At 44.6% G+C, this 57,671-nt stretch carries 54 protein-coding genes and 3 pseudogenes (1 of these 57 running past the window's edge); 36 read left to right on the plus strand and 21 right to left on the minus strand.

The window, feature by feature from the left end:
• Together MiSe_RS04375 and MiSe_RS04380 are read right to left on the minus strand one after the other, a co-directional pair.
• Window positions 1-3,136 (minus strand): two-partner secretion domain-containing protein (locus tag MiSe_RS04375; RefSeq protein WP_226575260.1); only part of this gene is annotated, 3,136 nt, incomplete at its 3' end.
• 116 nt (window positions 3,137-3,252) lie between these two features.
• The gene (locus MiSe_RS04380; protein WP_226575269.1) at window positions 3,253-6,306 is read right to left on the minus strand and encodes a two-partner secretion domain-containing protein; all 3,054 of its coding nucleotides are present in this window, start codon (window positions 6,304-6,306) and stop codon (window positions 3,253-3,255) included.
• Here MiSe_RS04380 and MiSe_RS04385 point away from each other — a divergent pair.
• Together MiSe_RS04385 and MiSe_RS04390 are read left to right on the plus strand one after the other, a co-directional pair.
• The gene (locus MiSe_RS04385) at window positions 6,292-6,585 is read left to right on the plus strand and encodes a hypothetical protein (RefSeq protein WP_226575271.1); all 294 of its coding nucleotides are present in this window, start codon (window positions 6,292-6,294) and stop codon (window positions 6,583-6,585) included. The two genes, MiSe_RS04380 and MiSe_RS04385, sit on opposite strands and share 15 nt — an antisense overlap.
• Window positions 6,586-6,691: 106 nt before the next feature.
• Complete coding sequence (locus MiSe_RS04390) at window positions 6,692-8,356, plus strand: S8 family serine peptidase (protein ID WP_226575272.1); 1,665 nt, start codon at window positions 6,692-6,694, stop codon at window positions 8,354-8,356.
• 133 nt (window positions 8,357-8,489) lie between these two features.
• Here MiSe_RS04390 and MiSe_RS04395 read toward each other — a convergent pair whose 3' ends face one another.
• The 3 genes from MiSe_RS04395 to MiSe_RS04405 form a co-directional block, all read right to left on the minus strand.
• Complete coding sequence (locus MiSe_RS04395) at window positions 8,490-9,374, minus strand: DUF928 domain-containing protein (protein WP_226575273.1); 885 nt, start codon at window positions 9,372-9,374, stop codon at window positions 8,490-8,492.
• A 59-nt stretch (window positions 9,375-9,433) separates the two neighbouring features.
• Window positions 9,434-12,028 carry a CHASE2 domain-containing protein gene (locus tag MiSe_RS04400; RefSeq protein ID WP_226575274.1) on the minus strand — a complete coding sequence of 865 codons (2,595 nt, stop codon included), beginning with the start codon at window positions 12,026-12,028 and terminating at the stop codon, window positions 9,434-9,436.
• 256 nt (window positions 12,029-12,284) lie between these two features.
• A complete protein-coding gene (locus MiSe_RS04405; RefSeq protein WP_226575275.1) occupies window positions 12,285-12,692 on the minus strand; it encodes a hypothetical protein in 408 nt (135 codons plus the stop codon).
• 363 nt (window positions 12,693-13,055) lie between these two features.
• On the opposite strand from MiSe_RS04405, the gene MiSe_RS04410 reads away from it, so the two are divergent.
• The 4 genes from MiSe_RS04410 (at window position 13,056) to MiSe_RS04425 (ending at window position 19,367) form a co-directional block, all read left to right on the plus strand.
• Window positions 13,056-13,772, plus strand: a complete 717-nt coding sequence (locus MiSe_RS04410; RefSeq protein WP_226575276.1) for a helix-turn-helix domain-containing protein — start codon at window positions 13,056-13,058, stop codon at window positions 13,770-13,772.
• Window positions 13,666-16,437 (plus strand): peptidase domain-containing ABC transporter, encoded by a 2,772-nt coding sequence (locus tag MiSe_RS04415; protein WP_226575277.1) that lies wholly within the window; start codon window positions 13,666-13,668, stop codon window positions 16,435-16,437. The genes MiSe_RS04410 and MiSe_RS04415 overlap by 107 nt, the downstream gene beginning before the upstream one ends.
• A gap of 288 nt (window positions 16,438-16,725) precedes the next feature.
• Entirely contained in the window at window positions 16,726-18,549 is a 1,824-nt protein-coding gene (locus MiSe_RS04420; protein ID WP_226575278.1) for a beta-barrel domain-containing protein, read from the plus strand.
• Between the two features lie 83 nt (window positions 18,550-18,632).
• Complete coding sequence (locus MiSe_RS04425; protein ID WP_226575280.1) at window positions 18,633-19,367, plus strand: peptidylprolyl isomerase; 735 nt, start codon at window positions 18,633-18,635, stop codon at window positions 19,365-19,367.
• A gap of 253 nt (window positions 19,368-19,620) precedes the next feature.
• On the opposite strand, the gene MiSe_RS04430 is transcribed toward MiSe_RS04425, so the two are convergent.
• The 5 genes from MiSe_RS04430 to MiSe_RS04450 form a co-directional block, all read right to left on the minus strand.
• A complete protein-coding gene (locus MiSe_RS04430) occupies window positions 19,621-19,782 on the minus strand; it encodes a hypothetical protein (RefSeq protein ID WP_226575282.1) in 162 nt (53 codons plus the stop codon).
• A gap of 270 nt (window positions 19,783-20,052) precedes the next feature.
• Entirely contained in the window at window positions 20,053-20,292 is a 240-nt protein-coding gene (locus tag MiSe_RS04435) for a hypothetical protein (RefSeq protein WP_226575284.1), read from the minus strand.
• 572 nt (window positions 20,293-20,864) lie between these two features.
• Window positions 20,865-22,124, minus strand: coding sequence for a ScyD/ScyE family protein (locus MiSe_RS04440; protein WP_226575286.1), 1,260 nt, complete (start codon window positions 22,122-22,124; stop codon window positions 20,865-20,867).
• Between the two features lie 165 nt (window positions 22,125-22,289).
• On the minus strand, window positions 22,290-23,408 hold the full coding sequence (locus MiSe_RS04445; protein WP_226575289.1) for a T3SS effector HopA1 family protein: 1,119 nt from the start codon (window positions 23,406-23,408) through the stop codon (window positions 22,290-22,292).
• A 25-nt stretch (window positions 23,409-23,433) separates the two neighbouring features.
• Window positions 23,434-24,588, minus strand: a complete 1,155-nt coding sequence (locus MiSe_RS04450; protein ID WP_226575291.1) for a phosphotransferase family protein — start codon at window positions 24,586-24,588, stop codon at window positions 23,434-23,436.
• 308 nt (window positions 24,589-24,896) lie between these two features.
• Here MiSe_RS04450 and MiSe_RS04455 point away from each other — a divergent pair, with 308 nt between their 5' ends.
• The gene (locus MiSe_RS04455) at window positions 24,897-25,163 is read left to right on the plus strand and encodes a hypothetical protein (protein WP_226575293.1); all 267 of its coding nucleotides are present in this window, start codon (window positions 24,897-24,899) and stop codon (window positions 25,161-25,163) included.
• Window positions 25,153-25,653 (plus strand): annotated as a pseudogene (locus MiSe_RS04460) (peptidylprolyl isomerase); the annotation flags it as partial. The gene MiSe_RS04455 and the pseudogene MiSe_RS04460, both read left to right, overlap by 11 nt.
• A gap of 402 nt (window positions 25,654-26,055) precedes the next feature.
• Here the strand turns inward: MiSe_RS04460 and MiSe_RS04465 are convergent.
• The 3 genes from MiSe_RS04465 to MiSe_RS04475 all read right to left on the minus strand — a co-directional run bounded on the left by MiSe_RS04465 (window position 26,056) and on the right by MiSe_RS04475 (window position 28,700).
• A complete protein-coding gene (locus tag MiSe_RS04465; RefSeq protein WP_226575296.1) occupies window positions 26,056-26,295 on the minus strand; it encodes a hypothetical protein in 240 nt (79 codons plus the stop codon).
• A 726-nt stretch (window positions 26,296-27,021) separates the two neighbouring features.
• Window positions 27,022-28,281 carry a nif11-class peptide radical SAM maturase 3 gene (locus tag MiSe_RS04470; protein ID WP_226575297.1) on the minus strand — a complete coding sequence of 420 codons (1,260 nt, stop codon included), beginning with the start codon at window positions 28,279-28,281 and terminating at the stop codon, window positions 27,022-27,024.
• A gap of 116 nt (window positions 28,282-28,397) precedes the next feature.
• A complete protein-coding gene (locus tag MiSe_RS04475) occupies window positions 28,398-28,700 on the minus strand; it encodes a Nif11-like leader peptide family natural product precursor (RefSeq protein WP_226575299.1) in 303 nt (100 codons plus the stop codon).
• Between the two features lie 419 nt (window positions 28,701-29,119).
• Between MiSe_RS04475 and MiSe_RS04480 the strand changes: the two genes are divergently transcribed.
• The 9 genes and pseudogenes from MiSe_RS04480 to MiSe_RS04520 all read left to right on the plus strand — a co-directional run bounded on the left by MiSe_RS04480 (window position 29,120) and on the right by MiSe_RS04520 (window position 35,262).
• Window positions 29,120-29,371 (plus strand): hypothetical protein, encoded by a 252-nt coding sequence (locus tag MiSe_RS04480; protein ID WP_226575301.1) that lies wholly within the window; start codon window positions 29,120-29,122, stop codon window positions 29,369-29,371.
• Between the two features lie 142 nt (window positions 29,372-29,513).
• Window positions 29,514-30,113, plus strand: coding sequence for a helix-turn-helix domain-containing protein (locus MiSe_RS04485; protein ID WP_226575303.1), 600 nt, complete (start codon window positions 29,514-29,516; stop codon window positions 30,111-30,113).
• 264 nt (window positions 30,114-30,377) lie between these two features.
• Window positions 30,378-31,682 carry an RNA-guided endonuclease IscB gene (gene iscB, locus MiSe_RS04490; protein ID WP_226575305.1) on the plus strand — a complete coding sequence of 435 codons (1,305 nt, stop codon included), beginning with the start codon at window positions 30,378-30,380 and terminating at the stop codon, window positions 31,680-31,682.
• A gap of 584 nt (window positions 31,683-32,266) precedes the next feature.
• Window positions 32,267-32,533: a hypothetical protein gene (locus MiSe_RS04495; protein WP_226575307.1), complete on the plus strand. Its 267-nt coding sequence runs from the start codon at window positions 32,267-32,269 to the stop codon at window positions 32,531-32,533.
• 150 nt (window positions 32,534-32,683) lie between these two features.
• Window positions 32,684-33,052 carry a Nif11-like leader peptide family natural product precursor gene (locus tag MiSe_RS04500; protein WP_226575309.1) on the plus strand — a complete coding sequence of 123 codons (369 nt, stop codon included), beginning with the start codon at window positions 32,684-32,686 and terminating at the stop codon, window positions 33,050-33,052.
• Window positions 33,039-33,203: pseudogene (locus MiSe_RS04505) on the plus strand (IS630 family transposase); the annotation flags it as partial. The gene MiSe_RS04500 and the pseudogene MiSe_RS04505, both read left to right, overlap by 14 nt.
• 244 nt (window positions 33,204-33,447) lie before the next feature.
• Window positions 33,448-34,704, plus strand: coding sequence for a nif11-class peptide radical SAM maturase 3 (locus tag MiSe_RS04510; RefSeq protein ID WP_226575311.1), 1,257 nt, complete (start codon window positions 33,448-33,450; stop codon window positions 34,702-34,704).
• Between the two features lie 16 nt (window positions 34,705-34,720).
• Window positions 34,721-34,900, plus strand: coding sequence for a hypothetical protein (locus tag MiSe_RS04515; RefSeq protein WP_226575318.1), 180 nt, complete (start codon window positions 34,721-34,723; stop codon window positions 34,898-34,900).
• A gap of 122 nt (window positions 34,901-35,022) precedes the next feature.
• Window positions 35,023-35,262 carry a hypothetical protein gene (locus tag MiSe_RS04520; protein WP_226575320.1) on the plus strand — a complete coding sequence of 80 codons (240 nt, stop codon included), beginning with the start codon at window positions 35,023-35,025 and terminating at the stop codon, window positions 35,260-35,262.
• Between the two features lie 32 nt (window positions 35,263-35,294).
• Here the strand turns inward: MiSe_RS04520 and MiSe_RS04525 are convergent, their stop codons facing one another.
• On the minus strand, window positions 35,295-35,771 hold the full coding sequence (locus tag MiSe_RS04525; RefSeq protein ID WP_226575322.1) for a hypothetical protein: 477 nt from the start codon (window positions 35,769-35,771) through the stop codon (window positions 35,295-35,297).
• 773 nt (window positions 35,772-36,544) lie between these two features.
• On the opposite strand from MiSe_RS04525, the gene MiSe_RS04530 reads away from it, so the two are divergent.
• The gene (locus MiSe_RS04530; RefSeq protein ID WP_226575444.1) at window positions 36,545-37,909 is read left to right on the plus strand and encodes an aromatic ring-hydroxylating dioxygenase subunit alpha; all 1,365 of its coding nucleotides are present in this window, start codon (window positions 36,545-36,547) and stop codon (window positions 37,907-37,909) included.
• 175 nt (window positions 37,910-38,084) lie between these two features.
• Here the strand turns inward: MiSe_RS04530 and MiSe_RS04535 are convergent, their stop codons facing one another.
• Window positions 38,085-38,405, minus strand: a complete 321-nt coding sequence (locus MiSe_RS04535) for a hypothetical protein (RefSeq protein WP_226575323.1) — start codon at window positions 38,403-38,405, stop codon at window positions 38,085-38,087.
• Here MiSe_RS04535 and MiSe_RS04540 point away from each other — a divergent pair.
• The 6 genes and pseudogenes from MiSe_RS04540 (at window position 38,398) to MiSe_RS04565 (ending at window position 43,954) form a co-directional block, all read left to right on the plus strand.
• Window positions 38,398-39,501 (plus strand): sulfate ABC transporter substrate-binding protein, encoded by a 1,104-nt coding sequence (locus tag MiSe_RS04540; protein WP_226575325.1) that lies wholly within the window; start codon window positions 38,398-38,400, stop codon window positions 39,499-39,501. The genes MiSe_RS04535 and MiSe_RS04540 overlap by 8 nt on opposite strands.
• A 109-nt stretch (window positions 39,502-39,610) precedes the next feature.
• Complete coding sequence (gene cysT, locus MiSe_RS04545) at window positions 39,611-40,477, plus strand: sulfate ABC transporter permease subunit CysT (RefSeq protein ID WP_226575446.1); 867 nt, start codon at window positions 39,611-39,613, stop codon at window positions 40,475-40,477.
• Entirely contained in the window at window positions 40,470-41,336 is an 867-nt protein-coding gene (gene cysW, locus MiSe_RS04550) for a sulfate ABC transporter permease subunit CysW (protein ID WP_226575327.1), read from the plus strand. The genes cysT and cysW overlap by 8 nt, the downstream gene beginning before the upstream one ends.
• A 2-nt stretch (window positions 41,337-41,338) precedes the next feature.
• On the plus strand, window positions 41,339-41,617 hold the full coding sequence (locus tag MiSe_RS04555; protein ID WP_226575335.1) for an NIL domain-containing protein: 279 nt from the start codon (window positions 41,339-41,341) through the stop codon (window positions 41,615-41,617).
• A gap of 456 nt (window positions 41,618-42,073) precedes the next feature.
• A complete protein-coding gene (locus MiSe_RS04560) occupies window positions 42,074-42,409 on the plus strand; it encodes an NIL domain-containing protein (protein WP_226575337.1) in 336 nt (111 codons plus the stop codon).
• Between the two features lie 417 nt (window positions 42,410-42,826).
• A pseudogene (locus tag MiSe_RS04565) lies at window positions 42,827-43,954 on the plus strand (sulfate ABC transporter substrate-binding protein).
• A gap of 376 nt (window positions 43,955-44,330) precedes the next feature.
• Here MiSe_RS04565 and MiSe_RS04570 read toward each other — a convergent pair.
• Complete coding sequence (locus MiSe_RS04570) at window positions 44,331-45,020, minus strand: cadmium resistance transporter (RefSeq protein ID WP_226575339.1); 690 nt, start codon at window positions 45,018-45,020, stop codon at window positions 44,331-44,333.
• A gap of 58 nt (window positions 45,021-45,078) precedes the next feature.
• On the opposite strand from MiSe_RS04570, the gene MiSe_RS04575 reads away from it, so the two are divergent.
• Window positions 45,079-45,732, plus strand: coding sequence for a cadmium resistance transporter (locus MiSe_RS04575; protein WP_226575341.1), 654 nt, complete (start codon window positions 45,079-45,081; stop codon window positions 45,730-45,732).
• A 64-nt stretch (window positions 45,733-45,796) separates the two neighbouring features.
• Here the strand turns inward: MiSe_RS04575 and MiSe_RS04580 are convergent, their stop codons facing one another.
• Window positions 45,797-46,594, minus strand: a complete 798-nt coding sequence (locus MiSe_RS04580) for a sulfite exporter TauE/SafE family protein (RefSeq protein ID WP_226575343.1) — start codon at window positions 46,592-46,594, stop codon at window positions 45,797-45,799.
• Window positions 46,595-47,116: 522 nt separating this feature from the next.
• Between MiSe_RS04580 and MiSe_RS04585 the strand changes: the two genes are divergently transcribed.
• Together MiSe_RS04585 and MiSe_RS04590 are read left to right on the plus strand one after the other, a co-directional pair.
• Window positions 47,117-47,866: a phosphatase PAP2 family protein gene (locus tag MiSe_RS04585; RefSeq protein ID WP_226575344.1), complete on the plus strand. Its 750-nt coding sequence runs from the start codon at window positions 47,117-47,119 to the stop codon at window positions 47,864-47,866.
• An 87-nt stretch (window positions 47,867-47,953) separates the two neighbouring features.
• Window positions 47,954-48,115: a hypothetical protein gene (locus MiSe_RS04590; RefSeq protein WP_226575352.1), complete on the plus strand. Its 162-nt coding sequence runs from the start codon at window positions 47,954-47,956 to the stop codon at window positions 48,113-48,115.
• A 167-nt stretch (window positions 48,116-48,282) separates the two neighbouring features.
• On the opposite strand, the gene MiSe_RS04595 is transcribed toward MiSe_RS04590, so the two are convergent.
• The gene (locus tag MiSe_RS04595) at window positions 48,283-48,780 is read right to left on the minus strand and encodes a hypothetical protein (protein WP_226575353.1); all 498 of its coding nucleotides are present in this window, start codon (window positions 48,778-48,780) and stop codon (window positions 48,283-48,285) included.
• Window positions 48,781-49,404: 624 nt separating this feature from the next.
• Between MiSe_RS04595 and MiSe_RS04600 the strand changes: the two genes are divergently transcribed.
• The 6 genes from MiSe_RS04600 to MiSe_RS04620 all read left to right on the plus strand — a co-directional run bounded on the left by MiSe_RS04600 (window position 49,405) and on the right by MiSe_RS04620 (window position 53,376).
• Window positions 49,405-50,400, plus strand: coding sequence for an APC family permease (locus MiSe_RS04600; RefSeq protein ID WP_226575355.1), 996 nt, complete (start codon window positions 49,405-49,407; stop codon window positions 50,398-50,400).
• Between the two features lie 33 nt (window positions 50,401-50,433).
• Window positions 50,434-50,994 carry a hypothetical protein gene (locus tag MiSe_RS04605; RefSeq protein WP_226575357.1) on the plus strand — a complete coding sequence of 187 codons (561 nt, stop codon included), beginning with the start codon at window positions 50,434-50,436 and terminating at the stop codon, window positions 50,992-50,994.
• Window positions 50,995-51,182: 188 nt separating this feature from the next.
• Window positions 51,183-51,548 (plus strand): cadmium resistance transporter, encoded by a 366-nt coding sequence (locus MiSe_RS50765; protein ID WP_264196325.1) that lies wholly within the window; start codon window positions 51,183-51,185, stop codon window positions 51,546-51,548.
• Window positions 51,494-51,859 carry a cadmium resistance transporter gene (locus MiSe_RS50770; RefSeq protein WP_264196326.1) on the plus strand — a complete coding sequence of 122 codons (366 nt, stop codon included), beginning with the start codon at window positions 51,494-51,496 and terminating at the stop codon, window positions 51,857-51,859. The genes MiSe_RS50765 and MiSe_RS50770 overlap by 55 nt, the downstream gene beginning before the upstream one ends.
• Before the next feature lie 178 nt (window positions 51,860-52,037).
• Window positions 52,038-52,865, plus strand: a complete 828-nt coding sequence (locus MiSe_RS04615; RefSeq protein WP_226575359.1) for a sulfite exporter TauE/SafE family protein — start codon at window positions 52,038-52,040, stop codon at window positions 52,863-52,865.
• A gap of 19 nt (window positions 52,866-52,884) precedes the next feature.
• The gene (locus tag MiSe_RS04620; RefSeq protein ID WP_226575360.1) at window positions 52,885-53,376 is read left to right on the plus strand and encodes a DUF1634 domain-containing protein; all 492 of its coding nucleotides are present in this window, start codon (window positions 52,885-52,887) and stop codon (window positions 53,374-53,376) included.
• 251 nt (window positions 53,377-53,627) lie between these two features.
• Here MiSe_RS04620 and MiSe_RS04625 read toward each other — a convergent pair whose 3' ends face one another.
• Window positions 53,628-53,909: a hypothetical protein gene (locus MiSe_RS04625; RefSeq protein WP_226575362.1), complete on the minus strand. Its 282-nt coding sequence runs from the start codon at window positions 53,907-53,909 to the stop codon at window positions 53,628-53,630.
• 513 nt (window positions 53,910-54,422) lie between these two features.
• Here MiSe_RS04625 and MiSe_RS04630 point away from each other — a divergent pair.
• Window positions 54,423-54,878, plus strand: coding sequence for a DUF7980 family protein (locus MiSe_RS04630; RefSeq protein ID WP_226575364.1), 456 nt, complete (start codon window positions 54,423-54,425; stop codon window positions 54,876-54,878).
• An 81-nt stretch (window positions 54,879-54,959) separates the two neighbouring features.
• Here MiSe_RS04630 and MiSe_RS04635 read toward each other — a convergent pair whose 3' ends face one another.
• Window positions 54,960-55,769, minus strand: coding sequence for a prohibitin family protein (locus tag MiSe_RS04635; RefSeq protein WP_226575448.1), 810 nt, complete (start codon window positions 55,767-55,769; stop codon window positions 54,960-54,962).
• Between the two features lie 382 nt (window positions 55,770-56,151).
• On the opposite strand from MiSe_RS04635, the gene MiSe_RS04640 reads away from it, so the two are divergent.
• Entirely contained in the window at window positions 56,152-56,592 is a 441-nt protein-coding gene (locus tag MiSe_RS04640; RefSeq protein WP_226575366.1) for an RrF2 family transcriptional regulator, read from the plus strand.
• A 124-nt stretch (window positions 56,593-56,716) separates the two neighbouring features.
• On the opposite strand, the gene MiSe_RS04645 is transcribed toward MiSe_RS04640, so the two are convergent.
• On the minus strand, window positions 56,717-57,304 hold the full coding sequence (locus MiSe_RS04645) for a Crp/Fnr family transcriptional regulator (protein WP_226575368.1): 588 nt from the start codon (window positions 57,302-57,304) through the stop codon (window positions 56,717-56,719).
• A gap of 70 nt (window positions 57,305-57,374) precedes the next feature.
• On the opposite strand from MiSe_RS04645, the gene MiSe_RS04650 reads away from it, so the two are divergent.
• A protein-coding gene (locus MiSe_RS04650) for a sulfate/molybdate ABC transporter ATP-binding protein (RefSeq protein WP_226575375.1) crosses the window boundary here: on the plus strand, window positions 57,375-57,671 show its start. Its footprint extends 720 nt past the window's final position; only the first 297 of its 1,017 coding nucleotides appear in the window; the start codon lies at window positions 57,375-57,377; its stop codon lies beyond the right edge, outside the window.

Genomic DNA, 57,671 nt, shown 5'->3' on the forward strand with positions numbered 1-57,671 from the left:
CAATTTGGGGAATATCTGGTGGGTCTGGTTGAATATCTCCTTCGATATTTAGTTCGCCACGGGCGTTGATGATGCTATCTAAAGATTGAAAAACTGCCAATCCTAGATCGTTGCGGGGTGCGATCGCTATATTACTCCCTCCTCTAGGATCGTTAGCACTGGTGATGATTCGACTACCTTCCAATAAAACTAAACTTTGGCTTTGAATATCGATACTGCCTTCTGTGGTTGGGAGGTTTAGGCTTCCGGCGGCATTTATCTGACTTTGGTTGCGTAATTGGATATTGCGCGATCGCACCTGAATATTGCCACCTTGACCTATGTCGGATGTCGCACTAAGTCTAGCTTGGTTATCCAGCCGCATATCGCGAGCTGTAATATTGATGTTACCTGGATTACCCAAGTTGCCAGCTACAGAATTAAGGAAGCCAATATCTATATCTATATCTATATCCCCCAGACTATTATTTACTACATCTATCAGAGCTTCATTATTTATGCCTACCACGTTTTGACTTGTGACATTGATTTCAGCCCCATCCCTAACAATAAGCTGCCCAGTGGTAATCTTTAAATCACCACTATTTCCAGCATTAAAACTGGCAGCATTCAAGCCACTACGAAGCAGATTGTTGGGTGAGGTACCGCTCAGTTCCACTGACTCAGAGGCATTCACGGTGACTGTTCCCGCATTGCCACTACCCAAAAGAGTACCAGCTACTATAAATGCCCCATCGCGGAGAATCAACCGCCCAGTTTCTATCGTTACATTGCCCGCATCTCCGCCACCGATACTAAAAGTACCCAAACCGCTGCCAGAGTTTAAATTGGGTGAATTGCCGCTCAGTTCCACCAACTCAGAAGCGTTCACGGCGACGGTTCCTCCGTTGCCTTCACCCAAAATAGTACTAGCGTCTACCTGTGCCCCATTCTGGACAATCAACCTTCCAGTTTGAATAGTTACGCTGCCTGCATCTCCAGAACTAACAGTTCTAGCAAACAAGCCACTACGCAACTGCCCATTGGGTGAAGTGCCAATCAGCTCTACCGACTCAGAGGCATTCACAGTTATAGTTCCTGCATTGCCCTTGCCCCCAGTGACTGCTCCTACTACTGCGCCATCGCGGAGAATCAACCGCCCAGTTTCTATCTTCACGTTACCTGCGTCTCCGTCACCGAAACTGGCAGCAACCAAGCCACTGCCAGCAATCAGCTCTACCGACTCGGAGGCGTTCACGGTCACATTTCCTGCATTCCCCTCACCATCGGAGGTACTAGCTTCTACCACTGCTCCATCCCGAAGGATCAACCGTCCTGTTTTAATCATCACGTTGCCTGCATCTCCGGAACCTAGAGTCTCAACATTTAAGCTGCTGAGATTTTGTCCATCGGGTGAGGTGCCGATCAGTTCTACTGACTCGAAGGCATTCACGATCACATTTCCTGCATTCCCCTTACCCCTGGAGTTAGCTACTACTGATGCCCCATCCCGAATAATTAATCGCCCAGTTTCAATCGTTACATTGCCAGCATCTCCGATTTCTGAAATCGTAAAGTTGCTTGCTGCATCTGCAACACTAGAAGTTGAAGTAAAGATATAAGTACTGGCACCAATTAGTTCTACAGACTCGCTAGCTTTGACAGTCACATTTCCTGCATCTCCCTGGCTCGCACGTGAGCGAGCTAATATTGTTGCCCCATCTCTAACAGTTAACTGTCTAGTTTGAACAGTCACGTTTCCTGCATTTCCCGTACCGCCGACAGTCCCAGCAGCCAAAGCACTCGCCATTTGCCCATTAGGTGAGGTACCAATCAGTTCTACCGACTCAGAGGCATTCACAGTTACATTTCCTGCATTCCCACCACCCAAAATAGTGCCAACAAATACTCCTGCCCCATCTCTAACAATTAACCGCCTGGTTTGAATCGTCACGTTACCTGCATCTCCGGTACTGCCGAAAGTCCCAGCACCCAATAAACTCTGGTTCTGCCCATTAGGTGAAGTGCCAATCAGTTCTACCGACTCAGAGGCATTCACGGACACATTTCCTGCATTTCCCTGACCCAAAGCGGTGGCAGATCCCGCTCCTGCCCCATTGCGGAGAATCAACCGCCCGGTTTGAATTGTTACGTCACCACCATCTCCAGTACCCAAAGTTGTGGTACCCAAGTTAGTAGCAGTTTGCCCATCCGGTGAAGTGCCAGTTAGTTCTACTGATTCAGAGGTTCTTACATTCACAGTTCCACCTGGTTTTGCTCCAAGCGTTGCAGCATTAATCTGCGAACCATCGGTCAGAGTCAATCTTCTACCTTGCACTTGGATACTACCGCCACCCTCGCCGTTGGCAGTAGCACTTGCTCCCTGAGACAGTTGAATATCCCTGAAAGTAGAAACACCCTGATAATCTAAAGCCAAACCTTGAGCTGTTGGGTTTAGGCTGACCAAACCAGAATCAGCGACACTTCCCAGTTCAATTCGTCCCTCTGGTGCTGTCAAACTTCCACCTTCCAGCAATACATCGCCGCCTACTAGGGCTATTGTTTGACCAAGCGGTACTTGGAGTCCAAGGGGAACATTATTCCTGTCTGTCAACCTTGATCGATTGACGATACTTCCTGGATTTGTCCCAAATTGCAAGCCAATAGGCACATTGATAGTCAATAAAGGCGGGGCGCTTGGATTGGTGGCACTAAACTCTGCGCCATCAGCAAACTTGAAGCTATTCGCCGTAGAAGCCAGAAACGAACCACCAATATTTAAACTGGCATTCGGCCCAAAAATAATCCCATTCGGATTGAGCAGAAATAAGTTCGCAATACCATTAGCGCGAATCAACCCATCAATATTAGAAATGTTTCCACCCGTAACCCGGCTAAAGATGTTTTGAATATCACCAGTATTGTTGAAAAAAGCTGATCCACCTGTGGGAACGGAAAACTCGCGAAAACTGTGGAACAGGTTCCCACCTGCCGTCGTTCCTCCCTCAATTACACTCCTCGTTCCCTGTAGGTTGACCGTGGAGTTATTTGGCAAGGTAGCATCCGGAACAATTTGTGCTGCCGTTGGTTCAGCGACGAATAAACAAAACAGAACGCTGGTTTCTAGCAACCCTAATCGGCGATCGCACCCTTTCATAAGCACAAGCAAGAAGGTTTTGCCGCAATGATGGCGTTAGATTATACTGCAAATGGTTCCCCAAGTCTAGATGAACTTATAGAGAGCGATCGCTTCTACATCGACAAACCCAGTGATTAATTATTCGATTGCGGTGCAGGACAGAGAATTGAACGATACCAAGTTTCGTAAGGCGTTGCAGTTGGCGGATTAGCAGTAAGAATTACCTCGCCATTGGCACCCCTAACCCACCCAGTAGCTTCTACAATTTCGCTAGGAATAGGCGACTCCCCTGCCCCCCTGCTCCCCTGCTCCCCTGCCCCCCTGCTCCCCTGCACCTGTGAGTTAGGAGTGACCCAATCGACCTCAATGGCATTGTGGGAAAGTGCTTCCCTGGGAGTCGGTGGAATGCCGCCCCGTCCGGTGATGAAAAATTCGTTGTCTGCAAACCTTGTACCTGTAGGACAATCTTGAACGATTTGTCCAGTGATATCGACGAAGTTGGCTGGTAATTCGATTAATCCAGAACTGGGGTCAACATCGGGCGTATTAATTTCTACTATGCCGCTTAACTCAGGCGCTCCCCCAGTGGCGGTGATGTCACTTTCTAGAGTAGATGCCAGTCGGAACTGAGTGCCAAAAATGCTTTGGGCATTAATTTGGACTTTACCCCCAAAGAAATTGTCAGAATTGGCGCTAATATCGCTATCTTCTAAGGCAGCAATTACATCGGTGTCGAGGGTGATGTTGCCACCTTTGATCTCGGTTCCAGTCAAGCTTCCTTGGGCATTGGTGGTGATGGTACTGTTTTGGCGCAAGATCAAAGCAGAGGCTTGCACGTCAATATTGCCGCCGCTCTTTCCTCCGGTCGCGTTGGTGGTAATCTCACTGTCACGGGTTAATTGCAAAGACTCTGAGCGCAACCTGATATTACCTTCGCCTCCTGTAGTGTCAGAGCTGAGTAATGCTTGGCTGTCCAGGCGGATAGAGCCAGCGTTGATTACTATGTCGCCTGCCCTACCATTCCCTGCACTGGTAGCTGTCAGTGCAGCACCATTACTAACAGAAAGCGACCCGGTAGTAATCTCGATACCGCCCCCTTTGCCCACTGCTCCAGCTTCCACTGTGCTGAAGGCTGCACTGGCGGCTCCATTACTACCCACCCCATCAAAGGAGACACTATCGCTGACAGTAATCTTTACACTTCCGGCATCTCCCTGTCCGCGAGTGCTGGCATTGAGTCGAGCGCCGTCTGTGATAGCAAGCGACTTGGCAGTAATCTCGATACTGCCACCTTTGCCCACCGCTCCTTTTTCTACCGTGCTGAAGCTGGCACTGGCGAATCCATTGCTACCCACCCCATCAAAGGAGACACTATCGCTGGCAGTAATCTTTACACTTCCGGCATCTCCCTGTCCGCGAGTCAAGGTATTCACTTGAGCGCCGTCTGTGATAGCAAGGGACTTGGTAGTAATCTCGATGCTGCCACCTTTACCCACTGCTCCCTTTTCCACCGAGCTGAAGGCGGCGCTGCCTCGATCAAAAGAGACAGTATCGGTGGCAATAATCTTCACACTTCCGGCATCTCCCTGTCCGCGAGTGCCCACAGCCAGTTGAGCGCTGTCTGTTACAGCAAGGGAATTGGTAGTAATCTCAATGCTGCCACCTTTGCCTACTGCTCCCACCGCAACTGTGCTGAACGCATCACCTCCATCAAAGGAGATGGTATCAGTGGCAGTAATCTTCACACTTCCGGCATCTCCCTGCCCACGAGTTAAGGCATTCAGTCCAGCGCCACCTCTAACAACAAGCGACTTGGTAGTAATCTCGATGTTGCTACCCTTACCCACTGCTCCGTTTTCCACTGTGCTGAAGGCTCCACTGGGAAATCCATTGCTACCCACTCCATCAAAGGAGATGGTATCGCTGGCAGTAATCTTCACACTTCCGGCATCTCCCTGCCCGCGAGTCAAGGCTTGTAGTTGAGCCCCAGCTGTGACAACAAGCGATTCGGTAGCAATCTCGATGCTGCCACCTTTGCCCACTGCTCCCTTTTCCACTGTGGTGAAGATTCCACCGTCTCCATCAAAGGAGATGGTATCGCTGGCAGTAACTTTCACGCTTCCCGCATTCCCCTTGCCAAAAGTGCTGGCATTCAGTTGAGCGCCGCTGGCGATCGTCAGCGACTTGGTGGTAATCTCAATGTCGCCCGCGTCGCCCATCCCCCCAGGTAGCACCGAATTGACAATCAGGCTGTCATTGGCAATCTTTATTGCCCCTGTAGCATTAATTTCAATATTTCCGGCTCGACTATCAATAGAACCCAATTCGGATGCTATACCCGCCAGCAGTACACTTTCTGCCAAAATTTCCAAGTTACTGGCATTAATGGCAATACTGCCACTATTGTCAGCCACTACGCTAGCTATAGAGCCGTTGGTGAAAGACACATCTGCTCTCAAGATGCCATCGGGGAATTGTAGAGATGCGAAATTTCCCGTCTCTACATCAGCATTGATACCAACAGTTCCCTCTCCTACCAAACCTCCTAGTTCAACCCGACCCCCAAAAGCCTCCAAAACTACGCCATCCAATCTCACTGTGCCGCCAATCAGCGCTAAGGCTTTACCATTCGGCACTGTTAGAAAAGACCCCTGCACCTGAATATTTCCGGCATTGTTCCCGTATTGCAAGCCAATCGGCACGCTGATAGTCAGTAGTGGTGTGGTTTGGGATGGTATAGCACTAAACTGCGTTCCATCAGCAAAAGTTAGACTCCTAGCTGTACTCGCAAAAAACGAACCTCCAATATTTAACCTTGCATTCGGCCCAAAAATAATTCCATTGGGATTGAGCAGAAATAAACTAGCCGTACCATTAGTGCGAATCAACCCATCAATGTTAGAAATCGACCCACCCGTTACCCGACTAAAGATGTTTTGAATATCACCGGCATTGTTAAAAAAAGCTTCCCCACCTGTGGGAACGGAAAACTCGCGAAAACTGTGGAACAGGTTCCCACCTGCCGTTGTGCCTCCCTCAATCACACGAGTCGTTCCTTGTAGGTTGACCGTGGAGTTATTTGGCAGAGTAGCATCCGGGGCAATTTGTGCCGCCGTTGGGTCAGCGACCCATAAACAAAACAGAACGCTGCTTTCTAGCAACCAGAATCGGAGATGACACCCTTTCATAAGCCGAAGCATTCAGGTTTTGCCGCAATAATGGCGATGAATTGTACTGGAAACGGTTGCCCAAGTCTAGACGAACTTTTGGGCAGGACTTACGCCAAGAAACCGGGTTTCTATCAAAAATCCTTGGCAGAGGGAGCGAGCGCACCCAGCCAGAAACCCGGTTTCTCAGTTTTGTTGGGGATAGAGAGCGCTCGCGCTAACACCCCCCGCCAGATAGATTTTAGCCTACACAATGTAAATAATTGTAACAAAACACCAAAAAATATATGGCAGGGTTGATCAAGAAGTTGAGCCGTCGCTGCATAAGTTCGTTGGGGTAGGACATATCCATTTTTAGAGCGAGATAGAAAGCTTTCTGAACAATTAAGCGTATAGGAGATAACTGATGGCTACCTCTATTCCTTATAACAGTCTCTTCGGCTATGGTCTGGTAAATGCATCGGCGGCAGTGGCACAAGCAATTGGACAAAAGTGCTTTGCAGATGTCCCCAATTCAGGCGGCGATAATTGGGGATTAGATATGGTAAACGCGCCAGAAGTTTGGAATAGAGGGTACACGGGTGAGGGGATTGTAGTTGCCGTTATCGATAGTGGAGTTGACTACACCCACCCTGACTTAGATGACAATATCTGGGTCAACTCAGACGAAATTCCTGGCAATGGAAAAGATGATGACGGGAATGGTTATATCGATGACATTCGGGGTTGGGATTTTGTCAATCGTGATAACGACCCGATGGATATAAATGGTGATGGTCACGGCACTCACGTCGCGGGAATTATTGCAGCAGAAAAAAACGATTTTGGTGTCACTGGCGTCGCTTTAAATGCCAAAATTATGCCCGTGAGGGTACTCGATTCATTCGGCGGAACTGAAGCTGATATTGCTGCTGGAATTCGTTATGCCGTCGATAACGGTGCTGATGTAATTAACCTCAGCTGGGGTGGTCCGTTTACTTCTCCTGAAGAAGCGCAAGCGATTCAATACGCCTTTAACAAAGGAGTGGTTGTTGTTACCGCAGCTGGCAATGATGGAGGATTGCAACCTGTTTATCCAGGTCGCTACGCTACTGATTTTGGCATTACGGTCGGGTCAATCGATCGCAATCATGCTATGCCTTATTACTCCAATCATGCTGGTACTACACCCCTAGATTATGTCGTCGCTCCAGGAGTAGATGTTCGCTCTACATTTCCAGGTAATAGATATGAATCTATCAGCGGTACATCAATGGCTGCTCCCTATGTAGCCGGGGTTGCAGCTTTAGTTTTAAGTGCCAATCCCAATTTATCTCCGGCGCAGGTAGAAAACACGCTGACGGCAACCGCTAATTCGACAGGCATTCGGTCTGCCAGTGTTTATGATGGTTTTTTCAACCTAACTTCCGACGATGACTATTTTGAGATTACCCCAGGTGTGCTGGCTGATTCGCCGCTAGGACTGCGTGCCTTAGAAGGAAACGATTGGGTTGAAGGTTCGTCAGAAAGTGACATCATCAATGGCAACCAAGGCAATGACTTGCTTGGCGGCAACGGCGGCAATGACACCATCTGGGGTGGGAAAGACAAGGATGATATCTTTGGGGACGCTGGCAACGACAACCTCAACGGGAACATCGGTGACGATTTCATTTCCGGAGGCGCTGGAGATGATACTGTCCGAGGTGGCAAAGATAACGATACTCTGCTAGGTGGAAGTGGCAACGATCAAGTCTTCGGTAATATGGGGAACGATCGCCTCCATGGCTACGCAACCAGTGGTATAGAATACGACACTTTAACTGGCGGTACTGACTCGGATACCTTTGTGTTGGGCGGTTTCTGGGGTGTGTCCTACCAGGGAGCAGGACATGCCATCATTACAGACTGGGAAGGGGAGTTAGATCGCATTGAAGTGCCGGGTAATGCCAGTCAGTACTCTCTCAGCTATAGCAACTTAAATGTTGGTAGTGCGGCAAATGATACGGGAATCTATTTGGGTACTGACCTAATTGCCATTATCCAAGATTCCACCGACGTCAACTTTTCTAGAGACTTCAAATTTGTGTAATAACGCAAGTTGCTAGTAATTGGTAATTGGTAATTGGTAATGATTAAAATTGGTTGTAGGGGCACGGCGGGAGAAAAGCTTCTCGTTCAGAGCAAAGTTTATTTATGCCGTGCCCCTACAAAGATCGTTGATATCAATTTTCCACGATCGCTTCTGACGCAATCTTGCTCAAGCCAACTTCTTGCAACAGATTGGCCCAATTCGTATCCTTCGAGTTATTGCGACGCATCTCGGCAGCAGCAGTCAGCGCTTCGTACCAAATCCCATTGCTAGCATAAAGGGCAATTTTCTGCTGTGGTGTAGCATTCTGCAACTGACTCTCAACGGCAGGATTCAGTGAGGTTCTTTGAATCCATCCCTCAACAAAAGAAAGCAATTTGGCACCAGGCTGGCAGTAAACTTTGAAGTACCAATAATACTGCTTGCCAGCAGTCAGGGGTGCTTCTGTAGTGGGAATGGAAATAGCGATCGTTCCCGGTTTTCCAGGTAGCGTCACATCCGTTTCGTAAACCAAATTCCCATCTCGATCCCGCAACACAAACTTTCCCGTCAATGGAGGCTGATAGGGAACATAAAACCAGAAAGTTGGACGTTCCGTAGTGGTAAATCCCCCTACAGATTCCGCATCCGAACCATCGTTAGCCGGAAAAACTGGAACCAAAGCTATAAGAGGCTTTTCCCCAGACGTAGCGGTAGCAATCTGACTGTCCATTTCACTGCCACGACTTCCTCTGCCCTCCCGTTGACCGGGTGCCCCGGTGCCTGATGGTGGAGGCGGTGCGGCAAATATCTGGCTTCCAGGTTGAATGCGATCGCCGCTACTCCCAACATTATCTGGTGGCGTTGGTGCGGCTGGTTGATTTGATTTTCCGCTAGAGTTCAAAACGGGACTTTGCCCAATTAGTATATCCTTAATAGGCTGTGCTACCACTTGCGTGCAGCCCAATATTACCAAACTGGTAGCCAGGACAAGTTTGCAGTTTGGTATGCGGTTAACTTTTTGCTTTTTCGGAATCATAATTTAAAGGAGTTAACATAAACTGCTGTTGCCGAACTGGAAACAAAGAAACCGGGTTTCTATGAAAGTTTCTGGGTCTTGGTGGAGTAAAAAGCTACACTACTACCAGTCAATACCAACGCTAAGGCTGATGGAACGAGAGGAACCCAATTGCCTTGTAGGAACAAAATATAGCAAAGCACAAACAATATTCCCAGGGCAGATCCTGGCAACAAAAACAAAAATAGTTGCGAAGATCGCCCGCGCCAAACCAAAAACCCTCCCACAACCGACCATCCCCAAATCCAAACAATTTCTCCCCAAACAGGCCAAACTGATAACAAAGGTCGCCCATCTTTAACCGCACTCAAAAGTTGACTCACCATCTGCGCCTGGACAACTACTCCAGGCATTGATTGGTAAAAACCCTTACCAGTACTAAACGGAGTCAGACTATAATCGTTAGCGCTGGGAGCCGTGACGCCGATCAGGACAATGCGATCGCGCACATCATCGGGATTAACCTTACCGTTGAGAACATCTGCCAGTGTGACAATTGGGGCAAAAGCTGCGGGCGAATGATAGGAACGGTAGTTGAGCAATATTTGATACCCCCAAGTATCCACATTTTGATAACCGCCCATGCGCCAAAGCAAGCGCTTGAACGTAACATTACCAATCTGTAAATCTCCCTGGCGGTTGTACTGGACAGAAATTCCTTCTCTATCGAAGTAATGAAATACCAGCTGTGCGCTGAGAGCATAGGGGGTAGTACAAGGCGACGAAGACTCTGGTTCCATTGCTAACAGATGACGACGCAGAATGCCGTCCGGATCTGCCACCACATCGCTAAAACCAAGGCGTTGTAAAGGGACATTGGCAGGCGGTGCAATTCCGGGGTGGTTCCCTGGGCGATCGCTCGCTTTGCAAATAGCAAAAAAGTTATTATCCCTTCCCATTCGAGCCACTAAATTTGTGCCAGTTTTTGCCGGATAATCGCGATAAATATCTAAACCAATCGCGCGGGGTTTGAACTGTGCTAGTTTATCCAAAAGTTTAGCCAGCGCTAAATCAGATATCGATCCAATTCTGGGATTCTGTTCTGGCAACTGAAAATCCTCTTCGGTAACCGCTACGATTAAAAGGCGTCGATCGGGTGGTTCCTGTGGACGCGATCGCATCAGTTGGTCGAAAGCTTGCAATTCCCAACCTTGCAACATCCCTAAATAACGCCCTCCCATCACTAAAGCAGTTACAGCTACGCTTGCCACCAGCACAGTTTGGATATGTTTTTTGAGGAATGTGCGAAGTCTAGACTGCCTCAAAACCTCTTGTGGGGTGGGCGTCTCGCCCGCCCGCTGCAAAAACACTTGTGGGGTGGGCGTCTCGCCCGCCCGCTGCAAAAACACTTGTGGGGTGGGCGTCTCGCCCGCCCGCTGCAAAAACACTTGTGGGGTGGGCGTCTCGCCTGCCCGCTGCAAAAACACTTGTGGGGTGGGCGTCTCGCCCGCCCTGAGCAAAACCTCTTGTGGGGTGGGCGTCTCGCCCGCCCTGAGCAAAACCTCTTGTGGGGTGGGCGTCTCGCCCGCCAAGGACCCCCCGCACAAATCTTGCCAAGTCGGTGGAATTTCGGCGGGATTCTGACAAATGACAGGTAACCAAGTGGCGTAGGGATATTCTTTTTCCAATCCTTGCAACCTTTCTCGCGCATCTCGCACCGAAGCATACAAAGACTGTCCGCTGACAAAAGCGGTGAGAAAGTACTTTAAAAAAGCTTGCGCCACTGCATCTGGCACGAGTTCTCGCATTACGATCGCTTGTGGCAGATGCAATTCCAGAAGTTCTTGTCCCAAGCGCAAACCATCGCAAGAATTGAGAATCGTTAAGCGCAAGCCTCGATCGATCGCTCTTTTGATCGCGTATTTTAATTCATCAATCGTAATTTCGTCTGTTTCATTGAGCATAATTCGCCCTTGTTCGTGGCTGGAACTATGCCCCGCAAAAAATAGAATATCCCAGTCTTGCTCCCAAAGTTCTTCATGAAACTCTCTGAGTGTTGGTTTTGGTAAAAATTTGACAGATGCCCGGTCTGATAATTGCTCTAAATCAGCTCGATCTTTGCTTAGATCAATTCCTTCGTCATCGCCAAAAATTGCTAAAATTCTAACTTGACCGTTAGCATTATTTATCTCTAACTTTTTCGGTCGTTTATACTCTGGAGGACTCAAAGCAACTTCTGCTTTGGGATAATCCTCGAACAAGTCCCACTTATGCCAGGGCAGTTGCCACAGTTCCTGGTTGTTAGTTTCAATCAAAATTTCAATTTCATCAGTTGTATTCAAATTTACTTGCAATCCATCCCGGATTTTTTCCCAGTCTTTAGATGCCGAATTAAGCCAGTCATTTAGACTCTCTACCAAATCAGTACCAAGTTGAGAGGAAGAAAAATTAGTCACTGCTTGAACAGGCACTGTAAAGGTGCGCGTCATGAGTATCTGGTTATAAGCTAGCTGCCAATCAGTAAATTTTTCTAGAATGTCAGTGCATGAAGGCAACTCACCTGGAATCTGAATAGCCGTTTTAGTCAGAGTGTTATCTTCGCTAATTCGCAGAATAGCTGGAAACCCCTGGTCAAAGCTGCCTTCCATCAGCGTTAAGGTAACTCGCTTTCTCATAGACGCCTGCTTGCGATCGCTTATGTACGTAAATTACACGATTAGTTGCAGTTGCAATGCCAAATTGGCACTATCTATGAAGACCCTATGAAAAAAAATCTATGAAGCAACCGGGTTTATGGCTTCGTCGTGGGTAAGTTTTGATATAATACCACATGCCAAAATCTGACTTGGCATAGCTTGTTGGTTCGGTTGAGGTACGAAACCCAACCAACATATTCGGGACTTACGCACGACGAGAAAAGAAACCCGGTTTCTAGGAAAAGAGATCGCAGCAAGAAACCTTGTTAGTTTCAATCAAAATTTCAATTTCATCAGTTGTACTCAAATTTACTTGCAATCCATCCCGGATTTTTTCCCAGTCTTTAGATGCCGAATTAAGCCAGTCATTCAGGCTATCTACCAAATCAGTACCGAGTTGAGTGGAAGAAACATTAGTCACTTTTTGAACGGGCACTGTAATGGCGCGAACCGCTACGAGTATCTGGTTATAGGCTAGCTGCCAATGAGTGAATTTTTCCAGAATGTGAGGGATTGGAGGCAACTTACCTGGAATCTGAACAGCCGTTTCAGTCAGAACGTTATTTTCGCTAATTCGCAGAATAGCTGGAAACCCCTGCTCAAAGCTGCCTTCCATCAGTGTCAGGATAACTCGCTTTCTCATAGCCGCTTTAGCGATCGTTAATGAACGTAAATTACACGATTAGTTGGAGTTGGAATGCTGAATTGGCACTATCTATGAAGAATTTATGAAGCAACCGGGTTTATGGCTTCGTCGTGGGTAAGTATTGATATAATACCACATGCCAAAATCTGACTTGGCATAGCTTGTTGGTTCGGTTGAGGTACGAAACCCAACCAACATATTGATTCGCCTCACAGCCCAAGAAGGATTGTTTTAAGATTTGTTTCCGATCGGTGCATAACTACAGGAATAAATGCCATAACCGAAGCCATATAACTTTTTCACTCACGGTTAAAATATTTCTGGAGATCGTAGTGCAATTCGTGTTGAGGCTTTATGCATATGTCTGATTCCCAAACCAAGCATGACACTAAAGTTTCAGGTACTCACGAGGGTCAATTTTTAACATCTTTTCAGCGCAAACTGTTGCAAAAAAATCTCCAAGACGCAAATTTACCCCAGTCTTATCGCCAGCGCCTTGAAATTATGTTGCTGGCAGATGAGGGCAAATCTCAATCGGAAATTTGTCAAACATTGGGGTGTTGTCCGGCAACAGCGCGGCATTGGATGCACGTAGCGCGTACTGGGATGGCGCACCAATGGCAGGAATGTCCGATTGGTCGCCCGAAGGCAGTCAATCAGGCATATTTACAGCGCTTGCAAGAACTGGTTAGCAATAGTCCCCGCGATTATGGCTATGTTTTTCGGCGCTGGACGGCAAACTGGTTAAAAAAACATCTAGCGAAAGAATTTGGGGTGGAAGTAAGCGATCGCCATCTGAAGCGACTCCTGAAACAGATGGGGTTGTCCACCATCCCCAAAACCAACCATGCCTCTGAGAACGCTAAGGGGTCAAAAATCCAGATTAATGACCTCAAAACCGAACCTATCGCCGATAATTGCGGATTTTTGCCTTTTAACTTCGCCGAATTAAGCAAGGATTCAGATCGTCATGGTGCCAAATCAGTTAGATCGGTTAGTTTCGCTGCAACAACTGGGCAATATTTTGGGATATCGTGTTTCGGAACAGGAATATCAGCGCTGTCTTCAAGCAGCTAAACTTATTACTCCCAAGGTGGGAAAGTTCTGGCAAGGAAAGGATGTGGAAGCGGGGATATATATTGCGATCGCAGGCAAAGTTAGGTTGCTTGATGATGCGGATGAGTTAATCGCGACTTTGGAAGCGGGGGACTCGTTTGGAGAATTTACCTTATTTCCGGAGCATCAGTTTCAGCCTTATACTGCTAGGGCAGCAGTCAATGTGCAACTGTGCTTTATTCCCGGCGAGGCGCTGTCGCCATTGATAGCTAAGTATCCGCAAATCGGGGAACATTTGCGGCAGCAAGCACAAGCGCGTCATTTCCTGTTAGTAAAATCCGATGATTCTGCCAAACAGAATCGGGAAAATGGCGCAAGTAATTCGTTAATAAAAACAGATAATACCAAAGAACCTTTCTCCCCGTCCCCCCGTCCCCCCATCCCCGCGTCTGACAAACCTCAACCGCAGAAAAAGATTAGTAAAGCCTATTTTCCCAGTCCCACACAGCAAGTCGGACATTTATGGCAGCGTTTCGTGCGGCGCTATCCATTTTTTGCACAGCAGAGTGGATCCGACTGCGGTGCAGCTTGTTTGGTAATGGTATCTCGCTATTGGGGGAAAAGCTTTAGCGTCAATCGCTTGCGGGATATCGCCAACGTTGACCGCAATGGCGCGTCGCTGCGGGGTTTATCGACAGCAGCAGAAAGCATTGGTTTTGCTACGCGTCCGGTGAAAGCGAGTCTCGACCAATTGGCGAAACAACAATTACCCGCCATAGTCCATTGGGAAGGAAAACACTACATCGTTGTTTATGAAATTACCAAAAAACATGTTATTGTAGCCGACCCCGCCATCGGTCAGCGTACCCTCAGCCACCAACAATTTAAACAAGATTGGACTGGTTACGCGCTGTTGTTACAACCTACCGTTTTATTAAAGGATGTCAAAGAAAGTACAACACCTTTCTGGCAATTCTTTGAGTTATTGAAACCCCACGGGTTGGTGATGTTGGAAGTGTTTCTCGCTTCCCTATTTATTCAGATATTTGGACTCGTCACCCCCCTATTCACCCAGTTAATTTTAGACCGCGTAGTCGTGCAGCGTTCCGAACTAACTTTATTTGCTGTCGGTTTAGGATTGCTGATTTTTAGTTTATTCCGCGTGGCGATGACGGGGTTGCGGCAATATCTGCTAGACCATACAGCGAACCGCTTAGATTTAGCAATGATTGTCGGGTTTATTCGCCATACCCTGCGGCTTCCTTTGAGTTTCTTCGAGAATCGTTATGTGGGGGATATTATCTCTCGCGTTCAAGAAAACCGCAAAATTCAACGATTCCTTTCGGGCGAAGCACTGTCTATCCTGCTGGATTTAATCACAGTATTTATCTATGTGGGATTGATGTTTTGGTACAGTTGGAAAATGGCATTGCTGGCGTTGGCGATCATCCCGCCTTTTTTCCTACTAGCGTTGATTGCCACACCTTTTTTACAGCGGATTTCCAGGGAAATCTTTAATGCTCATACCAATGAGGGTAGTTATCTGATTGAAGCCCTAACCGGCGTGCGGACAGTTAAATCTACCGCCGTAGAACATACAGTGCGCTGGCATTGGGAGGAGTTGCTTAATAAAGCAATCAAAACCAGCTTTTCCGGGCAAGTTATTAACAATCGCCTGCAAATTTTTAGCAACTCAATTGAAGCCGTATTTACTACAGGTTTGCTGTGGTTTGGAGCGCATTTAGTGATTCACAACCAGTTAACCATCGGTCAATTGGTAGCATTTAATATGCTGCTGGGAAATATTATTCGCCCCTTCCAACGATTAACGGTGTTGTGGAATCAATTGCAAGAAGTGATGATTGCAGTGGAACGAATTAACGATGTTTTAGATGCGTCACCGGAGGAAGATTTACACATCTCTGCGCGGCAATCGTTACCAGCAATCAAAGGGAATATTCGGTTTGAAAACGTCACCTTCCGCTATCACCCAGAGAGCGATGTTAATGTGGTGCAAAATCTCAATTTTACCGTAAAATCGGGGCAAATGGTAGCTCTTGTGGGGCGCAGCGGTTCGGGAAAAACAACCATTTCTAAGTTAGTTTTGGGGTTGTATCCGCCTAGCGATGGCAAAATATCCATCGATGGACATGATATTAGCAGTATTTCCTTGCGTTCCTTGCGCCAGCAGGTGGGAGTCGTTGACCAAGACACATTTTTGTTTGGCGGCACAATTCGGGAAAATATTAGCTTGGCACATCCGGGGGCAAGTTTGGAAGAAATTATCGAAGCAGCGCGATTGGCGGGGGCGGATGAATTTATTAAAAAGTTGCCGATGGGGTATGAAACCCAGATTGGTGAAGGGGGGGGAATGCTGTCAGGAGGACAACGACAGCGGATTGCGATCGCTCGCGCTTTATTAGGCAATCCCCGCTTGTTGGTTTTAGATGAAGCAACTTCCCATTTAGACACCGAATCGGAACGAATTATTCAGAAGAATTTGAACGCAATTCTCAAAGGCAGAACCACTTTAGTAATTGCCCATCGCCTTTCCACAGTGCAGAATGCCGATTTGATTTTAGTTTTAGACCAAGGAGTGTTGATTGAGAGTGGAACTCACGCCGAATTAATGGCGCAGCGAGGACATTATTTTTATCTCAATCAACAGCAGTTGGCTAATGGTTAATGGCTAATGGCTAATGGTTAATGGCTAATGGTTAATGGCTAATGGTTAATGGTTAATGGCTGATGGCTGATGGCTAATGGGTGATGGCTAATGGGTGATGGCTGATGGCTGATGGCTGATGGCTAATGGCTGATGGCTAATGGCTAATGGCTAATGGCTGATGGCTAATGGCTAATAGAAAGAAGAATGCTATATTACTACGCTTCACAATTAGCGATTAGCAATTAGCAATTAGCAATTAGTAACACCCAAGTTTATAACTAGCAACTTGCGTTAGTAGGAGAATTTATGACCAATACATTAAATCGACGGGTGAAAACCCAACTGGATGAAATAGAAAGCGATCCCATAGACTCAACCCCCCCAACACCAGTCATTTCAACCGATGATTGGTCTGACGCAACGAAGGAATTACTCGATAGCTTGCCCCGCGTTTGGACAAGGGGAATGCTATATTTTTTAGTAACATTTGTATCGATCGTTTTACCTTGGGCGATGCTATCTAAAGTCGATGAAACTGGTAGCGCCAGAGGGAGACTAGAACCATTTGGCGCAACCCAAAGATTGGACGCTCCTGTAGCCGGAACCGTCACCGCCGTCAGAGTAAAAGAAGGAGAAACTGTAAAAGCAGGACAATTGCTGTTGGAACTAGACTCTGATGTCTTGCGAACCGATTTCCAACAAGCTCAGAATAAACTGGAAGGGCAACAAAATCGGTTGGGACAGTTGCAGCTACTCACAAACCAAATAAAGCTCGCGATTAGCGTTCAAGAGCAACAAAACCAAGCCCAACAATCCGAAAAAATTGCTCAAGTGAATCAGGCGCAGCAAGACCTTAATTCTAAACAAACTGCGTATAATTTCCAAACAGAAGAACAACGTGCTGCTGTCGAACAAGCGCAGCAGAATCTGGATGCGCTCAAAAAAGCTTACAACTCGCAAACACAGGAAAAACTTGCGGCTTTTGAGCAAGCGCAGCAGAACCTTGATGCGCTCAAAAAAGCTTACAACTCGCAAACAGAGGAGAAACTGGCAGCAGTTGGACAGGCACAGCAGACACTCTCTCAGAGCAAAAACGCCTTTGAATTTGCCAAAACTCGCGTCAAATCGGAGCAGATAAAATTCGAGCGCTACAAACAAGCATTTGAGGAAGGTATCATTTCAAAAGACCGATTCAGCGAAGTAGAACAGGCGTTACAAGAAAGCAAACGGGTGCTATCATCAGCGCAATCTGATATTTCCCAAGCCGAACTACGCCTGAAAGAGCAACAAAACCACTATCAGAACTTTATTCATCAAGCTCAATCCGATATCTCCCAAGCACAATTGCGCCTGAAAGAGCAACAAAGTCGCTATCAAAACTTTATTCATCAAACTCAATCGGATATCTCCCAAGCACAATTGCGCCTGAAAGAGCAACAAAGCCGCTATCAGAACTTTATTCATCAAGCTAAATCGGATATTTCCCAAGCACAATTGCGCCTGAAAGAGCAACAAAGCGCCTATCAAAGCCTGATTCAGGCAGGTAAACTCGCCGTGCTTAAAACACAGGAACAACTTAAAGATTTGCAAACACAAATTACAACCCTGCAAGCAGAAATTGCTCAGAGCAAAACTCAAATTCAGTCTCTAAAATTACAGTTAGAGCAACGAGTGCTACGTGCGCCTGTAAGCGGCACAATTTTTCAGTTACCTATCCAAAAAGCTGGGGTAGTCGTACAACCTTCCCAGATGGTAGCCGAGATTGCACCCTTTGGGGCATCCCTCGTGCTAAAGGCACAAATGGCTACAGGCGAAAGTGGTTTGTTACGTGAGGGAATGCCTGTCAAGATGAAGTTTGATGCCTATCCTTTCCAAGATTACGGCATATTAGAAGGTCGTTTGAGCAAAATTGCACCTAGTTCCAAAGTAACGGAAACATCACAGGGTCAAATTGCTACTTATGACCTGGAAATTAGTTTGAATCAAACTTGTATCCCCTCCGCAGATCGATGTATTGCTTTAACTCCAGGTCAGACAGCAACGGCGGAGGTAATCGTGCGCCAACGGCGGATTATTGATTTTATGCTTGACCCGTTTAAGCAGTTGCAGAAAGGAGGTTTTAAATTGTAGTAAATAGGGGGATATCAACCGCATATACACAGAAGAAAGCTTTGGAAAATCAGGAAAAATTAACTTAAACAAGGAGAAACATCATGTTAAAAGCACTCGCCATTACCAACGAAGATATTCTGCATCAAGTCAAGCTATCCTGCAAAATACCTGAAATAATTGAGCAGATTATTGCCCGTAAAGCGATCGAAAATGCCGCTGCTGAGGCGGGTATCAAAGTGGAGACAGAAGAACTTCAGAAAGCAGCAGACCAAATGCGGTTTATGAACCAACTCCTAAATGCTAATGATACCTGGGCGTGGTTGGAAAAACATCATCTGTCTCTCGATGATTTTGAAGAAATAGTTTACACTACTTTGCTCGCTGGTAAGTTATCTCAACATCTATTTGCCGATAAAGTAGAACCCTACTTTTTTCAGCAACAACTCGATTATGCAGGTGTGGTTATGTATGAGGTTGTATTAGATGATGAAGATTTGGCACTGGAACTTTTCTATGCTGTTAAGGAAGGTGAGATGAGTTTTTATGATGTGGCGCGTCAATATATTCAGGATGTGGAATTGCGGCGCAAAGGAGGATATCTGGGGGTAGTGCGTCGCAAGGATTTGAAGGCGGAAATTTCTGCTGCTGTTTTTGCAGCTAAACCGCCACAGCTTCTTAAACCAATTGTGACTGCTAGGGGATTACACCTGATTTTAGTAGAGGAACTAATTCAGCCGGAATTAAATGAAAAACTCCGCACAAATATCATTTCAAACTTATTCTCTCAATGGCTTAATCAACAAATTGAACAGTCTGAAATAAGCAAGTCACCCTAATTACAGCGGATTGCAAGCGAGTGAGGTACAGCCTTCAGGCTTTGTTTGTGTAGCGGCAGCATTAATGCTGCCGCTACACAAACTCTCGGTGTACCTCATACGAGTGCAATCCGCTGTAAACTATTTGTTTCATTATTGGCTTGATAGAACATACCAAAAAACCCCTCAACTTGGCTGAGGGGTATGCTATTAGACCTCTCAAAAAACTCTTCCTGCCTGCCTTTGAGTTTGCTTGTTAGAGAAGTCAATTTGTCTAGAACAGAGGAATCACAGTCCTGGTAGTAATCCAAGTTCCACCCTTAATGCTGAGAGCATCACCTTCAGACAATTCTGACAACTGATCCAAATAGCTTTCCGAATCAGAAAATAATTCGCTGCCGGTGACGGATAGATTGTCAATTGTGATTTTAGCCATTGCTTTATCTCCTTTGAAGGTTTCTGTGAATTTGTGGTTTCAAGGATTAGTTAACATTCCAATCCTTTGATTACATATTCGCAGATTAAATCTGCAATAATAACTACTCCAACTGTTTGTTTGAGGACATAATTGTTTCAGTTGTTGCTAGAGATAAAATTACGAAAAACCCCTCAAGAGAGTTGAGGGGTTTGCTGTAAGTTTAAACTCTCGTTAAACGGAAATTGCCCCAGGTCGGGGGCAACTTCCGTTTAAAAAAGAAAAGGAGTATTAATCCGGCACTATTGTTGTCATCATTGATTCTTCTATCGTTATGGTCCAAGTAGTTGTGGGCCAAGTTGTGGGCCAAGTAGTAGTTATGGGCCGAGTGGGCGGATTGTTTCCTGTTCCTCCCTTGATGCTGAGAGCATCAGTTTCTGAAATTTCTGACAACTGATCCAAATAGCTTTCCGAATCAGAAAATAATTCGCTGCCGGTGACGGATAGATTGTCAATTGTGATTTTAGCCATCGTTTTATCTCCTTTGAAGGTTTCTGTGAATTTGTGGTTTCAAGAATTAGTTAACTTTCCAATCCTTTGATTACATATTCGCACATTAAATCTGCAATAAGAACTACTCCAACTGTTTGTTTGAGGACATAATTGTTTCAGTTGTTGCTAGAGATAAAATTACGAAAAACTCCTCAAGAGAGTATCGTTTGATCTCCTGATATATTTTATTTTAAATTTGTGCTGTCAAGGATTAGTTTAACTATTTCCTTATCTTTTAATTAAATATTATTTAAACCCTGAATTGGCGACTTAAAAACAATTTTATTGTGACATAAATGTTTCAGTAATGGCTCTAATATCTAGACCATAACTGCCTAATATTCAATATAGTTAAGTTTAAAATTATTTATTAAAAAACAAAAAAACTGGCATTTCTGCCAGAGGAAATAGATTTGTTTATCAGGACTTACGCAAAGAAACCGGGTTTCTATGAAAAATCGTTGGTTTGGCAACTAGAGAGCTACGTAGAAACCCGGTTTCTAGGCTCGTCCTGCGTAAGTCCTGTTTATATCAAAGATTATGTTCAGGAATCATTCAAAACAAGTTTTGACAGAATTGCTTGATTTCTGTTTGCGTAAGAACAACGAAGTCGGAATCAAAACACCAAAAGCTAACAGACTGACAGTAGAATTAGGTTCGGGGACAGAAATCTTCACAATCTGACCTTGTCCCGAAAAGTAGCCTTTGTTTGAAATATAGATATTACCGTCAGAACCAAGTGCTAAAGCTGTGGGGAAAATTAACCCTTCATTAGCGATAGTTTTGCGCGTACCATCAGCAGATACATAAATCAATTCACCATAGGGAAAACCATTTGCAGGGTTTAATAAATTAGAGACAAAGTCTAAGACATAAAGACCACCCTGGGAATCAAAAGCTAAATCGATTATCTGGTTGAAACCATCAGCATAAACCACTGGCTTATTATCAGCACCTACTCTAAAGATTCGGGATGCTTTGTCTGGATTAGGATACCCTGTTAATTCACCTACATACAAAGCACCATCAGGACCAGTGGCGATAGATGTGGGTACTGATTGCATTGCAATAGTTTGACCTGTAGCTGGGTCAGTTACAGGTCTCTCAGGAAACACAGACAGCAACTTCAGCTCACTGCCATCGATTTTAGCTCGGAAAAGATCGTTTCCGGCTGCATCAACTATATAAGCGCTGTCTCCCTGAATGAGGAAAGCATAAGGGTTGCTATCAATGCCATTTTGATAAGGATTATACAAACTACCACCTGTATCATCGGGATTGTATAAGCCTTCATAGGCTGCCAGATCAGCCAGTCTTGTCCGGGAAGAACCAGTCTGGAGTTGATCGAGGGCAATCAGTTGTCCAAAATCTGGGATTTTCAACACATTATCCCGTTGTTCTGGAGAAGAACCCAAACCAATGACTAGATAAGCCTTTCCAGTCGCATCAAATTGTATGTCTTGGGGACCAAAGGCATTAAAACTTACAGGTATTTGTGGAATGAATGTTGCTAGGGATGGCAGACCTGTAACTACACGCTCTTGCTTGCCATTCTGAATGCGTGTCACAGCACCAGTCGCACCATAACACATCGACAGCCCACTGCCAATACCTGGTGCCGGAATACAAGCTCCTCTACCGCCTCTACCTGCTTCCGTCACGTAGAGGGCGCCATCTGAACCAAAGGTCAGCCCCCTTGGTCCATCAAGACCAGTAGCTATGACATTCAAACTGGCTGCATAGGATGCTTCTCCAAATCCAAGAGTAATCAATGCTGCTCCCGTCGCAGCCATCAACAACTTTTTCAGCATTTTTTAGTTTCCTATTTAATCCGCTAAAGATCATCCCTACCACTAGGGCGTGTTTTCAAACCCTGGGAGGGCGAAGCATGAGGACACAAAACATTGGTTTTTAGTGGTAAGTTATCGCCCTCATGCTGATCCCCTACATCAAATTTTATACTTTGAAAACACGCCCTAATCCTCATCTATCGGCGAATAGATATCTTCAGAGTTGGCATTCAAGTAAACACCGTGTAAGTCAATACCCAAAAGAGAAAACTGAGCAAGGATAGCCTTCATCCGCGTCTCTGGTAAGTTATCCCCTTGATGCCAAGCTTCTAACAATCCATTCGCCAGAATCTGACAGCGATTCATCCCAAAACTTTCCTGTTCAGCAAACTTTTGATCTGGTTCTTCTGCTAAACCTAACCCTGGTGCTAGTTGCTTGGTAAATAGCGGAATTTCCGATTTAAAGTGCGTTTGTTTTTCTATATAAACATTATTTAAAAATTGCCTCACAGCTTCATAATCCCGCTTATCAAAATACAAAACCCCCGAATCATGGCGTTCGTAATATTTTGGATGGTACAAAACTTTAAATTGAAAAGGAATCCCTGCCTCATTCAAATATTGCGTTATATTACCCATGACTGCAACAGCACCTTCAGGAGTGAAATTGAAATAGATTCGCACCGTTACTTGCTGATTTTTTGCCTCCTGATAACGGCTTGACCCCACATTACCAACCGCCATGTAAAAGCCATTTTGCACCAAATTTTTAGGCATACGGATAGCAACCAAAGCACCAACTCCAGCCGCTGATTCATCTGGTTTTAGATGCTTATACCGCTGAATATGTAACCTCAAACTACCGTTAGTTACTGCTAAACTCCCATCACTTTCCTCTCTCAGGACATGCCAACCAGGCGCAAAGTAACCCTCTCCACAATTACTTTCATGTAATCGCTGATAAAATCCCACATCTATGCCTAAGAGGGTATTATTTTCCAAATCTAGGCGCAAAGCTTTTCCCTCTCCATCTAATGCTAGAGAACTTCGCATTGAACCGTTGTAATAAATACCATAGAGAAAACTCCGCAGTTGCAGACTCAGATATTTCTGCTGCATTTCTTCAGGCATTTTCTGAAAACGCTCAACCACCTCTGCTGGCAGTTCCAACGGTTTGTAATCTGGATGACGAATGGAGAAATCAGATTGAATCTCAACCAGGCGAACAATATCTTCCAAAACGTCCATTAATCGCCTATATGCCTCAGTCTTTAACGGAGTTTGAGTAGAATCGAGTAATTGCATAATCTTTTATCGACAACGAAGTACCTTAAGCAACAGGACTCTTTTGAGTAAATTCAGCAGCCACACCAAAAATTGTTGGCATTGATTGTTCTGGACGACACAACAATGTCTTGGCAACTTGAAGCATGGCAATTCCTCCATTACCAAAATATTTTTGATACTGAATCATTGCCTGAATCTGTTGAATCAAAGCAAAACCCGCAAATTGCACCACGCGCAACAAGAAATCAGGACGTTGTTCTAAAATTTCTGGAAATGTCTGCAAATAAACTTGGGTTAATGCAGCAATTGAAGGCTGAAGCTTTTCTAAAGGGGTCATCGCCAAGCGCAGAGATTCCTCAATACTCAAAGACTTACTGATAACCAAACTACCCAGCCAAATTTGGAGGTAGCTGCTAATCAGGGTTCCTAAATCAAAAGCTGGGTCTCCCCAAGCAGAGCGTTCCCAATCAATTAGTCTTACAATACCGTTACTAGATTGCTGCCAATTTGCGTGCAGAAGGATATTATTTAGCTTCAGGTCATTGTGAGTCAGACAAGATGGAATTACAGCATTACCCAAATTAGCGATCGCTTGCCCTAAACTATCGTACCGCTGATAGAGGGCAAAAAACTTCAATCCATCCCCAGGCACCGAACCAAAGATTTCTGGACTAATCCGTTCCAACCCCCGCATTAAATTAGTCACCATGTCAGCCTTTAGATTATCCGGATTTGGCGAGAAGAAATCCTGATATTCTTGGCGGTTGAAAGTATTCCGATGGATAGTTGCCATCAGCGTACCAATTGCGGCAGCAATTTCTGTATCAAAGCTATTCTCCTTTGTATAGAAATCCATTAAATCTCGATAATCATCCAGGTATCGGAAGACAATAATCGAGTTGTCCTTATCAAAATGCAAAATTTCTGACAATAACGGGCGTAGGCGATCCATTTCTGGAAATTGTTGTAGGAATTCCTGAATTCGCCACTCACTTAAAAACTCACCAGCCGCTTGACCCTCGTGATTATGCCGTTCCTGCTTAACCAGCAGCTTACGACTGTCTGGAAAAGTGAGTAATAAGTTAAAGTTTTTAGCTTCAAGAGGCTCTACCTTACTAAAAGATTGCTCTGATTGATTACATAAACTATTCTGAACTAAATAATCAAATACATTATGAGAGTTTAAGATAAATTTCATAAGCTATGCTCTGGTTAATTTGCGATTTGGCTTAAAGACTTTCACTTATTAGAGTCATCTCATGTCTCATAAATGATCGTCATAATTGCCTCATCTCTAGACAATCATAGGCAATTTCAAAGGTATTTAACCAACTTGACAAAGTTTTGAGGAGAAACAAATAAAACTTTTATGTCCCCAAAAATCCAGTCACAGAGAAGCCAGAAATAACAAAAACCTTCATTGCTGGTAACCTTACACTGAAAAATTTGGTCAATAACTCAAACATTTATGTCCCAAATATCTGACCAACTGGTACGCTTGCTGCATTGCTCCCACAAGATGTAACAGATGCGATCGCCTTGCACCCACCTCACCAAATTGCGTTGCTCGCGTCTGCGCCTTGCTGTTTACAACCTTGCCAACTATATTCGCCAGCTAGAGAATATTTTGTCGATTCAAACGAGGGATCGCAACGGGAGTTGCTGTTGGGAAGGCGTCGGATTTTAAAATCAGATATTCATGAAGTAGAAACCGGATTTATTGAAGAAACCCGGTTTCTACTTTGTATATCGATTGTAGTTTTCTTTAGATGATTTTGAAGAAATAGTTTACACTACTTGGCTCGCTAATAAGTTAGCTCAACATCTGTTTGGGGATAAAGTTGAACCCTACTTTTTTCAACACCAACTCAATTATGCAGGTGTGGTAATGTATGAGGTTGTTCTAGATGATGAAGATTTGGCGCGGGAACTCTTCTATGCTGTTAAGGAAGGTGAGATGAGTTTTCATGATGTGGCGCGTCAATATATCCAGGATGTGGAATTGCGGCGCAAAGGAGGATATCAAGGAATAGTGCGTCGCAAAGATTTGAAAGCGGAAATTTCTGCTGCTGTTTTTGCGGCTAAACCGCCGCAGTTAATTAAGCCTATTGTGACGGCTAAGGGGGTACATTTGATTTGGGTGGAGGAGATTGTTCAAAGCGAGTTAGATGAGAAGTTGCGCCTAAAAATTATTACAAATTTGTTTTATGGATCCCTGAAACATCAAATTGAGCAGATTGAAGTTATTAAAAAGCTTAAATAGGGCTTGCTGAATAACCTTGTAACTCTTCCCAGGCAAGGGTTTTCCCGCGTTTTGGCTCGAAAAAGTGCAAGCTATAGCTTTCGATCAGCTCAAAATCCTTGCATTTTTTCAGGGCGATCGCTCGATAGTAAGGGACATTCCTACTGTTGTGTAAGCTTTCTAGCCTCTAGATTCGGTCTGTAGACTTATTCAGCAAGCCCTAAATCACCATTATGTAGAAAAATATGAGGCGTAGGTTGGGTTGAGGGACGAAACCCAACACCCAGAAGAAATCGATGGGTTACGCTGTCGGTAACCCATCCTACGAATAATTATCACTCAAAGAAGTAGGTCGAAGAGTTTGCGCTTACTCTTCCTGCGGACTTGTAATTAGTCCGCCTTGAATATTGAGTTCTACCTCTATTAAAAGAGATCGCGCAGAAGTATACCAACTCCAATCACAAGAGCCGCAGCAGCAACGGCTGGAGCTGTAACACTCGTCACGCCTGCTGCTGCAATACCTAAACCTATAATTGCTAATCCACCAGCATCTGGATCCAACCCTCCAATAATTGCAGACTGTTCATGATCTTGAAGTTGAATCAGATTGTCGGAAAAATCTTCAGAAACATGATTCAGATCATTGATTTTAATTTTAGACATCAGAATTATCCTCCACAAAAATCATTTGTTTTTAGATTATTGGGTTCACATCACCCATCTGTCTTTAATTTTACTTGGGATAAGAAAAGATGCACCCCCCCTGTAAAGCTTATTTGTGAACCCAAATGAACTAAAAAAGTCCAAATGTGTTGTTCGAGATTAAACATTTAACTGCCTCCTCCCATTACCATAATCGGTTATTTACCATATATTTTCAAGTTATTTATTGCTATAAAATGGACATAAATCAAGCAATTATGAGTTATTTTTGCATTAAATTAAGTCTTTTTTGAAGACAATCACAACCTTGTGTTAGAACAGTTACATCTCCAAAGTATCAAAAATAAAACATATATGTCCTGTTTGATTTTTGAACCCTGCTTTTAAATTAAAATAACAAAAATCAACCCAATAAAAACATTGGGTTGAAACCAAATAAGTATTAAACCTCAAATCAAATCACGCTTATATGGAGCTAATCAGCATTAACTTTTCAACACACCTACTTCCCTCTCGATTCTGTCTAAAGCCTTCTTTGCTCTAAAAACCACTCTCAAAAAAGCCACTTGACTGCCCCAAGCCGAACGAGGCAAAAGCGGAGTTAGAGAGTTCACCTCAGCCTGAGAGTTATCCATTGATGACTCTAAACTACCATTCCTCTGATCAGAAACAGTCGTATCTTCTAGTGAAATAGAATCAGCGTACATAGTATTCACCTTGCAGTTATTAAACCCTTGCACCAAGCAATAATGCTACTTCTGTTTCCTCTGCCCAACCTTCTAGCCATTGAATGCGATCGCTCTTAAAATGCAGCGGATCGTTTTCCGGTAAAGGAGCATCAATTGGTTCCTCAATCAAAGCAAACTCTCCATTATCAAACGGTTTCCCATCCGCTCGCCGCTGAAGAACCACTCTCTCTCTAATACCACACTTTTCTTGAGTAAGGGCGCGGTGATGACAGTAAGGATTATTCCCTCTCCTATCAAAGAATACATGAGCCGTCCAACTGCAACCCCCGCGACACAGTTCGGCAAATTCGCAAGTCTTACAAAAACCCCACAAATGTTCGGTTCCTTTAGGAGTTCCAGCCCCCAAATTAAACCGCAATTCCTCTGTTTCTTCAATAATTGTCCGCAGTGAATAGTCTCGAATATTGCCCCCGGTGTAAACAGAAGTTGGCAGTGAGGGACAACCTTTAATTGCACCATCCGCTTCTATTCCCAAAGCAGAAAGTCCAGCACTACATCCCTGCCAAAACGACCAAGCATCGCCTCCTCGCAACAGTCGCTCATAAGGGCCATAATAACCGATATTATTCCCTGGCTGAACCCGTACACCTTCTCGCTTCGCCCTTTCAGCAACACGAGCAATCATTGGATACACATCCAGTAATTCATAAGGTTGTAAAAGAATGTCGCTATTATCTGCTGCATTCCCCATCGGCACAGTTAATTGAATTTGCCAAGCAAAGATTCCGGCATCGCGAATATGCTCGTAAATCCGGGGGAATTCCGGTGCAGAAAGGCGATTGATTTGAGTATTGCAACCGAAGGGAATACCCGCTTCTTTAAGGTGGCTCATGGTTTTAAAAGCCCATTGCCAGGAACCTTTTTTACCACGCAGTCTGTCATGAGTTGCTTCCAAACCATCAACCGAAACAGAAACTACTTGAATTCCAGCTTCTTTCATCCGGCGTGCTGTATCTAGATTAATACCAAAACCGCCAGTTGTCATCCCACAAACCATCCCAGCTTGGGTAATTGCTTTGGCAATTTCTAACCAATCAGGACGGAGAAAAGCCTCACCCCCAATTAGAGTTACTTCTTTTATTCCGACTTCCGCTAGCTGTCTGACAAGATTAAGAGCTTCTTCAGTAGAAAGTTCTTTCTCCCGCGCATTACCTGCACGAGAACCGCAATGTTGACAGGCGAGATTGCACTTAAGAGTTATTTCCCAAACTGCATAACTAATTCTGCGATATGTCATCAAAATCCCCTCAAATAAGTTATCTAGAAAAGGGGGAACCCATCTCCCCCTGAAATCTGGGCTTATGCCTCAAATTTGCTTAACTATTCATAAAAATTTTGGCGATAGGGCGAGGACTACCATGGTAGAGTCACTCCTCCATAGATTAGGTAGGAATCTTTTGGACTAAATAAAAAACTCGCTCCACCAAAAACAACTTCCAGTTCTTTTTCATCTAATTCCCTGAGTTCGCCATCAGCCGCATCTGACTCTAACAACTGGGCGGTATATTCTTCAAACTCCTCTGGGGTGAAATCGTAGCCAGCAGCTTTGACGATTTGGCTACATTCATCCTTGCTATTAACCTGCTGAATTCGAGAGCGTAACGCTTCATCAGTAGACAGCCTTTTGTAGAAAGCTTCAACATTTGCTAGAGACATAGTTGGCTCCTTTTCAGTTCTTTAGACTCAAACAATAAGCGTCATAATTGCCTATTATCTATACAATCATAAGGTATTTACCCAACTTGACAAAATTTTGAGGAGAAACAAATCAAACATTTATGTCCCCAAAAATCCAGTCAGAGGGAAGCCAGAAATCACAAAAACCTTCATTTCTCGTAACCTTACACTGAAAACTTTGGGCAATAACTCAAACATTTATGTCCCAAATATCTGACCAACTGGTACGCTTGCTGCATTGCTCCCACAAGATGTAACAGATGCGATCGCCTTGCACCTACCTCACCAAATTGCGTTGATTCCGTCTGCGCCTTGCTGTTTACAACCTTGCCAACTCTATTTGGCCAGCTAGAGAATATTTTGTCGATTCAAACGAGCGATCGCAACGGGAGTTGCTGTTGGGAAGGCGTCGGATTTTAAAATCAGATATTCATGAAGTAGAAACCGGATTTATTGAAGAAACCCGGTTTCTACTTTGTATAGGTCAGCTTATGAAGTCAATTTTTAAAGTGCTAAGCTTTCTGGGTGAAGTCGTCTGCGTTTACGCGCTTTACGATGAGGGCGAAATGGGAGGCGATCTCCGCTTCCTGCAAGCAACCCGACTGTACGGCGATCTCGAAGCATCGACAGCGGTTAGGATGCAGAGTTAATGAAATCTGCCAAAATGGCAACATCTAGGCGGGTTTTTTATTTATATTTTTTGATGAGAGACTGCATATTTCTCTCACTCTATCCCAATCTTAGATTAGATGTATTAGCTCTGAATTAGCACTCTAAAAACTTTCAATAAATATGTCTCCCAATCAATTATTCACCGCTCCGAATAATTTATCCCGTCCTTTAGGTCAATATTTAACTCCTTTTCAGCGCAAATTGCTGGAAAAGAGTCTGCATGAAAATTTACCTGAGTTATACCGTCAGCGCGTCGAGATTATGTTGTTAGCTGATATGGGAAAATCGCAAGCAGAAATTTGTCAACTTCTGGGATGCTCTCCGGCAACTGCCAGTCGTTGGATCTTACTAGCTCAAAGTGGCATGGCACACGAATGGCAAAAACGTCGGCGTGGTCGTCCTCAAAAAGTCAACGAGCAATATTTGGAACGTTTAAAAGAATTGGTCAGTCACAGTCCCCGTGACTTTGGTTATGCTTTTGAGCGCTGGACGGGAGGCTGGTTAAGCAAGCAGTTGGAAAAAGAATGTGGCTTAAAACTGAGCGGACAGCACATTAATCGTCTCCTCAAGCAGATTTTTCCTCAATCGAATAATCTAGCGCAAAACGAAATCAATATTCCCTCAAATTCTCGTATCATTATTCGCGATCTGTCCTTGCCTAACTCGGTAAACTCTCCCGGATCGCTGTTTATTGGCGCTCAAACCGATTGTGACCGCTAAGGGAGTCCACCTGATATTAGTTGAGGAGATTGTGCTATCAACCAAACAGTGGACAAAACTCGACAACTAGCACATCCACTTGACAGATAGCCAGCTTAAGCGAAAGCTACGTTTTGAAGGTCATGACACCTACAAGTGCTTTCCAGCTTGTAGCCCTGTCGTCAATCATTAAACATCTGTATTTGGTTAAGGAAGTGTGATTGACAAAACACAAGCCCTCAAAACATTGGCGAGGAAAACATTACCCCTTTTGGGAGGACATTTATGTCTAATTTTGTATTTGTTCTAGATACCAACTTGCAACCGCTTGACCCAGTACCACCAGGACACGCAAGGCGATTGTTAAACCAAGGAAAAGCAGCTATCTATCGGCGTTACCCAATGACAATCATCTTAAAGTACGCAGTTCCTTGCCCCAAAACACAGCCGCATCAATTAAAAATTGATCCGGGTTCTAAGGTTACCGGGTTAGCGATCGTGCAGCGCGACAAAGTTGTCTGGGGTGCCCAGTTAACCCACAGGGGACAGCAAATTAAGAAGGATTTAGAATCGCGTCGCGCGATTCGCCGCAACCGCAGAAAGCGTAAAACCAGGTATCGCAAGCCACGGTTTTTAAACCGTACTCGCAAGTCGGGGTGGCTGCCACCCAGCCTGCAATCATTAGTAGAAAATATTCTGACTTGGGTTAACCGCCTACGCCGATATGTTCCGATCGCTGGCATATCTCAGGAGTTGATCAAATTCGATACACAAAAAATACAAAATCCTGAAATATCGGGCATTGAGTATCAACAAGGAGAACTTGCAGGCTACGAGATTAGAGAATATTTGCTCCAGAAATGGGGCAGGAAATGCGCTTATTGCGGCGCTCAAAATGTACCCCTTGAAGTTGAGCATATTCAACCAAAATCTAGAGGGGGAAGCTGGCGCGTTTCCAATTTGACTGTTGCTTGTAATCAGTGCAATCAAGCAAAGGGAAACAAGGATATTAAAGACTTCTTGGCGCAGCAGCCAGATGTGTTAAGTCGTATCACCAAACAAGCCAAACAATCATTGAAGGATGCAGCCGCAGTAAATGCTACTCGCTTCGCGCTATTCAACAGATTAAAAGAGACATCTCTACCTGTTGAAACCGGGACGGGCGGCAGAACCAAATACAATCGCACTGTGTTGGGATTGCCTAAAACCCATTGGTTAGATGCTGCCTGCGTCGGAGTAGTAGAAAGCTTGCAAATCTTGACCGAAAATCCTTTGTTAATTACCGCTAAGGGCTGGGGTAATCGTCAAATGTGTACGCCCAATAAATACGGCTTTCCGACCAAGCATAGGACGCGGCGCAAGACATTTTTTGGCTTTCAAACCGGCGATATGGTGCAAGCAACTCTGCCTACGGGAAAGTTTGCAGGTACTCATGTCGGTAGGCTAGTAGTCAGAGAAAGTGGAGTTTTTGAGATGATTTCAGCCATAGGAAAGGTTAGCCCAGTGCGCCACAAATACTGCAAAGCAATTCATCGCAACGATGGTTACATGTATGCATTTTCCACTTTTGTCCAGTTTTTCGGCGATTAGATGTGACGCGATCGCATTTAGATGAGTCTCTCAGGAAGCAGATTCTCTCTGACTTATAGCGGATTGCAGGCGCATGAGGTACACCTGAGAATGCAATAGCGGCAGCATTAATGCTGCCGCTATACAAACGAGAGCCAAAATGCTGTACTTCACTCGCTGGCAATCCGCTGTATTTGCACTTTGGCTGAAGCAGCAAGTGCAGCAGGTTAAGTTAACAATGGTGGATAAAGAGATGTCTGCCGTCGCGTAGAGAGAGTTTGGTTTAAAGAAGCTGGTATTAACCCCTAAAGTCGCGTTGGTGATTTTAGGGGGATTTTTTTGGGTAAGTTTTGAATGCAAATAGTTCATCAATATTCAAAAACTATCCATTCACATTTAGTTTAATACAAATTTTGTTAAAAAATAGCCGGAAAATCTTTTTTTGCAGGTTTGTAATACTGAAATTAATTAGTCTATATAGGTTCAAAAATAAGCCTTACAGGGGCTTGCTATCTACTTTTATGCCAAGTAACGTTAAAGATAGATGGGTAATGTAAACCCAATCTAAACATAATTGTTTTTCTTGAATTAGGAGGACATTTCCGATGGCTAAAATCCAAGTCGTTGATTTACACCCTAGCGATTCAAAAAATTTAAATAATTCAAGTTACTTAACAGATCAGGAACTTGATTTAATTAAAGGTGGTCTTCAACTGACACCACTTACTCCAGTTTCAGCAGCAATAAGAACTTTCCCTGGATTGGGTTATATTGTTGGTGCTTTTACAGCAGGATATAAAGCTGGCGAATGGCTTAACGAAAATACTCCTATTCAAAGCTGGATCTCGGAACGGCTTACGAATGGGCGGTGAGTGGGCCTTAATAATTGGAGTGCCTTCTAGCGATCGCCTGACTGTTTTACATCATTGATTAAGCGATCGCCCAATCAATCCTTTTAAATCGCCCAGCTACTCAAAATCAAACCTAGTAGAAAAACCAAACCTTGAACAAGGAGAATCATCATGTCTTTAGCCAATGTCAAAGCTTTCTACGAAAGACTAGCCACTGATGAAAACTTCCGGCTGCAAATTCAGGAAGTTCATAGTAAAGAAAAATGCAGCCAAATTGTCAAAGAAGCTGGCTATGATTTTAGCCAGGAAGAATTGGAAGAGTATACTGCAAATTTATTAGAATCCAACCATCCTAAAGATGGAATGATAGAGCTTGACGAAAAGGAAATGGAAGCTGTATTTGGTGGAGCTATTCGCTACTTTGAGCCTTTGAATCGTTTAGGTCAGATCTATGGTAGTCCAATACCTGATAGCGATTTCTGGAACGAAACCATCTTCATATCAGAGTCGTTTGTAAATTACGTGGCTGCAACTCGCTGAAGGAATTCACAAGGTATTTATCCCTTCCCACTCCCCAGAATTACAACCAGCCCTTGGTTTGTGGCCTCTAATCAATGAACTCATTGCCAATCGCTCATTCAAGTCTTTGGATGAACTAGAGGAATTGTTATTTCATCGCTGTCGTAACTTGCACAACGAGGCAAAACTTGATCTCCCATTTAACTTTCTTTCATTGGTGGTCAAAAACTATTCCTGCTACTGGTTGCGTTCGCGCCAGCGTTGGGAGGCATATCGCACACCCACTATACAAGTCCGGTGCAACCGGACTTGATATCATTCATATCTAGGGAAAAACGCAGATAGGTTTACTCTTTATGTAAACCACTGCAATCTTTCTATTTCTATCTTTAAGCCACTGCAATGAGGGAATATCTATGGCTTATCGCCGAGTCAGTTATGCAGTCTGGGAAATCACGCTCAAATGCAATCTCGCCTGCCAGCACTGCGGTTCTCGTGCTGGTCATTCGCGAACAAAAGAACTTTCTACTCAAGAAGCCTTAGACTTAGTTAAACAACTGGCAGAAGTCGGTATTAAAGAAGTGACTCTCATTGGAGGAGAAGCGTTTCTGCGCCCAGACTGGTTGGAAATTGCTCAAGCGATTACCAACGCCGGAATGATTTGTGGTATGACTACCGGGGGCTATGGAATCACCTTAGAAACCGCCCACAAAATGAAAGCAGCAGGAATTAAAGTGGTTTCGGTTTCGGTGGATGGCTTAGAAGAGACACATGATCGCTTGCGGGGAAAAAAAGGCTCCTGGCAGTGGGCATTTAAAACCATGAGCCATCTCAAAGCAGCAGGCATCCCTTTCGGGTGCAATACCCAAATCAATCGCCTCTCTGCCCCAGAATTTCCTCAAATTTACCAGCGCATTCGCGACGCGGGGATATTTGCTTGGCAGATTCAGTTAACCGTGCCGATGGGCAATGCCGCCGATAACAACCAAATCCTCCTCCAACCCTACGAACTGCTCGATATCTATCCCATGATTGCTCGCGTCGTGCAACGGGCGAATCAAGAAGGGGTGAAGGTGCAGGCGGGAAATAATATTGGTTACTATGGCCCCTACGAACGCCTGCTGCGAGGAGGAGATGCTTGGACTTTCTGGCAAGGCTGTATGGCAGGGATAGCAGCGTTGGGGATCGAGGCGGATGGGGCAATCAAGGGGTGTCCCTCCCTTCCCACGGCTGCATATACAGGGGGAAATATCCGCGATCGCTCTCTGAAACAGATTATTGAAGAGGCAGAAGAATTGCGCTTTAATCTGGGAGCCGGGACTCCCAAGGGAACGGAGCATTTGTGGGGTTTTTGTCAAACTTGTGAGTTTGCTGAACTCTGTCGGGGTGGTTGCAGTTGGACGGCTCATGTATTTTTTGATCGTCGGGGCAATAACCCCTACTGCCACCATCGTGCTTTGACCCAGGCAAAACGGGGCATCCGCGAACGATTTTACTTAGAGCGGAAAGCCGCAGGAGTGCCGTTTGATAATGGGAAGTTTGTCTTAGTTGAGGAACCCATTGAGACACCTTTGCCAGAAAATGACCCGCTTGAGTTTTCTGCCTCTCGCATCCAATGGCCAGACAGTTGGCAAGAAGCAGCCGCGTTAACCCACGCTTTTGTAGGGATATAAAAGAAAGGAACAGCCCATGACTGGAAATTCGCCCCTAAATACAGCCAACAATTCTCACCAGCAAAGTGAGACTCAAAAGCCCTTATTACCCCGCTCTGCTTGGCATAGTCAAGTCGCTTATTTGAGAGCCTTATTTCGCGTCAAAAAAGCCTTGGATTTGAGCGAGCAAGAAGCTGGTGTATTCAAAAGTGAGTAGGGTCTCATATCATGTCCGGTCGATTACCCATGATTAGGAGTAGGGAACATTATTAACGTTATCTGTTTGTCCGAGATATCTATGATGTTCCCTACCCAACGACGCGGTGAGGTTTTTTTATTATGGGCAATTCAACGGACATGATATCAGATGCGATCGCCTTGCACCTACCTCTTGCTGTTGTAAACCTTGCCAACTCTATTTTGCCAGCTAGAGAATATTTTGCCAATTCAAACGAGGGATCGCAAGGAGAGTTGCTGTTGGGAAGGCGTCGGATTTTAAAATCAGATATTCATGAAGTAGAAACCGGATTTATTGAAGAAACCCGGTTTCTACATATATCGATTGTAGTAATGGTTTAGCAACTTCTGGTTAAAGTGCGTAAGTCTTAAAATCAATTCTCCGGAACTCTAACCATTGCTGTCCCTACAGGGATGTCTCCCATCAATCCCTGCTTCATAGCAAAAACCCGATAAAGCACTGTTTCTCCCACCTGGTTCATTTCAACACCATTCAGCATCACGCTTATATAATTGTCAGGACCTACTGGTTGAGGAAAGTTAATTGCCACGCTTCCCGTACTGACTGCCACATTCGCTGCTATCTCTTTCCCTGTTTGATCCGTAATCCGAACTTGCCGGACACTTTTCATCTCGTTTGGTAAAGCGATCGTTAGATTTGTTAGAGGATACCCCGTAACAGCTACGTTAATGAAATGGCTATCGTTATTAGCACTGGCGATACCCGAATCAGCAATAAAGGGCGCGCTAAAGTTGAAACGCATCTGTGCCTGTGCTTTAGGGGCAATAGCAGGAACAACAGCAGTACTTAGTATCAAAGCAGATAGACCACCGTAAATTAGACTTTTCACTTGCAATACTCCTGAGTGGATAAAACCCATCAATTGATTGTTTGGCTTTGTCAGTCCTGACGCAAACACCAAAGTTTCTCTGAAAAATCGTCGCAAGAGAACTAGAGATAGCAGCAAGAAACTTTGGTGATAAGATCGTCGTGCGTCAGTCCTGTTTGTTTTGATTGCCTTCAATCAATAGAATGATTTACCCAAATGAGATGAGGCTGATTAATAGATTAAAGTTAGATGAGAATTTGAATTTGTCGCTCAAGCGCTGGTTTTGCCAGAACTTATACTTGTTGCCAAAGTCAGCTAAACCGGAAAGCGCAAAAATGTTACAACCGACACCATCGGAAAATATAGTTTAATATGAAACATTTTTAATCCTTCTCGGCCATCGGTCAATAATAACGCAAGTTGCTAGTTATAAACTTTGGCGGTGCTAATTGCTAATTGCAAGCTTGCTAATATAGGATTTTTACGCTCCATTAGCCATGAGCCATTAGCGATTAGCTGCTATGCATGAGATAACTAGCAACTTGAGTTATTAGCCAAATCGTAAGATTTTGTCGGGTTGTATAGACCTGATTAAAATTTTGGCTCAATCTGCCGCCCGCCCAAGAATGCAGCAAAATAAAGATAGCAGCAAACAAAATGCATTCACAGGTATGGAGACGACCCCAACAACAATTGAGCAGACTCTGTCGTATCAAAACACAACTGTAGATAACGACTGGACGACTAGCACAACGCTAGAAAAACAAGCGGCGGGATCTGGCTCAACTGACACCATGCCTGCTGGTGGCAGCGACCTTTCTCGTTTTGATTGGAAGGAAGCGTGGTATCCGGTCTACTATATCGAAGATCTGGATAAGTCCAAGCCAGAGCCTTTTACCCTGCTGGGCAGAGATATTGTCATCTGGTGGGATAAAACCGCCTCTTGTTGGCGCGCGTTTGAGGATAAATGTCCCCACCGCCTTGCACCCCTATCCGAGGGCAGAATTGCCGAAGATGGCAATTTAGAATGTCCTTACCACGGTTGGGCTTTTTCTGGCAGCGGTGAATGTCAGCGCATTCCGCAACAAGTTGAAGGTGGAACGGCAGAACTTTCTAAACGTGCCTGCGTTGCTTCGTTCCCGACGGTGGAAAGACAGGGATTGTTATTTGTCTATCCGGGGGAACCAGAAAACGCGGCTAAAACCAAAGTTCCTATCGTCGAACCCCTAGAAGATTCTCCCGCCGAGTGGACTTGCATCAATACGTTTCGGGATTTGCCTTACGATGCCCTGACGCTGTTAGAAAATGTCCTAGATGCGAGTCACGTTCCTTATACCCACCACCGCAGTGTGGGAAATCGCGCCTATGCCAGCCCGGTGGAGCTAGAAATAGTCGAATCTAACCGACAGGGGTTTAAAGGGGTTTGGGAACAAGGGCCGCGACGGGGGACGCTAGGCCGCCAGGATACGACATTTATTGCCCCCGGTTTGATGTGGCACGACTTGACCTCGAAGCAGTTTGGCAGAACCTTGACGGTGGTGTATGCAACTCCGATTCGCAAGGGGGAGTGTCGGGTATTTGCGCGCTTTCCGTTTAAGTTTGCAAGCATTTTGCCTGCTTTGTTTATCAAGCTGACTCCACGTTGGTATTCCCACATCGGACAGAATGCGGTTTTGGAAGATGACCAGATTTTCTTGTATTTTCAAGAACGCTATCTGGAGGCGGCGGGTGGTAGTTCGCGCTTTGCCAAAGCATTTTACCTGCCAACTAAAGCAGATCGCTTCGTGATGGAGTTGCGTCAGTGGGTGAATCAATACGACGCGGAACCATTTCCAGGAGCGATATTGCCTCCACCTGCGCCCCGCGAACAGCTGTTAGAGCGGTATTATTCCCATACGAGCAAGTGTGCGAGTTGTCGGACAGCTTTAGGGAATATCCAGCGGGTGAGGATGGGTTTGGCTATTTTAGGAGCGATCGCGCTTACCATCACCCCTCTACTCGCACTCTCTCTGGGCGAAACCGCAACCCCAACCGTTGCCCTCTTAACCCTGATAACCTTGACTTGCGGTGCAGGATGGCTGTTTTTAGGACGCCTGGTGCGCCAATTTTACCAAGGTCGCGATATACCGCCGCGCAACTTGCCGGAGAAAAAGCGTTGACCTACTCCCCTGTCTCTTGACGAGGGGATTCTTAAAAGGTTGTTACGAGGCGGTCAATAGACACGCCTCTCCACCTTTGTTGCTGTTTCTCGGATTCTTATAGCGGATTGCAGCCGTATGAGGTACGGCGCTTGGTGTGCCAGCAGCATTAATGCGGCGGGCACACCAAGCGCCTTTAGGCTTGGTGTGCCAGCAGCATTAATGCTGCGCGCTTGACAAACAAAGCCAAAAGGCTGTACCTCGATCGTTTGCCATCCGCGATCAACGTATTTTGCTCAAAAGCTAGATCCCCGAATTCTCCTGTGAAGTCGGGGATCTCCGCGTCAAGCCTCCCTAGTCTTGTAAAATCTTTCTTAAATCTCCACTTTCTCACTAGAGATTGTGGAGTTTTTGCTTGCGTTTTGTGTCCTGTGGGGGTAATATCGATAAACGAGGTTGTAAAATACGGTATCCCTACCAAGTAGCCGTATATTAGCGGAGGTAAACAAATGACCATATGGCAGCGCCTGAGCAGGCTGAGAGTGAATTCGATCAAAAGTTTCGTATCGTTATTTTTGGTAGGGGTGAGTTTGAGCGTTGCGATCGCTGCCTGTTCGAGTGGCGGTGGAAGCAATTCTACCACTGGCAGTCCCGGTGCTAGTCCCGTTGCCCAAAACAAGCAAAATGTCGAAGTAACCCTAGTTTCCTTTGCCGTCACCAAAGCCGCCCACGAAGCGATTATTCCTAAATTTGTCCAAAAGTGGAAGCAAGAACGTAACCAAAACGTCACCTTCCAGACCAGCTATGGCGGATCTGGTTCGCAAACACGCGCGGTAATTGATGGTTTGGAAGCCGATATTGTCCACTTGGCACTAGCGTTAGACACTCAAAAGATCGAAAAAGCCGGACTAATTCAACCAGGATGGGAACAAGAAGTTCCTAACAACGCCATTGTGTCCAAATCCGTTGCCGCATTAGTCACTCGTGAAGGCAATCCGAAAGGAATTAAAGATTGGTCAGATTTGGGAAAAGATGGAGTTAAACTAATTACTGCCGACCCTAAAACATCGGGCATTGCGCGGTGGAATTTCCTAGCCTTGTGGAATTCGGCAATTAAAACGGGTGGAGATGAAGCGAAGGCTTTGGATTTTGTCACCAAGGTATATAAAAATGTGCCAGTTCTAACGAGAGATGCACGGGAAGCAACCGATGCCTTTTTCAAACAAGGTCAGGGAGACGCGCTGATCAACTACGAAAACGAGATTATTTTGGCACAACAAAAAGGCGAAAAGGTATCTTATGTTATTCCCGATGTCAATATCTCGATTGATAATCCAATTGCCGTGGTAGATAAAAACGTAGATCGGCACGGTAATAGAGAAGTGGCTGAAGCATTTGTCAAATTCCTGTATACAAAAGAAGCGCAACAAGAGTTTGCTAAAGTCGGTTTCCGACCTGTAAATCAAACAGTCGCCCAAACCAAGGAATTTGCCGACAAATATCCCAAAGTCAAAACTTTAGGTACGGTTAAGGATTACGGCGGTTGGGGTGAAATTCAGAAAAAATTCTTCGATGACGGGGCGGTTTTTGACCAAATTCAAGCGAAAAAATAGAGGGGAATTGTTAATTGCTAATTGCTAATTGGTAATTGGTAGAAAACTACTGGTCGGGGCAGGTATTACCCGCCCCTACAAAACTGAAAATGAACACATTCTGATTTTTATGGCAATTTCTTCTCCACCACAACTGAGATCTCAAAATACTTCAGTCGTTCAAAGGTTATGGCGTTCGATAGTCCAGCTTCCCTGGACTTGGCGAATTACCCTGGGATATCTCACGGTAATGTTACTTGTCCCAGTAGTAGCAATGTTTGCTAAAGCGAGTACTGAAACTCCTGCCGAATTTTGGAGAATTGCTACCAGTCCGATTGCACTTGCTACCTACGATGTTACGTTTACTACCTCGTTAATGGCGGCTGCAATTAATGGAGTTTTTGGCACTTTAATTGCCTGGGTTTTAGTCCGGTACGACTTTCCCTTGAAGCGATTTGTTGATGCTTCGGTAGATTTACCATTTGCATTGCCAACCGCAGTTGCTGGGTTAACCTTGGCAACAGTTTATAGCGATAATGGTTGGATTGGTTCGCTGTTCGCACCACTGGGAATTAAAATATCTTTTACCCGGTTAGGCGTCGGGGTAGCGATGATATTTATATCCCTACCTTTTATCATCCGGACGGTACAACCAGTGCTTCAAGAAATGGAAAAAGACATTGAAGAAGCTGCCTGGTGTTTGGGTGCTTCGGGATGGCAAACCTTTTGGCGAGTGATTTTACCACCGCTATTTCCATCGATTTTAACCGGGGTGGCGTTGGGTTTCTCCCGCGCAGTTGGGGAATATGGATCGACTGTGATTATAGCTTCCAATACACCGTTTAAAGATTTGATTGCACCCGTGTTAATTTTCCAGCGATTAGAACAGTATGACTATTCGGGTGCAACGGTAATTGGCATCGTACTGTTGGGAATTTCATTGGTGATGCTGTTAGGAATTAATCTCTTACAAGCTTGGGGAAGACGTTATGGCTAATTTGGAAGTATCTAATAACCTGCCTCGTCAGACTAGAAATATCAAAAAGCAGGCAAATTGGGTGCCGGTGGTTTTGATTGGGGTAGCGATCGCCTACTTAGCCCTAGTTCTCTACATTCCTGCCTTTAACGTCTTTTACCAAGCGTTTAAAAAGGGAGTGGGGCCATTTTTCTCCAACTTAACCAAACCCGACTTTCTCCACGCAGTCAAGCTAACGGTGATGCTAGCTGCGATCGCCCTGCCGCTGAATACGGTTTTTGGACTCTGTGCAGCGTGGGCGATCGCAAGGCGTAAATTCCCCGGTCGTGCTTTCATTTTAAGTATTATCGACCTGCCTTTTTCTATCTCCCCAGTAGTGGCAGGATTGATGCTTGTTTTGCTTTACGGAAGTAACGGTTGGTTTGGTCCTTGGTTACAGGAACACAATCTCAAAGTTATCTTTGCCTTTCCAGGAATGGTGTTAGCAACGGCATTTGTTAGTATGCCATTTGTTGCCCGCGAAGTTATTCCCGTTTTAGAAGAAATCGGCACCGATCAAGAAGAAGCAGCTAAAACTTTAGGGGCAAAAGATTGGCAGATTTTTTGGCGCGTCACCCTGCCCAATATTCGCTGGGGTTTGCTTTACGGCTTGATTTTAACTAATGCGAGGGCAATGGGTGAATTTGGTGCGGTTTCGGTAGTTTCTGGCAACATTGCTGGGAAAACTCAAAGCTTACCTTTGTTCGTGGAAGATGCTTACAAACAGTATGAAACCGAAGCCGCTTACTCGGCTGCTGTTTTGTTAGCTTTGCTTGCAGTAGTAACGCTGGTGTTGAAAGAAATTTTGGAACGAAAAACCCGTATTAAACAGGAGAAATAGACATGCAAGCTTCTACAACTGATGACAATCGACTGACGCAGAAACGAATCAGGATTAGAATTCCCAAGCAATATCACCAAGATCCGGTGATTTCTCGCTTGATATCTGACTACAACTTGACGGTGAATATTACCGCCGCAATATTGGGAGGCAATGCCAATGGCGATGGTTGGTTCGATCTAGAATTACGGGGAACAATTGCAAATATTCGGAGAAGTCTGGACTATCTCAACGAGTTAGATCTGGAAATATGGAACGACGCTGAAACCGATGGGTGGTGAAGGTGTTACAGCGGGAAAGCAGCCCTATTCATAGGGCGCTTGGAATGCAATAGCGGCAGCATTAATGCTGCCGCTACAAAAACCAAGCCTTAAGGCTTTACCTCATCGAGTTGCAATCTTCTGTAAACGATACCCATTCTGCAAAGTTCGCCTAAGCGATCGCCGTTCATAACCCCAACTAACTAAACTGAAAATGGCTATGCTTAAAAATCCCGGTTTCTCTAAGAAACCGGGATTTTGCTATCAAATTAATCAATATTTATATAAATCTATTTGTCAAATACGAACTGGCAATATATCAAACGTAAATTAAGTATATTCACCCCTTGTATTTTTAGGTTTTTTGTGGCAATCTCATTCATATAGTTATAGTACTGTATTCCTACCATTGTACCGTAGATTAGCAAAAATTTGCCTTAGCTACTGGGTCAGAAATGAAAATTCTCGATTAAATAAATGGAAGCAATAAATTACCGTTCCTTGACAACAGGAGTGAAACTAACAGTTGTTTCGCCAGTGTCTCAAAGCAGCGTCACTCAAATTCGCCTGCGCCTGGAGATTCCCCCGTGTTACCAGCAAGAACCTGTAATTTCCCGGCTGATTAGAGAGCATGGCTTAATTGTCAATATTACTGGAGCCAAACTGGGAAAAAATACGGGTTTGCAGGGATGTTTTGACCTGGAACTGAGGGGAACACCGCCACAAATTTGTAGCGGTTTGACTTATCTGCAATCTTTAAATATCAAAGTTATGGGGAAGGCGAATCCTGATGGAGATGGCTGGCATTGTTGAGATTAGTTTTTCATAGATAATCGCGGATAGAAATCAAAACTCCTGTTTATCGATCGAGATAAAGATGTTTGTCGTATAGTTGATGACATACACCATTTTTAACCGTTGCTAAATTAATGGATAAATTAGCAACTTCAAGGCTGACTCATAACAGAGTCGAGTCCTATCTGTCGTACAAGTTAACAAGTAGGTAGATAGATATACACACACAAATGTTTTACCTCCAGGACTTACGCACGCGGGGCCAAAAACAAAGGTGATGCGTCAATCTCGCGACTGTCAACCCAGGATTTTTCGGCTCGCCCTTTGTTTTTTTTAGAACGAAGGGGAGGGAAAAGCATAGAGTTTTGATGTCTACCTACTAAGCAACATATCCTACTATTTCACCGGAGATTCAAACAGGAGGAATATTTATCTATGTGGTTTCGTCGTTTGAGGAAGTCGCCGTGGCTGTCCTCAAAAATAAGCATCGGTTTACCAGCTTTTCTTAAAAAGTTAGCGAAGTCGATCAAATCTTCTAGTTTCAGAATTTTTACGTTATTTTTGGCTGTGACTTTGGGATTGATTTGGTTAGTTCCTCAGCCAGTCAGAAGCCAGCAGCGACCCAGAGATGCTGAACTAACCTTGGTTTCCTTTGCAGTTACCAAAGCCGCCTACGACCGGATTATTCCAAACTTTGTGGCAAAGTGGAAACAAGAAAATAACGGTCAGAATGTCAAGTTCAATTAAAGTTATGGCGGTTCTGGGACTCAAACTCGGGCGGTTATAAGTGGTTTGGAAGCAGATGTAGTACACCTGGCGCTGGCTTTCGATACCAATCGCATCCAACAAGCTGGTTTAATTCAACCGGGTTGGGAACGAGAACTTCCAAGTAATTCAATTGTGGCTAAATCAGTTGTGGCTTTGGTCACAAGACCTGGAAATCCGAAACGAATTCAAGGCTGGTCAGATTTAGCCAGAAATGGCGTTAGCGTCATTACAGCTAATCCCAAAACTTCTGGTGTGGCTCGTTGGAATTTCCTAGCTTTATGGGGTTCTGTAGTGAGAAACGGAGGAAACGAACAAGCGGCGCGTAACTTTGTCAACCAAGTTTATCGAAATGTGCCAATTCTTCCCAGAGATGCTCGCGAAGCTTCAGATGTTTTCTTCAAGCAAAATCAAGGCGATGTACTGATTAACTATGAAAATGAAGTTCTCTTAGCGAGACAGCAGGGTGAAACAGAACCCTTCATTATTCCCCCGGTAAATATTTCCATCGACACCCCGGTAGCTGTGGTCGATAAAAATGTAGACAAACATGGAACTCTTCGAATCGCAGAGGCTTTTGTGAGATACCTTTACACTCCTGAAGCTCAACGGGAATTTGCTAAGGTTGGTTTTCGACCCGTTAACGCGGCGGTTGCTTCAGAATTTAGCCGAAACTTTCCCCGGATTAACAATTTGTTTACCGTCGATAGTTTAGGAGGCTGGAATGGAACGCAAACAAGATTCTTTGCTGATGGGGCGGTATTTGACCAAATTCAGACTGCCTTAAATAGAAGGTAATATCAAATCCGGTTGCATCGGAATGATCGGCCTTTCTTGGTAATTGGTAATTGCTCGCTTGCTAATTGCTAATGGCTAATTGACCCTACAGGTCTTAATGCCGATGCAACGGTCAACGATATAAGTTGTTAAGGTCAGGACTTACGCTTGGGCGACCTATCACCAAAGTAACTTGGCAGCGAACGCGAGTGCGTGCGGTCGGCATATCTCTAGTTCCTTGCTCGACGATTTTTCATAGAAACTTTGGTGTTTGCGTAGGAAAGCCTTAAGGCAAAGTTTGTGTAGCGGCAGCAAAAATGGCAGCCGCTACACAAACTTTCGGTGTACAAGAGAAGGCGGCAAACCGCTATGCCCCGCAGCCCAATCGGAGATGATATCAGTTGGATTCTTCAGGCGATCGATCGTCAACCAAAATCATCAAACAGATACTACTAGCAACTAGCTTGATTGGGGTTAACGCTTGACTTTCCAATACAATAATAGCACCCAAAATAATTATAACTAGGAGAGCGAGCGCATTACCGTAACGAGTGAGGATAGAAGCGATCGCTTGCCGATTGGTTAACTTATAAGCCAAATAGCACCAAACTCCAACTAGCAGGAAAAATCCACTTACAATTAAAATAAGACTAACCAAACTACTATTAGCAAACAACGGCACGTAAACGCTTATATTGTCACTTCCATTAGCAATTGTAATAGCTGCTACGCTGTATACTTGGGGAGAAAGCCAACTGGCGATCGCAGAATCTTCAGATAAATTTGTTTCTGCTTCTACTTCCTCCAAGCTATCTTCCCGATTGATTAAGCAACTTAAACCAATAGCGATAGGAATTAAGCCAAGCAATCCAATCCACCTATGGGGTAAAATTAAACCGCCAAAGAACCCGGGAAGACTAGCAATGACTAATGCGCTAAAACCTAAATACTGACCAATCAAGATATGGCGAACGCGAAACGTAGCATTCACCGCAGAAAAAAACAGCAGCAGAATCACCAAATCGTCGATATTCGTGGCAACGAACGCCGTTACCGCTGTAATAATTGCTTCTGCTAACCCACTCATTTGCTGGCAAACGTGACATAAAATTGAGATCTACAATCATCTTCTCCAGTAATCGAGCGTGAGTCAACTTGCCACAGCGATCGCGGAAGCAATAATTGCCTTTACTGCCACCAATATCGACGACATCATTATCTTGCTGCTATTTTTTTCGCAGATAGATATTAATTTTCGTCGCCGACATATCATTGTAGGCCAATACTTGGGTTTTATCTTGCTCGTTATTGCCAGCTTACCAGGGTTTTTTGGTGGCTTGGTAGTCTCGCGAGAATGGATTGGATTGCTGGGACTGCTACCGATAGCAATTGGCATCAAGCAACTGGTGACAAGAGAACAAGAAACAACAGAAATTCAGACGATAAGCAGCGATTTTACTCAATCCTCATCAAACCGATCTATAAAGTCTTTTTTATTGAGTGTACTCAGTCCCCAAACTTATCAAGTAGCAGCCGTAACAATTGCTAATGGGGGTGACAATATCAGTATCTATATCCCGTTATTTGCCGGGAAAACCCCGATTGGTTTGCTCGTAATCCTCAGCGTATTTTTTTTCATGGTAGGGGTTTGGTGTGTCGTTGCTTACCTATTAACCCGTCAACCTACCATCGCTTACGTTTTAAGCCGCGTGGGTAAAAAAGTTGTCCCTTTTGTATTAATTGGTTTGGGTTTATTCATCATGTACGAAAGAGGTACATTCAGCCTGCTAGGAAAATAATTTTTTCCCATTAGCAATTAGCAATTAGCAATTAGCAATTACCAATTACCAATTACCAATTACCTCATACTTGATAAACTAACTTCCAACTCACCATCATCAAGATGCTGTAAACAACAAACCTCAGAGGACGTTGAGGAGCCATCTGACAAAGTTTAGCACCGATTAACACCCCTGGTACTGAACCTAACCATATTGGCAATACCAGACTCCAATTAACCGTCCCAAGGCTGAGGTGTCCGAGGGAAGTAAATAGTAATAAAATACCAGCTTGTGAAATATCTGTACCGACTAATTTACGCGCATCCAGTTGGAAAAAGCCAATTAACACGAGGGCAAACATCGAACCGGAGGAAACGCTAGTTAATCCCACCAAACAACCTAAAACCGCTCCCACGCTTATTGCCAGAATGCGACCACACTTGGTTTCTAAATCAAACTTAGGCAGTGAGGGTAACTGTAACTTGGGGAAAAAAGTCAACAGCAACAATTGAGTTAGTGCGAATAAGGTTACTAACATAATCATTACCCCAAGTAAGTGCAGCAGCATGGAATTTATGTTAAGCTCGGAAGAATGCTTGAGCAGGTGCAAAATTCCCACCCCTCCGAGGGAACCGGGAACGCTTCCCAATGCCAACCATTTAACTGCTTGCTGGTCAAGAGTTTTTTGCTGCCAGTGTTTGACGCCGCCGATAACTTTCATTAACGTGGCAGATACGACATCTGAACTAACAGCAACTGAAGCGGGAACTTGAAAGATAAAAATCAACATCGGGGTGATGAGAGACGCGCCGCCAATTCCCGTCAAACCAACAATGATGCCGACAAAAAAGCTCAATATCGGTAGCAATACGTAATTCATGATCTTGTCACACCTTACAACCTTAGATTAGATTAGATAGATGAATTTTGAACCGCTACTCTTGGATCTTTTTATGAGAGTTTAGCAGTCACTTGTCCGGCTTGAACAGGAAAATCGTTAACGCTTTTGCAGCTTTCCCTGTAAATTCCGTTATCTCGATTAACTTACCGTAGTTTATCTTAAACGATCAGTAAGTGTCAAGAGCGAGGGTATTGAATGATACAAAAATAACCCAATAAAGCTGCCTGTCAGGCTTACAGGTTTTGAGTATTTGCAAGTGGAAGCGATCTCACACACCCATACAGCGGTTTGCAGCCGTATGAGGTACGGCTTTGTTTGTCAAGCGCGCAGCATTAATGCTGCCGCTTGACAAACAAAGCCGTAAGGCTTTCCCTCACCCATTTGAAATCCGCTATATGCATCCCCAAAGCCAGTAATCCCCGGTATCGCGCTGGGGTTTTCCCATAAAATAATAGGTTATTGGAGTTGCTTACGCCGAACAGATGAAACCTTAAATGACTTATGTTGCAATCTGACAGCGGGAATATTTTTTTGTCCTTCCTCAACTTTTTTAAGCGGCTACTTGTTGCTCATTGGCTGACGCTGCTGCTGCTATTAATCGGAATTTACTTACCATTGCAGGTATTTGAAATCCTTGCAGTCAAAGTATGGCAGAATCAAGGCGGCTTCCCGTGGGATGTGCCAATTCTGCTCTCGATTCACACAACAACACAGGCGCAACTGGATATTTTTGCAGCAACGCTGACAAAGTTTGCCTCGTCTAAAATTATAATTCCTGTTGTTAGTTTAATCGCCTTAGTGTTGTTGCTTTGCAAACAATGGCGACGCAGCGCATATTTAATCGCCACAGTGTGGGGAAGCTTGATAATTAATCGCGCTGCAAAAGAATTTATGCATCGAGTGCGTCCGCACCTGTGGGACTCACCCGCACCAGAAATTGATTACGCATTTCCCAGCGGTCACGCAACGATGAGCATGACGTTAGTTATGGCTTTGGTAATTTTAACTTGGGGAACCGCTTGGTGCTGGTTAATTGCGACTGTTGGTAGCTTGTTCGTCGTGGGAATTGCTTGGACGCGGTTATATTTGGGAGTTCATTTTCCCAGCGATATTCTAGCAGGCTGGATGGTATCGGTAGCTTGGGCAATTGGAGTTAGTTTGATTTTAAAACCCGGTTTAGTTAAAGCCAACGCATTAAATAACCAGACGGGGAGCGAAACTTCACTAACGCCTGATGAAGCATCTAAGTAGGCAAAAATTAGACTTATTGCAAAAGTCTTTTCCCATTTAATTTGTGGGCAGGCGGGACGCCTACCCCACAAGAAAAAATGTCTCTTCTTGTGGGATGGGCATCCTGCCCGTCCCCTACCCCACAAGAAAAAATGTCTCTTCTTGTGGGATGGGCATCCTGCCCGTCCCCTACCCCACAAGAAAAAATGTCTCTTCTTGTGGGATGGGCATCCTGCCCGTCCCAATATTTTTGACCCGTCTATTAACTGATATCGTTTCCTTAGGCATCGGAATTACTACCTGTAGGGGCAAGCGAGCAATTAGCAATTACCAATTACCAATTACCAAGAAAGGCCGATCATTCCGATGCCTAAGGATTTGATATGATTTAAGAAACCCGGTTTTTTTAAAGAAACCGGGTTTCTTAGTTTAGCATCCTAATTACTAGGAGCATTAGTCACGCGCGTATCCAGTACTTCCTGGGACACCTTGGGAACAAACCAGTTTGCTTCATCGGCTTTTAAAACTTTAGTACCGGGCATATTAAATTCAACTTCCCCAGTATCGGTATTATTTTTAACAACTAACTTACTGCCATCAGGAATTTTGATAGCAACAGCACCCGCCAATTCTTGATTTTGACCGTCTGGCATTAAACCGACTGCTTTAATATCGATTGGCAGATAAATTCCCTGACAATCCCATTTATTTTTAGTTGTCTTACCATCGGCTAAAAAATAAATTCCAGTTTCATAGGGATAGTCCTTAACATCGGGTTTTGAACCGTAAACAGCTAGTGTCTTTCCGGTTTCATTTCGACATTGCCCCCAGTTTATTCCCGACTCTAAAGTATATTTTTGAAACTCCAACTCATCGATTTTCTTCTGGACTTCTTGGGATGAAGCTGTTTTGCCGTCCGCTTTTAGACTATTCAAAGCTTGACTCACCTCAATCTAGTCGGGATTCTTTGTATATTTCGGCTTGTCCGCTAATGAAGGTGGCGCGATCGCTAGATTCACCAGCAACACTAAAGCGAGCAAAATATATTTCAACGCTTGCATACTTTATTCCCAATTTTCACAAATTGCATCTGATGACTTGCGTAAGGTATTGTCAACACCTTACCAATGTTTCAATCATAAATTTTGTAAATATTGCCTGAATCTCTCGCCGCTAGCTGCTTACAGTTTCCCTTTGTTGTTTGTTTAGTATTCCGCTCAACTTAATAGACATCTTCTTAACTATTCCGCTCAAATTACTGTTATTGATGCTCTCCAATTTTGACCTATATCGATTAACAAAATATCTTAGTATTTGGCTCTACTTACAGTAGATTAAGCCCTGATAAAAAATCAGGAAATTATTCGATATCGCACTTGATTTTTAAAGTTGAATGCTTTAGCATGACCATGCATAGATAGACACAAAACTAACTACGGGCACATCTGTCAGTAGATAGATTTATAGCTATTGAGAGGAATAGCTTAGGGTTTGAGTTAGAAGCAAACCCCTATAATACAACAGCTCCACGTGCCAGTAAACACCTAAACGATCGCAAAATGAAACAGGAAGTTCAATCGCATCGGAGTGTCCACGGCTTAAAGCCAAACTGCCTTGACTTCGGGGAAGTTTTAGCACAATCTTTTGCCGTAATTGCACCTACAACAATACCAGCATCGAATATCGGATTAATAGTTGCTCTTTCAGGAAACGGCACTTGTTTAAGCTTTTTCATCGGCTTGTTCGGGCTAGTTTTTGTCAGTATCAATATTAACCAATTTGCCAGTAGATCGGCTTCTCCAGGTTCGCTCTATTCATACATTGTCAAAGGACTGGGGCCGACGGCTGGTGTAATTTGCGGCTGGAGTTTGGTGCTGGCTTATTTGTTTACCGGGATGGCAGTGCTGTGCGGTTTTGCTAACTTCAGCGGGACATTAATCGGTCATTTGGGCATCCATCCTTCGAGTATTACGCTGTTAGCTATAGGTGCATCAATTGCGTGGTATGCAGCTTATAAAGATATCCAACTTTCAGCGATCGCAATGTTGTGGCTCGAAGGTGCGTCGATTGTTGCGATCGCAATCTTGTGCCTAATTATCTGGGCTTCCTGCGGCTTCGCTCTCGATCTGCCCCAATTAACCCTACAAGGCGTAACTCCGGGTAGCGTGGCGACGGGATTGGTGCTGGTAATGTTTGCTTTCTCTGGCTTTGAAAGTGCCACAAGTTTGGGCGACGAAGCCAAAAAACCATTAAAAACAATTCCCAAAGCCGTCATCGGTAGCGCTATCCTGGCGGGTCTATTTTTTATCTCCACAACATACATTGAGGTACTCGGTTTTAAAGCAACTGGCGCGGATATTACCCATACTGAAGAACCTTTGGGTTTCCTATCCCAACAAGTAGGAATGGCTTGGTTAGGTGAGTTAGTCGGATTTGGTGCTTTGTTTAGCTTTTTCGCTTGTATTTTAGGCACGATTAATCCAGCAGCTAGAGTGTTTTTCTTAATGGCACGTCACGGTTTATTTCACTCCAAACTGGGTGCAGCGCATTTATAGCGGATTGTGACTTGATAGAATACACTTTATATTTTGCATAAGTTAATAGTCCGCGAAGGCGGACGCAAGGCAAGTGTAGCGGCAGCATTAATGCTGCCGCTACACTTGCCTTGCGTCCAAGGGCTGTATTCCACCAACTCACAAACTGCTATATCCAACAAAACACCCCACGTTGCCATAACGATGTGTTCGCTGATTACATTTATCGTCCCGGCGGTGATGTGCCTATTTAACATCAAACTATTCGAGAGCATGGGTTATTTAGGAGCAATCTGTAGCTACGGATTTTTAACCGTGTACGTCATGATTTCTGTTGCCGCTGCAGTTTACCTGCACAAAATAAGAAAACTCCGACAGCAAGATCTGGCGTTCTCTATTTTAGCAATTGGATTTATGACAATCCCGATTTTGGGTAGCGTGGGCATTCCCGGTAGCACCCTGTTTCCGCCTCCAGAGGCTCCTTATAATCTTTTCCCATACCTGTTTTTGCTTTACATAACCGTTACTTGTGGATGGTTTGCGATCAAACGGGTTCGTTCTCCCAGAATTGTGGCGGTGATGCAGCAAGGAGTTGATCAGATTCACTCCAGATGAGCGCGATCGCAACATCCCTTAACTTTATACCTCTGTCTTGAAAATAGCAGGTGAGCAGGTGGGCTTCTTCGGCAGGTGAGATGGATTTTATCCTTGGTTGTGAACTTAGTTCATGCACGTCTCTTGCTAAAGCAAGCGAGTAAACAAAAAGACATACAACAACAGCATCAAAATAGGGCAAAATAAAAATGAGCGGATTCGTAACTGCAATTAGCACGGGGGTAACGGCATTCGGTGCCACCAACATCGATGATATCGTTATCCTGACGCTGTTTTTCTCACAGGTTAATGCAACTTTCCGCCGCTGGCACATCGTTGCTGGTCAGTACCTGGGTTTGGGCGCACTGATTCTGGCTAGTCTTCCCGGTTTTTTTGGCGGTTTAATTGTACCCCACCCTTGGATTGGACTATTTGGTTTCGTCCCAATCCCTATCGGGATCAATAACTTGCTGAATCGGGACTCAGATGAGTCGGAGGAAGTTATACCAGAAATAAAGCAGTGCCTCCCTTGCGCGTGCGGTCGGCATATCGCTCGTTCCTTGCCCATTTCTTAAACCTGCAAACCTTAAGCGTTGCAGGTGTAACCTTTGCCAACGGTAGCGACAACATTAGCATCTACGTACCGTTATTTGCCAACAGTTCTTGGCAAAATCTGTTAATAATATTGGGTGTATTCTTTACTCTAGTGGGTATTTTGTGCTTCGCCGCCTACAAATTAACCCACCTGAGAGATCTGGCGCAGCTACTAACTCGCTACGGGCATAATCTCGTGCCTGTAATCTTGATTGGATTGGGTGCTTTTATCCTAATAGAAAGCGGTCTTGTTAGTTTCATAACTGCCCGTGTAAGCCTTGCTTGGACATAGGACACCTGGGCAGAGGGGCGGGGGTGCAGGGGGGCTCTTGTGAGAGATTTGACGTTTTTGGGATAGTTTCTACGCCAGCGAGCAAGTTAAATACTCACCTGCACACCCGCACACCCGCCCACCTGCTCACTTCCACTTCTTTTGCCCTTCTCCCTCAACCATAAAAGAGGTATAAAACTTGAATATCCTGGAATTTACTTTGCTAGTTTGGATTGGATCGTTTGCCGCAGGCTTTCTCGGATCGCTCACCGGGTTAGGCGGTGGAGTCGTGATTGTTCCCTTATTAACTTCGGTATTTGGAGTTGATATCCGATATGCGATTGGTGCTTCCCTAGTGTCCGTAATCGCGACTTCTTCCGGTGCGGCATCTACCTACATTAAAAAAGGCTTCACCAATTTGCGACTCGGAATGTTTTTAGAAGTCGCAACAACAATTGGCGCGATATTCGGAGCAACGATCGCTACTTTTGTTTCTGTTAAAGCGCTAACTATCGTGCTGGCTATTGTTCTACTTTATTCGGCATATTTGTCACAGCAACCCAAACCGGAATACCCTGAAAGCGAGTTAACCAACTCCCTGGCAACTCATTTAAAACTCAATAGCACCTACCCAACTCCAAATGGACTGATGCCTTACCAAGTTCATTCTGTCCCGGCTGGGTTTGGCGTCATGGCGATCGCCGGTGTAATTTCCGGATTGCTCGGCATTGGTTCGGGAGCATTTAAAGTACTCGCGATGGATCAAGCAATGCGTGTCCCGTTCAAAGTTTCCACAACTACGAGCAATTTCACTATCGGCGTCACAGCGGCAGCGTCAGCGGGGGTTTACCTAGCACGGGGTTACATCGATCCGGGACTGTCTATGCCAGTAATGCTAGGAGTACTCCCTGGTGCTTTGTTGGGAGCAAGAGTTTTAGTCGGAGCTAAAACTAAAGTATTAAGAATTATTTTCAGTCTCGTACTGGTATTGATGGCTTTTAAGATGGTTTATAACCATCTAATCTAATTGGGGGAACGATAAGTAAATGATTAAATTCGATTCGGGTTTTCTTCTAGGTTCATTAAAACGGTCGGATGCTAAAGCGATAATGCTACCGTTAGAGCAAAACCCAGACGGCGAGGTAGAATGCGACCGCAACATTACGAAATCATCGAGCGACCAGATTCTCGAAAAGTTGCTCAGCAACCTGCTAAAATATGGGGTTATAATTGCCAGCGCGATCGTTTTAATCGGCGGTATCCTATATCTAATGCACCACGGTGCCGAACTCCCTAACTACCGAGTTTTTCATGGCGTCCCCTCCGAGTTTCGCTCGCCACAAGGCGTCGTGACAGCGGTTGTCTCAGGCAGCCGCCGTGGCATTATTCAACTGGGTCTTTTGACGCTAATTGCTACTCCAATTATTCGCGTGGCAGTTTCCCTGTTAACTTTCCTGTGGCAGCGAGACAGGGTATATATTATAGTGACTTTGCTCGTACTGTCTGAACTGATTTACGGCTTGGTCGGAGCTTATTAGTTAATTCTCCAGAAACAACCCAGAAACCCGGTTTCTTTAACAATACCCTCGCCAATTTTCTCAAATGCCCACATGCTAAAGCATGGGGCTACACAAACAAAGCCCGCAAGGCAAGGGCTTTTAGAATTTCAGCCCTTGTCTTGCGGGCTTTGTTTGTATAGCAATACCCTTTAGGGTATCGGCTTTTTGGCGAAAGCGCAGCGTGCCGTAGGCGAATGTATTGTTTAAGAAACCGGGTTTCTCATTCTCTATCATAGGCGAATAAAACCTATGTATTCTTGCATCACCTTAGTCAAGTAACTTCTGACAAAATTAACTATTTCAACCCGAAACGTTCCTGATAATAAAATCGCCCCTATTAAGCAAAACATACCGAGAATTAACGCCAGAGTTCGTCCGAAACAACCAGGATTAATTTCAGCAAAGCCTAATTTGATTTTTCCCAATACAGCAATTATCAGGAACCCCAAACCTGAGCTAAAAAAAACAGTAGTTAACTGGGAAATCGTCATCTGATTTAAAATCTGCTTCATTTTAATTATAGCTGTTATTAATTTGTTTTTTTATCGAAGATCTGAACATACAAAAACCGGGTGTTTTTTACACCCACCCTACCAAAAGGAGTAGGAGTAGGTTGGGTTGAGGTGACGAAACCCAACACTACAATTCTTCTCGCGGGAGAGGGTTGTAGTTTTCCCTCTTCTCACGTCTTGCACCGGCGATTTTCTCCCGCCAGGGGTTTAAACCCCTGGCTCAGAGCTACTGTCGTCTAAAGACGACGGGAGAAAGGTTTTAGTCCATGAGGTGGACTTGTAGAGACGTTACATGTAACGTCTCTACAGCCTGTTACATGTAACGTCTCTACAGCCTGGGAATTGATTAAGAGGCGGGTAAGCGGGTAGGTGCAAGATCTAAGTCTTCCCTACAAGGGAAGGGGGCTAGGGGGTCAGGTTTTTCTAAATCCTAGACTAATACTCTATTTCTGCATTATACTTTAAATCAAGTCAAATAAAATACGGTAAGTTGAGCGAGATTTAGGAGTTAACGTGAGAAGCGCCCAAAAAGTTGGTCAAGAAGCCACGCCAAACCAGGGTTTTCCCCTCGTGGCGTTAAAAAAAATACGCGGCGGATTCCTTTTAGTCTTAGGATTTATGCTGTCACCCCTGTCTTGGTGGAATGACATATTTTTTAATTTACCGATTGCTTATGGCTTTGGGTACGTCTGTAGTTGGGTGTCGCCGGACTTATTTTTGCCTTGCGCGATCGCTGGATACTGGATCTCGTGCATCGCCGGAATTATCCTCATGCAAGTCGGCGCGGTGGAGATTTTTCAAAATATACCCAAAGAGCGTAACTTTAAAAAAGACTTACTCACAGGTATCGCTTCCTCAACCGTCTACACGCTGGTAATCTTAGCATTAATCCAGTTTAAAATTATCGATACAGCTGCCATATTGTCCGGCATTAATATCCAGATTCCTCTACCGGGTCAACCGCTTTAAAGCTAATTGCTAATGGCTAATAGCTAAATCGGGAATAATTCTATATTAGCAATTAGCAATTAGCAATTAGCAACGCCCAATTTACTTACTATTAGCTTGTAACAAGTCACCGATGTCCAACAACCTTGGACTCTCTTTACCCACAATTAAAGGCAGATTTACCTTCCATTTTTCTATCGCTTGCTTTGCCAATATTTCTGTTGTCAAAGTTTCGCGCACCAATCTTTGTGCCTCTGCTTCTCCTTTGGCTAAATTTACCTTAGCCTCTGCGTTTTTTATTGCCTTCAGCGCTATAAAATCCGCTCGTTTTGCCTCCTGTTCCGCAATTTGTTTCGCCTCCACAGCTTCGCTAAACCGCTGGGAGAAGTGGACGTGGACGAGGGAAATATCATCAACCGCAATGTGATAGTTTGCCAATCTTGTAGATAATGTATTATCTACCCCCGCTTTCACTTCTCCCCGTTTGGTAATAATTTCTTCCGCCGTGTATTTTGCCATAACTGCCTTTAGCATTTCTTCAACCGCTGGGTTGATAATTCGATCTACAACTTCTTTTTCATCTCCAATTTGTTGATAAATAACATTAGCTTCATCTGGTATAATATGCCAGTTAAGCGCCACATCGGTGAAAACTTCCTGAAGATCCTTCGACGACGCTGACGCCGATATTTCCTGCTTTTGCACGCGGACGCTCAATTTTTTGACCGTATGAACAACAGGAATAATTAAGTGAATTCCTTCGCTTAGTATTTGGTCTTGCACTTGACCAAACTGCATCAACACCCCTCTTTCCCCTGCATTAACAATTACAAAAGGCGTGAAGAAAATCGCGAGCAATACAAATAACGCAGTTAGTTTAGTTGCTTTGCTAATAGGTTTATTTTTTCTCATGGCTGATTTGGCGATGGGAATTTGAACGCGGTTATGGGGTGTGTTCCATAAATTCTGTATCTTAATACACAAAAGTGCATCTGGTGACAAAATCGCCTCCAAAATTTGACATTGACCCCGCACGAGTTTAAAATACAGTAAATTGAGCGGGATACTAGAGTTAATCATAACCGAATCAGAGTATGTTTCTCGTCCTTGCCTGCCAAACCCTTCTGCGGCAAGGACAAGCGGCGCAATGGGAAAGAAAGCCAAAGGCTTTCGTCCGCGCTTTAGTTACCCAAGAATGGAGGGATGAAAAGCACAGAGTAAAGCGATCGGTCTCATAAACGCGATAAAACCTATGGGGAAACCGTAGCTGCTCAAAGTATGGGTTCATCTTCAAATGCTCAAACTGTCTTCTAAAGTGAGGTATGCTTTGTTAGCGTTGCTGGAACTAGCCAGCCACTACGAGCAAGGCGAGTTTCTACAAATTGACCAAATTGTTGCTGCTGGGTCAATTCCAGAGGGTTATTTAGTGCAACTGCTGATATGCTTACGGCGCTGTGGTTTAGTTCGCAGTCAAAGGGGGGCTAGAGGCGGTTATTGCTTGACCAAAGAACCCCAAAACATTACGCTATTGGAAATTGTGGCTTGTCTGGAAGGGATCGATCGCCAGGAAAAGTCAGATGGAGGGACGCGCTCAAATATAGAAAACTTGCTGATCGAGGCAATTTGGCATGAAGCGGAAAATTCAGTAATTGCTGTCTTTGGCAGTTATACCTTAAAAAATCTCTGCGACAAACGCAATGAAGGCAAACTGTCAAATTCTATGTACTATATATAACGTAAGTTGCTAATTGCTAATTGCTAATTGCTAATTGCTGATTCCGAGAGCTAGTTAATATAGCATTTTGCTTGAGATTAGCCATTAGCCATTAGCCATTAGCCAGTATGCTTGAGTTATATACTTAAATTTCGTAATGCCAGAGATCTTCTTCGCGCAGTACAAGCCGACTTAGAGAGAAACGCTCGATAAAGCCTTGCTGTTCGAGTTGACTCAGGGTGCGAGTGATTGTTACCCTCGTTGACCCCAAAATTTCTGCAATATCTTGATGGGTTAGACGCAGATCGATCAACCGTCCCTGCTCGATTTCGCGCCCGAATCTTTTAGCGAGCCAAGTCAATAGTTTAACCAGCATGATATCGGTTTTTTTATATCTGCGAATCACCATTAATTCTTCAGCTTGTTGGATGTGCTTAAGCAGAACCGAGGTAAGTGGATGCCACTCGGAAACAGGCAAATTTGTTGCCTCTACCCCAGTCAGGCACTCGATTTGGTAGGGTTCGACTTGCGACAAAGCTTTTCCGACTATATCTCCCGGCCCCCACAGTCCCAAAATTACAGTCGAACCGTCTTCTAACCAAGTCAAAGTTTTTACAACACCTGTTTCTATTTTCCAAAGACTATTCGGCAAGAGGGGCAGCGTCGAGCGGGTTTTAAACTGCCGCAAATGAGCCTGGCGGGATTGATTTGAAGATTGCGAATACAAAGACATTTAAGAAACTACGAATTGTCGATCAAAGAACCGTATTTTTAAGTATATCAGTTTCTCGCCGAGGGTGATTATGGGTATTGCAGTCGAGAATGTTTCTAAACAATTCGGCTCGTTTCGCGCTATCGATCGGGTGAGTTTACAGATTAAAACAGGCTCCCTCGTGGCGCTGTTGGGGCCTTCAGGGTCGGGAAAATCAACGTTACTGCGGATGATTGCGGGGTTAGAAGAGCCAGATGCGGGTGAGATTTGGCTGATTGGGGAAAATGCGACTAAAAAGTCGGTGCAGGAACGCCATATTGGTTTTGTGTTTCAGCATTACGCTTTGTTTAAACACCAGACAGTGAGGCAGAATATTGCCTTCGCCCTC

This window comes from Microseira wollei NIES-4236, from assembly GCF_020521235.1.
GTDB lineage: Bacteria > Cyanobacteriota > Cyanobacteriia > Cyanobacteriales > Aerosakkonemataceae > Microseira > Microseira wollei.

What these genes read in the sequence shown, in the direction of transcription:
- MiSe_RS04385 (WP_226575271.1), top strand. Translation starts at nt 6,292, where the DNA reads ATGACACCCTTTCATAAGCCGAAGCATTCAGGTTTTGCCGCAATAATG.
- MiSe_RS04380 (WP_226575269.1), bottom strand. Translation starts at nt 6,306, where the DNA reads ATGAAAGGGTGTCATCTCCGATTCTGGTTGCTAGAAAGCAGCGTTCTG.
- MiSe_RS04390 (WP_226575272.1), top strand. Translation starts at nt 6,692, where the DNA reads ATGGCTACCTCTATTCCTTATAACAGTCTCTTCGGCTATGGTCTGGTA.
- MiSe_RS04395 (WP_226575273.1), bottom strand. Translation starts at nt 9,374, where the DNA reads ATGATTCCGAAAAAGCAAAAAGTTAACCGCATACCAAACTGCAAACTT.
- MiSe_RS04400 (WP_226575274.1), bottom strand. Translation starts at nt 12,028, where the DNA reads ATGAGAAAGCGAGTTACCTTAACGCTGATGGAAGGCAGCTTTGACCAG.
- MiSe_RS04405 (WP_226575275.1), bottom strand. Translation starts at nt 12,692, where the DNA reads ATGAGAAAGCGAGTTATCCTGACACTGATGGAAGGCAGCTTTGAGCAG.
- MiSe_RS04410 (WP_226575276.1), top strand. Translation starts at nt 13,056, where the DNA reads ATGTCTGATTCCCAAACCAAGCATGACACTAAAGTTTCAGGTACTCAC.
- MiSe_RS04415 (WP_226575277.1), top strand. Translation starts at nt 13,666, where the DNA reads ATGGTGCCAAATCAGTTAGATCGGTTAGTTTCGCTGCAACAACTGGGC.
- MiSe_RS04420 (WP_226575278.1), top strand. Translation starts at nt 16,726, where the DNA reads ATGACCAATACATTAAATCGACGGGTGAAAACCCAACTGGATGAAATA.
- MiSe_RS04425 (WP_226575280.1), top strand. Translation starts at nt 18,633, where the DNA reads ATGTTAAAAGCACTCGCCATTACCAACGAAGATATTCTGCATCAAGTC.
- MiSe_RS04430 (WP_226575282.1), bottom strand. Translation starts at nt 19,782, where the DNA reads ATGGCTAAAATCACAATTGACAATCTATCCGTCACCGGCAGCGAATTA.
- MiSe_RS04435 (WP_226575284.1), bottom strand. Translation starts at nt 20,292, where the DNA reads ATGGCTAAAATCACAATTGACAATCTATCCGTCACCGGCAGCGAATTA.
- MiSe_RS04440 (WP_226575286.1), bottom strand. Translation starts at nt 22,124, where the DNA reads ATGCTGAAAAAGTTGTTGATGGCTGCGACGGGAGCAGCATTGATTACT.
- MiSe_RS04445 (WP_226575289.1), bottom strand. Translation starts at nt 23,408, where the DNA reads ATGCAATTACTCGATTCTACTCAAACTCCGTTAAAGACTGAGGCATAT.
- MiSe_RS04450 (WP_226575291.1), bottom strand. Translation starts at nt 24,588, where the DNA reads ATGAAATTTATCTTAAACTCTCATAATGTATTTGATTATTTAGTTCAG.
- MiSe_RS04465 (WP_226575296.1), bottom strand. Translation starts at nt 26,295, where the DNA reads ATGTCTAAAATTAAAATCAATGATCTGAATCATGTTTCTGAAGATTTT.
- MiSe_RS04470 (WP_226575297.1), bottom strand. Translation starts at nt 28,281, where the DNA reads ATGACATATCGCAGAATTAGTTATGCAGTTTGGGAAATAACTCTTAAG.
- MiSe_RS04475 (WP_226575299.1), bottom strand. Translation starts at nt 28,700, where the DNA reads ATGTCTCTAGCAAATGTTGAAGCTTTCTACAAAAGGCTGTCTACTGAT.
- MiSe_RS04485 (WP_226575303.1), top strand. Translation starts at nt 29,514, where the DNA reads ATGTCTCCCAATCAATTATTCACCGCTCCGAATAATTTATCCCGTCCT.
- iscB (WP_226575305.1), top strand. Translation starts at nt 30,378, where the DNA reads ATGTCTAATTTTGTATTTGTTCTAGATACCAACTTGCAACCGCTTGAC.
- MiSe_RS04495 (WP_226575307.1), top strand. Translation starts at nt 32,267, where the DNA reads ATGGCTAAAATCCAAGTCGTTGATTTACACCCTAGCGATTCAAAAAAT.
- MiSe_RS04500 (WP_226575309.1), top strand. Translation starts at nt 32,684, where the DNA reads ATGTCTTTAGCCAATGTCAAAGCTTTCTACGAAAGACTAGCCACTGAT.
- MiSe_RS04510 (WP_226575311.1), top strand. Translation starts at nt 33,448, where the DNA reads ATGGCTTATCGCCGAGTCAGTTATGCAGTCTGGGAAATCACGCTCAAA.
- MiSe_RS04515 (WP_226575318.1), top strand. Translation starts at nt 34,721, where the DNA reads ATGACTGGAAATTCGCCCCTAAATACAGCCAACAATTCTCACCAGCAA.
- MiSe_RS04520 (WP_226575320.1), top strand. Translation starts at nt 35,023, where the DNA reads ATGGGCAATTCAACGGACATGATATCAGATGCGATCGCCTTGCACCTA.
- MiSe_RS04530 (WP_226575444.1), top strand. Translation starts at nt 36,545, where the DNA reads ATGCCTGCTGGTGGCAGCGACCTTTCTCGTTTTGATTGGAAGGAAGCG.
- MiSe_RS04540 (WP_226575325.1), top strand. Translation starts at nt 38,398, where the DNA reads ATGACCATATGGCAGCGCCTGAGCAGGCTGAGAGTGAATTCGATCAAA.
- MiSe_RS04535 (WP_226575323.1), bottom strand. Translation starts at nt 38,405, where the DNA reads ATGGTCATTTGTTTACCTCCGCTAATATACGGCTACTTGGTAGGGATA.
- cysT (WP_226575446.1), top strand. Translation starts at nt 39,611, where the DNA reads ATGGCAATTTCTTCTCCACCACAACTGAGATCTCAAAATACTTCAGTC.
- cysW (WP_226575327.1), top strand. Translation starts at nt 40,470, where the DNA reads ATGGCTAATTTGGAAGTATCTAATAACCTGCCTCGTCAGACTAGAAAT.
- MiSe_RS04555 (WP_226575335.1), top strand. Translation starts at nt 41,339, where the DNA reads ATGCAAGCTTCTACAACTGATGACAATCGACTGACGCAGAAACGAATC.
- MiSe_RS04560 (WP_226575337.1), top strand. Translation starts at nt 42,074, where the DNA reads ATGGAAGCAATAAATTACCGTTCCTTGACAACAGGAGTGAAACTAACA.
- MiSe_RS04570 (WP_226575339.1), bottom strand. Translation starts at nt 45,020, where the DNA reads ATGAGTGGGTTAGCAGAAGCAATTATTACAGCGGTAACGGCGTTCGTT.
- MiSe_RS04580 (WP_226575343.1), bottom strand. Translation starts at nt 46,594, where the DNA reads ATGAATTACGTATTGCTACCGATATTGAGCTTTTTTGTCGGCATCATT.
- MiSe_RS04585 (WP_226575344.1), top strand. Translation starts at nt 47,117, where the DNA reads ATGTTGCAATCTGACAGCGGGAATATTTTTTTGTCCTTCCTCAACTTT.
- MiSe_RS04600 (WP_226575355.1), top strand. Translation starts at nt 49,405, where the DNA reads ATGAAACAGGAAGTTCAATCGCATCGGAGTGTCCACGGCTTAAAGCCA.
- MiSe_RS50765 (WP_264196325.1), top strand. Translation starts at nt 51,183, where the DNA reads ATGAGCGGATTCGTAACTGCAATTAGCACGGGGGTAACGGCATTCGGT.
- MiSe_RS04620 (WP_226575360.1), top strand. Translation starts at nt 52,885, where the DNA reads ATGATTAAATTCGATTCGGGTTTTCTTCTAGGTTCATTAAAACGGTCG.
- MiSe_RS04625 (WP_226575362.1), bottom strand. Translation starts at nt 53,909, where the DNA reads ATGAAGCAGATTTTAAATCAGATGACGATTTCCCAGTTAACTACTGTT.
- MiSe_RS04635 (WP_226575448.1), bottom strand. Translation starts at nt 55,769, where the DNA reads ATGAGAAAAAATAAACCTATTAGCAAAGCAACTAAACTAACTGCGTTA.
- MiSe_RS04640 (WP_226575366.1), top strand. Translation starts at nt 56,152, where the DNA reads ATGCTCAAACTGTCTTCTAAAGTGAGGTATGCTTTGTTAGCGTTGCTG.
- MiSe_RS04645 (WP_226575368.1), bottom strand. Translation starts at nt 57,304, where the DNA reads ATGTCTTTGTATTCGCAATCTTCAAATCAATCCCGCCAGGCTCATTTG.